The organism is Marinobacter zhanjiangensis (genome assembly GCF_014651935.1).
GTDB classification, from domain to species: domain Bacteria; phylum Pseudomonadota; class Gammaproteobacteria; order Pseudomonadales; family Oleiphilaceae; genus Marinobacter; species Marinobacter zhanjiangensis.
In genome coordinates this window covers 230,686-288,356 of record NZ_BMXV01000004.1, presented here as the reverse complement: position 1 = coordinate 288,356, position 57,671 = coordinate 230,686, and the positions used below count along the sequence as shown (strand labels likewise).

53 protein-coding genes (2 of these 53 only partly in view) are annotated in these 57,671 nt (G+C 61.0%); 26 read left to right on the top strand and 27 right to left on the bottom strand.

The window, feature by feature from the left end; translation table 11 throughout:
• The 3 genes in view from codA to codB are tightly spaced (at most 22 nt apart) and all read right to left on the bottom strand, a layout consistent with a single transcriptional unit that may run on beyond the window.
• Positions 1–228: the 5' portion of a cytosine deaminase gene (gene codA / locus IE079_RS10330; protein WP_189576067.1), read on the bottom strand. The gene continues 1,020 nt to the left of window position 1, outside the view; 228 of the gene's 1,248 nt are visible here — the first part of the coding sequence; it begins with the start codon at positions 226–228; its stop codon lies beyond the left edge, outside the window.
• Positions 229–250: 22 nt separating this feature from the next.
• The gene (locus tag IE079_RS10325; RefSeq protein ID WP_227712454.1) at positions 251–949 is read right to left on the bottom strand and encodes a PucR family transcriptional regulator; all 699 of its coding nucleotides are present in this window, start codon (positions 947–949) and stop codon (positions 251–253) included.
• Positions 950–955: 6 nt separating this feature from the next.
• Complete coding sequence (codB, locus tag IE079_RS10320; RefSeq protein WP_189576065.1) at positions 956–2,239, bottom strand: cytosine permease; 1,284 nt, start codon at positions 2,237–2,239, stop codon at positions 956–958.
• Positions 2,240–2,647: 408 nt separating this feature from the next.
• On the opposite strand from codB, the gene IE079_RS10315 reads away from it, so the two are divergent.
• Together IE079_RS10315 and IE079_RS10310 are read left to right on the top strand one after the other, a co-directional pair.
• Positions 2,648–3,433: a VOC family protein gene (locus IE079_RS10315; protein ID WP_189576063.1), complete on the top strand. Its 786-nt coding sequence runs from the start codon at positions 2,648–2,650 to the stop codon at positions 3,431–3,433.
• A 157-nt stretch (positions 3,434–3,590) separates the two neighbouring features.
• Entirely contained in the window at positions 3,591–5,939 is a 2,349-nt protein-coding gene (locus tag IE079_RS10310) for a sensor domain-containing phosphodiesterase (protein ID WP_227712436.1), read from the top strand.
• Between the two features lie 40 nt (positions 5,940–5,979).
• Here IE079_RS10310 and IE079_RS10305 read toward each other — a convergent pair whose 3' ends face one another.
• Together IE079_RS10305 and IE079_RS10300 are read right to left on the bottom strand one after the other, a co-directional pair.
• Complete coding sequence (locus IE079_RS10305; protein WP_189576059.1) at positions 5,980–6,936, bottom strand: isopenicillin N synthase family dioxygenase; 957 nt, start codon at positions 6,934–6,936, stop codon at positions 5,980–5,982.
• Positions 6,937–6,964: 28 nt separating this feature from the next.
• Positions 6,965–8,311 (bottom strand): amidohydrolase family protein, encoded by a 1,347-nt coding sequence (locus IE079_RS10300; protein ID WP_189576057.1) that lies wholly within the window; start codon positions 8,309–8,311, stop codon positions 6,965–6,967.
• Positions 8,312–8,630: 319 nt separating this feature from the next.
• Between IE079_RS10300 and IE079_RS10295 the strand changes: the two genes are divergently transcribed.
• On the top strand, positions 8,631–9,350 hold the full coding sequence (locus IE079_RS10295) for a hypothetical protein (protein WP_189576055.1): 720 nt from the start codon (positions 8,631–8,633) through the stop codon (positions 9,348–9,350).
• Between the two features lie 31 nt (positions 9,351–9,381).
• On the opposite strand, the gene IE079_RS10290 is transcribed toward IE079_RS10295, so the two are convergent.
• From IE079_RS10290 to IE079_RS10255, 8 genes are all read right to left on the bottom strand, one after another.
• Positions 9,382–9,885, bottom strand: coding sequence for an ureidoglycolate lyase (locus IE079_RS10290; protein ID WP_189576053.1), 504 nt, complete (start codon positions 9,883–9,885; stop codon positions 9,382–9,384).
• Positions 9,882–10,904, bottom strand: a complete 1,023-nt coding sequence (gene alc, locus IE079_RS10285; RefSeq protein WP_227712435.1) for an allantoicase — start codon at positions 10,902–10,904, stop codon at positions 9,882–9,884. The genes IE079_RS10290 and alc overlap by 4 nt, the downstream gene beginning before the upstream one ends.
• Positions 10,901–11,848, bottom strand: coding sequence for an allantoinase PuuE (puuE, locus tag IE079_RS10280; RefSeq protein ID WP_189576360.1), 948 nt, complete (start codon positions 11,846–11,848; stop codon positions 10,901–10,903). Before puuE ends, alc begins: the two co-directional genes overlap by 4 nt.
• A 9-nt stretch (positions 11,849–11,857) precedes the next feature.
• The gene (locus IE079_RS10275) at positions 11,858–12,547 is read right to left on the bottom strand and encodes a TetR/AcrR family transcriptional regulator (protein ID WP_189576052.1); all 690 of its coding nucleotides are present in this window, start codon (positions 12,545–12,547) and stop codon (positions 11,858–11,860) included.
• Between the two features lie 69 nt (positions 12,548–12,616).
• The gene (locus IE079_RS10270) at positions 12,617–13,372 is read right to left on the bottom strand and encodes an outer membrane protein OmpK (protein ID WP_189576050.1); all 756 of its coding nucleotides are present in this window, start codon (positions 13,370–13,372) and stop codon (positions 12,617–12,619) included.
• Positions 13,373–13,454: 82 nt separating this feature from the next.
• Entirely contained in the window at positions 13,455–14,375 is a 921-nt protein-coding gene (locus tag IE079_RS10265) for an ABC transporter permease (RefSeq protein WP_189576048.1), read from the bottom strand.
• Between the two features lies 1 nt (position 14,376).
• Positions 14,377–15,483, bottom strand: a complete 1,107-nt coding sequence (locus IE079_RS10260; RefSeq protein WP_189576046.1) for an ABC transporter permease — start codon at positions 15,481–15,483, stop codon at positions 14,377–14,379.
• On the bottom strand, positions 15,470–17,005 hold the full coding sequence (locus tag IE079_RS10255) for an ABC transporter ATP-binding protein (RefSeq protein WP_189576044.1): 1,536 nt from the start codon (positions 17,003–17,005) through the stop codon (positions 15,470–15,472). Before IE079_RS10255 ends, IE079_RS10260 begins: the two co-directional genes overlap by 14 nt.
• A 235-nt stretch (positions 17,006–17,240) precedes the next feature.
• On the opposite strand from IE079_RS10255, the gene xdhA reads away from it, so the two are divergent.
• The 9 genes from xdhA to IE079_RS10210 all read left to right on the top strand — a co-directional run bounded on the left by xdhA (position 17,241) and on the right by IE079_RS10210 (position 27,104).
• Positions 17,241–18,704, top strand: a complete 1,464-nt coding sequence (gene xdhA, locus IE079_RS10250; protein ID WP_189576042.1) for a xanthine dehydrogenase small subunit — start codon at positions 17,241–17,243, stop codon at positions 18,702–18,704.
• Entirely contained in the window at positions 18,697–21,051 is a 2,355-nt protein-coding gene (gene xdhB, locus IE079_RS10245) for a xanthine dehydrogenase molybdopterin binding subunit (RefSeq protein ID WP_189576039.1), read from the top strand. The genes xdhA and xdhB overlap by 8 nt, the downstream gene beginning before the upstream one ends.
• Complete coding sequence (gene xdhC / locus IE079_RS10240) at positions 21,051–21,911, top strand: xanthine dehydrogenase accessory protein XdhC (RefSeq protein WP_189576037.1); 861 nt, start codon at positions 21,051–21,053, stop codon at positions 21,909–21,911. The genes xdhB and xdhC overlap by 1 nt, the downstream gene beginning before the upstream one ends.
• Positions 21,908–22,408, top strand: coding sequence for a 2-oxo-4-hydroxy-4-carboxy-5-ureidoimidazoline decarboxylase (uraD, locus tag IE079_RS10235; protein ID WP_189576035.1), 501 nt, complete (start codon positions 21,908–21,910; stop codon positions 22,406–22,408). Before xdhC ends, uraD begins: the two co-directional genes overlap by 4 nt.
• Positions 22,405–22,749, top strand: coding sequence for a hydroxyisourate hydrolase (gene uraH, locus IE079_RS10230; protein WP_189576033.1), 345 nt, complete (start codon positions 22,405–22,407; stop codon positions 22,747–22,749). Before uraD ends, uraH begins: the two co-directional genes overlap by 4 nt.
• Complete coding sequence (gene guaD, locus IE079_RS10225) at positions 22,749–24,137, top strand: guanine deaminase (protein WP_189576031.1); 1,389 nt, start codon at positions 22,749–22,751, stop codon at positions 24,135–24,137. Before uraH ends, guaD begins: the two co-directional genes overlap by 1 nt.
• A 3-nt stretch (positions 24,138–24,140) precedes the next feature.
• The gene (locus IE079_RS10220) at positions 24,141–25,334 is read left to right on the top strand and encodes a urate hydroxylase PuuD (protein ID WP_189576029.1); all 1,194 of its coding nucleotides are present in this window, start codon (positions 24,141–24,143) and stop codon (positions 25,332–25,334) included.
• Between the two features lie 203 nt (positions 25,335–25,537).
• Entirely contained in the window at positions 25,538–26,518 is a 981-nt protein-coding gene (locus IE079_RS10215; RefSeq protein ID WP_189576027.1) for a hypothetical protein, read from the top strand.
• 4 nt (positions 26,519–26,522) lie between these two features.
• Positions 26,523–27,104, top strand: a complete 582-nt coding sequence (locus IE079_RS10210) for a DUF1240 domain-containing protein (protein WP_189576025.1) — start codon at positions 26,523–26,525, stop codon at positions 27,102–27,104.
• Between the two features lie 137 nt (positions 27,105–27,241).
• Here IE079_RS10210 and IE079_RS10205 read toward each other — a convergent pair whose 3' ends face one another.
• Positions 27,242–28,132: a LysR family transcriptional regulator gene (locus tag IE079_RS10205; protein WP_189576022.1), complete on the bottom strand. Its 891-nt coding sequence runs from the start codon at positions 28,130–28,132 to the stop codon at positions 27,242–27,244.
• A gap of 136 nt (positions 28,133–28,268) precedes the next feature.
• Between IE079_RS10205 and IE079_RS10200 the strand changes: the two genes are divergently transcribed.
• Positions 28,269–28,679, top strand: coding sequence for a hypothetical protein (locus tag IE079_RS10200; protein ID WP_189576020.1), 411 nt, complete (start codon positions 28,269–28,271; stop codon positions 28,677–28,679).
• 47 nt (positions 28,680–28,726) lie between these two features.
• Here the strand turns inward: IE079_RS10200 and IE079_RS10195 are convergent, their stop codons facing one another.
• The 5 genes from IE079_RS10195 to IE079_RS10175 form a co-directional block, all read right to left on the bottom strand.
• Entirely contained in the window at positions 28,727–29,731 is a 1,005-nt protein-coding gene (locus IE079_RS10195; protein WP_189576018.1) for a virulence RhuM family protein/type II toxin-antitoxin system death-on-curing family toxin, read from the bottom strand.
• A 267-nt stretch (positions 29,732–29,998) separates the two neighbouring features.
• Complete coding sequence (locus IE079_RS10190) at positions 29,999–30,964, bottom strand: alpha/beta hydrolase (protein ID WP_189576016.1); 966 nt, start codon at positions 30,962–30,964, stop codon at positions 29,999–30,001.
• 73 nt (positions 30,965–31,037) lie between these two features.
• On the bottom strand, positions 31,038–31,532 hold the full coding sequence (locus tag IE079_RS10185; protein ID WP_189576013.1) for a PIN domain-containing protein: 495 nt from the start codon (positions 31,530–31,532) through the stop codon (positions 31,038–31,040).
• The gene (locus IE079_RS10180; protein WP_189576011.1) at positions 31,507–32,598 is read right to left on the bottom strand and encodes a helix-turn-helix domain-containing protein; all 1,092 of its coding nucleotides are present in this window, start codon (positions 32,596–32,598) and stop codon (positions 31,507–31,509) included. Before IE079_RS10180 ends, IE079_RS10185 begins: the two co-directional genes overlap by 26 nt.
• Before the next feature lie 201 nt (positions 32,599–32,799).
• The gene (locus IE079_RS10175; RefSeq protein WP_189576010.1) at positions 32,800–33,732 is read right to left on the bottom strand and encodes a formate/nitrite transporter family protein; all 933 of its coding nucleotides are present in this window, start codon (positions 33,730–33,732) and stop codon (positions 32,800–32,802) included.
• Between the two features lie 268 nt (positions 33,733–34,000).
• On the opposite strand from IE079_RS10175, the gene IE079_RS10170 reads away from it, so the two are divergent.
• A complete protein-coding gene (locus tag IE079_RS10170; protein ID WP_189576008.1) occupies positions 34,001–34,399 on the top strand; it encodes a DUF1330 domain-containing protein in 399 nt (132 codons plus the stop codon).
• A gap of 65 nt (positions 34,400–34,464) precedes the next feature.
• Here IE079_RS10170 and IE079_RS10165 read toward each other — a convergent pair whose 3' ends face one another.
• Both IE079_RS10165 and IE079_RS10160 read right to left on the bottom strand, forming a co-directional pair.
• A complete protein-coding gene (locus IE079_RS10165; RefSeq protein WP_189576006.1) occupies positions 34,465–36,552 on the bottom strand; it encodes a catalase in 2,088 nt (695 codons plus the stop codon).
• 378 nt (positions 36,553–36,930) lie between these two features.
• Complete coding sequence (locus IE079_RS10160; protein WP_227712433.1) at positions 36,931–38,394, bottom strand: hypothetical protein; 1,464 nt, start codon at positions 38,392–38,394, stop codon at positions 36,931–36,933.
• Between the two features lie 317 nt (positions 38,395–38,711).
• Between IE079_RS10160 and IE079_RS10155 the strand changes: the two genes are divergently transcribed.
• From IE079_RS10155 to IE079_RS10145, 3 genes are read left to right on the top strand one after another with little or no spacing between them, the layout of a single operon-like run.
• Positions 38,712–39,755, top strand: a complete 1,044-nt coding sequence (locus IE079_RS10155; protein WP_227712432.1) for an ABC transporter substrate-binding protein — start codon at positions 38,712–38,714, stop codon at positions 39,753–39,755.
• 53 nt (positions 39,756–39,808) lie between these two features.
• Positions 39,809–40,594, top strand: coding sequence for an ABC transporter ATP-binding protein (locus tag IE079_RS10150; RefSeq protein WP_189576003.1), 786 nt, complete (start codon positions 39,809–39,811; stop codon positions 40,592–40,594).
• Complete coding sequence (locus IE079_RS10145; protein WP_189576001.1) at positions 40,591–41,370, top strand: ABC transporter permease; 780 nt, start codon at positions 40,591–40,593, stop codon at positions 41,368–41,370. The genes IE079_RS10150 and IE079_RS10145 overlap by 4 nt, the downstream gene beginning before the upstream one ends.
• Positions 41,371–41,524: 154 nt before the next feature.
• On the opposite strand, the gene IE079_RS10140 is transcribed toward IE079_RS10145, so the two are convergent.
• Together IE079_RS10140 and mltF are read right to left on the bottom strand one after the other, a co-directional pair.
• The gene (locus IE079_RS10140) at positions 41,525–42,592 is read right to left on the bottom strand and encodes a BMP family ABC transporter substrate-binding protein (RefSeq protein ID WP_189576000.1); all 1,068 of its coding nucleotides are present in this window, start codon (positions 42,590–42,592) and stop codon (positions 41,525–41,527) included.
• Positions 42,593–43,093: 501 nt separating this feature from the next.
• Complete coding sequence (gene mltF / locus IE079_RS10135) at positions 43,094–44,446, bottom strand: membrane-bound lytic murein transglycosylase MltF (RefSeq protein ID WP_189575998.1); 1,353 nt, start codon at positions 44,444–44,446, stop codon at positions 43,094–43,096.
• A gap of 329 nt (positions 44,447–44,775) precedes the next feature.
• Here mltF and IE079_RS10130 point away from each other — a divergent pair, with 329 nt between their 5' ends.
• The 7 genes from IE079_RS10130 to IE079_RS10100 all read left to right on the top strand — a co-directional run bounded on the left by IE079_RS10130 (position 44,776) and on the right by IE079_RS10100 (position 51,241).
• Entirely contained in the window at positions 44,776–45,537 is a 762-nt protein-coding gene (locus IE079_RS10130) for an SDR family oxidoreductase (protein ID WP_189575996.1), read from the top strand.
• 56 nt (positions 45,538–45,593) lie between these two features.
• Complete coding sequence (locus IE079_RS10125) at positions 45,594–46,298, top strand: dienelactone hydrolase family protein (protein ID WP_189575994.1); 705 nt, start codon at positions 45,594–45,596, stop codon at positions 46,296–46,298.
• A 277-nt stretch (positions 46,299–46,575) separates the two neighbouring features.
• Complete coding sequence (locus tag IE079_RS10120; RefSeq protein WP_189575992.1) at positions 46,576–47,349, top strand: ABC transporter ATP-binding protein; 774 nt, start codon at positions 46,576–46,578, stop codon at positions 47,347–47,349.
• Entirely contained in the window at positions 47,339–48,058 is a 720-nt protein-coding gene (locus IE079_RS10115; protein WP_189575990.1) for an ABC transporter ATP-binding protein, read from the top strand. The genes IE079_RS10120 and IE079_RS10115 overlap by 11 nt, the downstream gene beginning before the upstream one ends.
• 71 nt (positions 48,059–48,129) lie before the next feature.
• On the top strand, positions 48,130–49,350 hold the full coding sequence (locus IE079_RS10110) for an ABC transporter substrate-binding protein (protein WP_189575988.1): 1,221 nt from the start codon (positions 48,130–48,132) through the stop codon (positions 49,348–49,350).
• 51 nt (positions 49,351–49,401) lie between these two features.
• Entirely contained in the window at positions 49,402–50,292 is an 891-nt protein-coding gene (locus tag IE079_RS10105) for a branched-chain amino acid ABC transporter permease (RefSeq protein ID WP_227712453.1), read from the top strand.
• 4 nt (positions 50,293–50,296) lie between these two features.
• Positions 50,297–51,241, top strand: a complete 945-nt coding sequence (locus tag IE079_RS10100) for a branched-chain amino acid ABC transporter permease (protein WP_189575986.1) — start codon at positions 50,297–50,299, stop codon at positions 51,239–51,241.
• Positions 51,242–51,259: 18 nt separating this feature from the next.
• On the opposite strand, the gene IE079_RS10095 is transcribed toward IE079_RS10100, so the two are convergent.
• Entirely contained in the window at positions 51,260–52,267 is a 1,008-nt protein-coding gene (locus IE079_RS10095) for an Ldh family oxidoreductase (protein WP_189575984.1), read from the bottom strand.
• A gap of 164 nt (positions 52,268–52,431) precedes the next feature.
• On the opposite strand from IE079_RS10095, the gene IE079_RS10090 reads away from it, so the two are divergent.
• On the top strand, positions 52,432–53,178 hold the full coding sequence (locus IE079_RS10090) for an SDR family oxidoreductase (RefSeq protein ID WP_189575982.1): 747 nt from the start codon (positions 52,432–52,434) through the stop codon (positions 53,176–53,178).
• A 14-nt stretch (positions 53,179–53,192) separates the two neighbouring features.
• Here IE079_RS10090 and IE079_RS10085 read toward each other — a convergent pair whose 3' ends face one another.
• From IE079_RS10085 to IE079_RS10075, 3 genes are all read right to left on the bottom strand, one after another.
• A complete protein-coding gene (locus IE079_RS10085) occupies positions 53,193–54,059 on the bottom strand; it encodes an ABC transporter substrate-binding protein (protein WP_189575980.1) in 867 nt (288 codons plus the stop codon).
• Positions 54,060–54,073: 14 nt separating this feature from the next.
• Positions 54,074–56,098, bottom strand: a complete 2,025-nt coding sequence (locus tag IE079_RS10080) for a TonB-dependent receptor domain-containing protein (protein ID WP_189575978.1) — start codon at positions 56,096–56,098, stop codon at positions 54,074–54,076.
• A gap of 99 nt (positions 56,099–56,197) precedes the next feature.
• Positions 56,198–57,157: a LysR family transcriptional regulator gene (locus IE079_RS10075; RefSeq protein ID WP_189575976.1), complete on the bottom strand. Its 960-nt coding sequence runs from the start codon at positions 57,155–57,157 to the stop codon at positions 56,198–56,200.
• A gap of 144 nt (positions 57,158–57,301) precedes the next feature.
• On the opposite strand from IE079_RS10075, the gene IE079_RS10070 reads away from it, so the two are divergent.
• Positions 57,302–57,671: the 5' end (the start) of an ABC transporter substrate-binding protein gene (locus tag IE079_RS10070; RefSeq protein WP_189575973.1), read on the top strand. It continues 566 nt past the right edge of the window; only the first 370 of its 936 coding nucleotides appear in the window; its start codon is at positions 57,302–57,304; its stop codon lies beyond the right edge, outside the window.

Below are 57,671 nucleotides of genomic sequence, written 5' to 3'. Positions count from 1 at the left end.
GTTCCAGCGGGGTTCTCCCGCGGTCATGGCGGCATCCAGGTGAATATGGGGCTCCACGAATGGCGCGGAAACCAGGTTGCCGCTGGCATCCAGTTCATTGCTATTGGCCTCGACAGGCCCCTGCTGGCCAGTAATGTCACTGAACCGTCCGTTCACTACGGCAAGCCGGTGTAGGCCCTCCCGACCCTGTAGCCGGGCGTTTACAATGGCATCCAGACAATCTGTCATAACATTTTCCTGGGGGTTGGATTTATGGCTGGGTCAGCAAATGGGCTAGCAACCGTGATCTGAAGTCACCAGCCGCGTCGTTTGTATCAGATAACTCAGCACTCAGCCGATTCATCCGGTTGCGGATGGTATTCCGGTGGCAGCCAAGTGCTTGGGCCATGGCGGACTGATTACCCCGGTGGGCAAGCCAGGCTTCCAGAATCTCTGATGACACTACCAGGCGCCCGCTGTCTTCTGGCAAATACTCACTGACCAGTGCTTGCAGCCGGTCATAACCAATGCAATCCGCTACCGCTTTCGCCAGCGTTCCGGCAGAGTCCGGAACGGCTTCCCGCTCCGATGACACGATAGCCCTGCCAATGGTTTCGGTAACCTCAACCATGGGCAGCGAATAGGGCTGCTCGAAAAGGGGCATGGCCAGATCATCCGCCAGCCGGCTCAGCATCGTGGGCAACTGGCCAATATAGGCATCGCCGGTAAGCACCACGAGACCCGAAATTCCGCAGTCTTTGCCTTCGTAAAGGCATTCGGCCAGATTCCGGGGGCTGCGGTGCCGGCTGATACCGGTTACGAAAACCAGCTCACCACCTTTGATCCAGGGGCTGAACGACCGGTTCTCTGCCACGTAGGGCCACCGGACCGGATTGTCCGCGCCCGATACCCCACCGCGCAGCCCGATGGCTCCGAGGCCCGGGAGTTCCGGAATGTCCCGGCACCTCATTACCACCTACGCCGCTCCTGTCACCTGCGTCCGGCGTTCGCGAACAGCCTCACTGACCAGCAGGATCAGACTATAGCTTGTAGCGGCCACCAGTACCCCGACGATCGGGGCGATCCAGGGTGAAGTATAGGCGGCTGCCGAACCAATGGCATAGGCTGAAAGGCCCGGCACATTGAACGCCGGCAAGGTCACTTCATCCAGGGCGGGGTACCGGCGCTTGTAGCCGACAAAGTAGCTGGCCATGATCACACCACCGATGGGTGGTATGAAAGTGCCCAGCAACACCAGGAACGGAATCAGCCATTCATACATACCCATGACCGCCAGCACAGTACCGATAGCGGCGCCACCGACCGTGACCATCTTGCGACGGCGCGTGCGCAGCATATTGCAGCCGGCAACGGCGAAGTTATAGACCGTGTTGTCCTGGGTGGTCCACAGATTCAGGAACAGCATCAGAATGCCCAGCGTGGCAAGCCCCTGAGCAACCATGATGTCGACAATATCGGCTTGCTGATACACTAGGGCGCCGAAAGCGCCAATCAGTGTCATAAGACCGTTACCCAGGAAGAATGCCAGCAGCGTGGCAATCACAGCGGTTTTGCCGGACCTGGCGAAGCGGGTCCAGTTGGTTGCCTGGGTTCCGCCACTGACAAAGGTGCCGAATACCAGGGTGATGGCAGCGGCAGCCGTCATCTCGTCTGTCGGAGTTATGGCCAGCAGGCCACCCAGACCGCCGGCGTCCGAGGTGGCGATGGTCATGCTCACGGCAATGAGCACGATCATGGCCGGTACCGCGAAGCGGGAGAGGATCTCCAGGCCACGATAGCCAACAAAGGCGGTCACGCAGAAACCGAATCCGAAGACCACCATCAGCGGGGCAGTCCAGCTTTCAGGCAAACCGGTCAGCTTGACCAGCAGTATCGCCATGGTGGCCGTGCCCCAGGCGTACCACCCTATCTGGGTAAAGCCGAGAATGAAGTCCGAAAGCTTGCTGCCGATTTCACCGAAGGTAAAACGACTCATCAGCGCGGTGTTCAGGCCGGTTTTTGCAGCGATATAACCAAGCACCGCCGCATAAATCCCCAGCAGGAGATTGCCGGCGGCCAGAACCATCAGCATGGTCGAAAAGTCGAAAGCGACGCCAACACTGCCACCGGCCCACATGGTGGCCGTGAAAAACGTGAAGCCGAGCAGGACCAGCCCCATGGACCAGATGCTTTTGCGCTGATCCATCGGAACCGGGCTCAGGGGATAATCCTGCTCCTGGGGGGATACCTGGGTTGTCATTGCCATCTCTCCTTGGTGAGTAAATGCCTCGAGAGGTCGCAACGTTCATGCCATAGCCGCCCAGATCCGCCATCCATCCCCTGGGCCAACCTCACGGATGTGCATAGTGCACAATAATTGACATATCAAAGCCTTCCCATGACGCCCCCTGCATCATGCCGGTGCAGGTTCACCCGCCTCCTGTCCGATTCAGCCCAACCCGGTGCACAGTTGGCCTCGCTCCCTCGGTCCAGAGGGTGTCGCCGGGATTGCGGAAGGTGCGTGCGAACAGGGAGTCTCTGACTTCAAGCCGTTTCAGATGGTAGTGTTCAACTGAACAGGCTATCCATTTTTAATGAACAGCCTGCAGGAATGAACAGACGGCCGACGGCCATACGTCAAGAACAACGCATACGGAGTCACATCACCATGGCAATCCACCTCCGCCAGGTCTGCCTGGTTGCCGAAACATTGGAATCCTGCCAGGGAAACATCGAAGCCGCCTTTCAGACACCGGTCTGCCATCGTGATCCGGACGTGGCAAACTTTGGTCTGGAGAACGCCCTGTTTGCCTTCGGCAGTCAGTTTCTGGAGGTGGTGGCGCCGGTTCGCGATGGCACGGCGGCCGGACGCTTTCTCGAGCGCAAGGGCGGTGACGGGGGTTATATGGTCATCTGCCAGGTGCCGACGCTGGCAGAACAGGCTGACGTGCGCCGCCGGGCCGAAGCCAACCAGGTGAGGGTCGCCTTCGAGTCCGATCATGGCAGCTGGAACATCATGCAGCTGCATCCCCGGGATATGGGGGCAGCCTTTCTTGAGGTGGACTGGGACGAACAGGCCGACATGCAAGGCAACTGGCAACCCGCCGGCGGCCTGACCTGGACCGACAAGGCCGGTGCCGGTATCGTCAGCGCGATTACCGGGGTTGAGCTGTCCGGCCGTGACCCGCAGCGTCTTGCAGAACACTGGTCACAGGTGACCGGTTTACCGGTCAGCTCCCACAATGGCCATCCTGCCATCCACCTGGCGAACGCGGTACTGCGCTTCTCATACGGGGAAACATTCAGCGACCAGGGGCTCACCGGTGTCGACGTAAAAGCCCCGGAGCCGACCGGCATTCTGCGCCGGGCGGCGGAAACGGGGCTTCCAGCGGGGCCGGATGAGTTCCGGCTGTGCGGTGTGCAGTTCAACTGCCTGGGCGCCGCCCCGGACTGACAGGCCAGTGCTTTCATTAACGACGCGCGAATCAATCAGATCACTTGACCATTCCGGCTGTAACCTGTTCCATCAGTGGCTGTCGACCGAATCCGCGACTACTCTTGTAAGGTAAAAACCATCCTACATGGCGGCGCGCCCAATTTCAGGAGTACCCGTGGAAAGATCAAGGGCCGAAACGCGCAGACTTGCTGCACTCAAACGTCTTGGCATCCTGGACACTCCGCCGACTGAGCGGTTTGAACGGCTGACCCGGATGGCCCAGCGCTTCTACCAGGTTCCCGTCGCGCTTTTTACGCTGATTGATGAAGACCGCCAGTGGTTCAAATCGAAGCAGGGGCTGGAGGTTGACCAGACACCACGCTCGATCGCATTTTGTGATTACGCGATCCTTGAGGATGAACTCTTTATCGTGGAAGACGCCAGTCAGGACGCCCGTTTCCGCGACAATCCACTGGTTACCGGCAAGCCCCACATCCGCTTCTATGCCGGCATGCCGGTAAGGGAGCCGGGCGGTTTCAAGATTGGCACCCTCTGCATCATTGACAAGGTGCCGCGCCGTATTCCGGAGTTTGAGCTCGATGTCCTACGCAGCCTTGCCAGCCTGATCGAGGATGAAGTGGAGCGGGCCTACCACGATGGGCAGCAACAGGATTTCATCCAGGTATCTCAACTGACCCGGGCCATTCACCGGGCCCAGAACATCTTCCTGACCCATGAAGATGAACACGCCGCCTTCGACCTGATGCTCAATGACTTGTTGACCCTGACCGACAGCCAGTTCGGTTATATCGGGGAGGTGCTCCACCATGCCGACAATACGCCCTTTCTGAGGGTCGGCGCCATTACCAACATCGCCTGGAGCCCGGAAACCGAGGGGCTTTACCAGCAGGTCAAACGCAGAGGCATGATCTTCGAGAACAACAACAATCTGATTGGCGCCTCTCTGACGTCCGGAGAGCTTGTCACCGCCAACCATTTCGATTCAGACTCGAGACGCGGCGGCCTGCCACCAGGACATCCGGATATCGAAGCCTATCAGGGCATCCCGCTGTACTCCGATGACCAGATGATCGGGCTGGTCGGCCTGGCCAATCGGGACGGAGGCTACTCCGAAGCGCTCGTTCAGGAACTGGACCCCCTGCTCCAGACCGTCAGCCAACTGATCGAGCGTAAACGCTTCTACAGAGAGAAGCTGGAACACAAGAAAAGTCTCGAAAACGCTGCCAACTACGACTCACTGACCGGGCTGCCCAACCGCCGGCGGCTCACCGAGCTGTTCGAGGCGGAGCTGGTGGAGGCGGACAGGCGTCACGGCCGGCTTGCCGTGTGCTTTATCGACCTGGATGGCTTCAAGGCGATCAACGACGAGTTCGGCCACTCCGTTGGCGACATGGTGCTCAGAACCGTGGCCGAACGACTGAAAGCATCCATACGCGAGCACGATGTGGTGGCCCGGCTGGGGGGCGACGAGTTCGTGGCTATCCTGCGGGATGTCGGCGATGAGGGGGTCTATTACCGGATCCTGGAGGCCATACGCCAGACCATTCCCCACAACAGCTTTCACCTTCAGCTGTCCGGCAGCCTCGGCGTTACGATTTACCCCGAGGATCAGTCCGGGCCTGACCTGCTGCTCAGGCACGCGGATCAGGCCATGTACGCCGCCAAGGAGCAAGGCAGGAACCAGCACCGGTTCTTCGACATCAGAAGTCATGTCAGCCGCAAGGAAAAACTGCAGGTGCTCGAGCAGGTTCCCCGGGCACTGGAGGAGGGGCAGTTCGAAATGTACCTTCAGCCCCGGATCAACCTCCGGCAAAACAAGGTTGAGGGTTTTGAAGCACTGATACGCTGGAACCACCCCGAACGCGGCCTGCTGGGACCTTTCGAGTTTCTGCCCTACCTGGAATACACCGAGTATGCCGCTGACGTCAGCCGCTTCGTCATGGCGGATGCGGTCAGCAAGCTTCAGTCCTGGCAGGCCGAAGGCCTGGATTACTGCCTGAGCATCAACCTCAGCCCTTCCCATTTCCTGAGCGAGCGCTTCGGGCAGGACATGAAGGACGCCCTGGCGGGCTGTGATGAAACCCTTTGCGCCCGGCTGACCCTGGAACTGCTGGAGACCACAGCTCTGGACGATTCCAGCATCGTCATCGAGCGGCTTGAAAACTGCCGGGCACTGGGCGTGGATTTGTCGCTGGACGATTTCGGCACCGGTTATTCCTCGCTGGATTACTTCCGCCGCCTGCCGGTGCAGGAAATCAAGATCGACCGGACCTTTGTGACCGACATGCTTGAAGATCCGGACGACGAAAAGGTGGTGGGGGCCATTATCGCCCTCTCCCGGAACTTCCAGCGCCGGGTGGTGGCCGAAGGCATCGAAAACGAAGCCACCAGGGACCGGCTTCTGGAAATGGGGTGCTATCTGGCGCAGGGGTTTCACTTTACCCGGCCACTGCCCGCCAGCGAGGCCCTGGCCTGGGCGGATGCTTTCCATCGCGGCGGCTGACATTCAGCCACCGCCGGCCGGGGCAGCAATCCCCGGAGAGTCAGGCCTTCTCGTCCGCTCCCCGATGGTCATAGGTGGCATTCAACCGCGCCGCCAGGTAGTCCGCACAGGTAATCGGCTCATACTTCGGCGCCTCACCCTTCACGATATCCCGCGGATCGACCACTGAATCCGGGTTGACCTCCAGGAAGAAGGCGATGGAATAACGCTCCTTTGCCGGCGGCCGCACCCGATGGGGTGTCGAGAGATAGGTGTCGTTGCTCCAGCGCATAAGGCAGTCACCGATATTACAGACAAACGCGCCCGGTACGTGGGGGGCCTTTATCCATTCCCCCTGACGATTCAGCACTTCCAGCCCGGCCACTGCATCGGAGGCGAGGATGGTGACATTGCCGTAGTCGGTGTGAGTGCCGGCGCCGCCGTCCTCACGCTCGACCTTGCCCGCACTGGGCGGATACCGCAGCATGCGCAAGGTGGCGATGGGCTTGCTCAGGTGCCCGGCGAAGAAGTCCTCCGCCAGCCCCAGGTCGAGACTGAACCCCCGGTGGATGGTGCGCCCCAGTTCCAGGCAATGATCGAAATAATCCAGTGCCCGGCGGCGCCAGCCGTCGATGGGCGGCCAGAAGTTCACGCCCCGGAAGGGTTTGTCCGCCAGCACATCCGGGTGATCCGCCGGGAAGTCGGTGCCGATGTTGAACGCCTCTTTCATGTCGGCGCCGGCGTCCGGATTCAGCTTCTCGTCCGCCATGGCCACATAGCCGCGGTTGTGGGGCGAGCGCTTGATGGACAGGGCCTCCTTGTCCTCCGCCGGCAGAGCGAACAGCTGCCTCGCCAGATCAAAGGCACCCTGGCATACCGAATCCGGAATGCCATGATCGATCACGTAGAAAAAACCGACGTCGCGACAGGCACGGCCCAGTTCGGTGGCGGTGGCCTGTCGTTCGGCCGGATCATCGCTGCGCAGGCCGGCCAGGGAAATAATGGGAAGTGAAGACATGGTGCTACTCCAGAATCATCTCGTCTATTCAAACCATCGAGGTTCGGGTATGGGAAAGTTTGCGGCAGGCCTCGTGCAGGGCCAGACCCTGCCGCTGGGCCTCGGTGATCACGGTCTGCCGGGCGACGCCGGTGGCCCCGCCCTGGTCGATCAGGCGGCGGCCATCCACCCAGACTCCGGCCACGTTGTTGCTGCCGGCAGCGAAGACCAGGTTCCACAACAGGTTGCCGCCCTGCTGGTCCACATTCACCGGTGTGAGGTTGGCCTGATTCAGGTCCAGCAGTAACAGGTCCGCTTTCTTGCCCACCTCCAGGGAGCCAATCTCGCGGTCCAGCCCCAGGGCTTTCGCACCGTTGATGGTGGCCATGCGCAGGATCTGGTCGGCGGGCAAGGCCGTGGCATCCAGCCGGGTGGCCTTCTGGATCAGGGAGGCAAATTTCATCTCCTCGAACAGACTCAGGCTGTTGTTGCATACCGGCCCGTCGGTACCCAGCCCGACGGTCACACCGGCGGCCAGCATTTCCGGCACCCGGGCCACGCCGCTGGCCAGTTTCGCGTTACTCACCGGGCAGTGGGCGATGCTGGTGCCCGTGTCAGCCACCCGGGCGATTTCATCATTGTTCAGCCAGACACAGTGGGCCAGCAGGGTGCGCTCACCGAGAACGCCATAGTGGTCCAGCATCGCAAGGGAACGGTGGCCCAGCTCGGCGGTCACCGCCTGCTCTTCCTCTTTCTGTTCGCTGGCGTGGGTGTGAATGCCCACGCCGTATTCCCGGCTCAGTTGCGCTGCCTCGCGGTAGGCGTCTTCCGTGCAGTAAAACAGGTGTTCCAGGCCCATCCACACGCGAACGCGGCCGTTCTGGCTGTCATGATGGGTGCGGATCAGTTGCCGGTTTTCCTCCCGGGTGGAGAAGAAGTCCTTGCCGGGGCGGTCCGCCACGTAGGGTGCCAGCTGTACCCGCAGGCCAAGCTCGGCGGCCGCGTCGGCGCACCGGTCCATATAGCGGAACATGTCCATGACACAGGTGGTGCCTGACTGCAGGGCTTCCAGGTAACACAGCCGTGCCGAATGGTAGGCGAAGGCTTCGGTCATTGCCCGGTGTTCCAGCTGGTACCAGGGCAGCCAGTCCATCAGTGGCATATTCTCGGTCACGCCCCGCATCAGGCTGGAATGGGAGTGGCAGTCGATCAGCCCCGGCAGCAGTGCGTGGCCCCGGGCATCGATAACCTCGCAGGTTTCCGGAATCGTAACCTGTCGGTCCTCGCCCACCTGGCTGATAACGCCATCTTCAACCACCAGCGTACCGTCCGGGATAACCTGGTTGCAGCTATCAACAGTGAAGATGGCAGCGTGGCGGATCGCAAAGCTGGGCATATCGGCTCCTGAACTTCCTGACCAGATGATCAGATTTTAAAGCAATCGCTATGCCACAGACCCGGCGTCCTGTCAGCCCGTATCTGTCGCCGTCGGTGACGGCATTAGCAGTCGCCAGACGCACCGGGGGCGATCACCCGAACCTTGCCTGCACCATAACAAGTCAGATTATTTGACCGGGTGTTCATAAATTTGTAGCAAACACAACAACAAGCCATTTGCCCGCATTCGCTGGCACATATCCTGCAAAACCTGCCCAAAGTGCGTAACTGCGGTTACCCCGGAGCAACCGCCGGCCAGGCGAACAGAAGGATACAACATGAATTCCGCAACACTCAGACCACGGCCCGCCAAGGACCCAACGGCTTTCTTTGACGACCTGGTCCAGACCGTGAAGGCCCGCCGGGAGGCGCTGACGAAAACGCCCAACCTGTCGGAAGGCGAACGCCCCCTGACCCGCCTGGAACTGATTGAGTGGCTCCAGTTCCGCTACTGGTACCTGCAGGAGGAAGGTCGTTTTGTCGACTCCTGGCTCAGCAACGCCCCCGGCACCGAACTGCTGGCCGGCCTCGGTGCCCTGATGGCCGACAGTGACCGGCAAAGCCGCCATCTGCTGGCTCAACTGGAGGCGCTGGGCACGACAACGGCGACCTGGTCTCCGGAATCAGAGTGGGACCACTGGATCAGTGAGTTTCATGCCAGTCTCGACGATATCCCTGAGCGGATCATGGCCTATGCCGTGGCGCAGGCCCCGGTGCCGATGGAAACCGTCGAACAGCTGTTGCCGGAGATATCCGCTACACCTGCCAGATCATCCGCCCGCGACCGATGGCCCATGGCCCTGGGGCTGAGTGCCGCCAAAACCTATGCCACCACACTGGAACGACAGGCCCATACCCGGGCCCGGGTCATGCATGCCTTTGAGCTGGAGCAGAAAGCCCGGCTTGCCTTTGGCCGGCGCATCCGGTCACTGCGTGCACGGGCCGCTGCCAACGACGTGGTTGATGAGGGTTCGGCAAGCGGCGAAGGAAACCACTGACAGGGCCGGCCCCACGCCCTCCGCCTGCGCTCTATCCGGGGCGGGAAACCGGAATAACCGGCCGCTTCAGCTCGACCTCGTCACAGTTACTGCCAGCCCCCTGGCGGTCAACCACCAGGTAGTCGGAATCCGCCGCCAGTGGCAGCAGCGGCGCGTGCCAGGTGCCGGCACGGTAGCTCACGCCCTGTGAGCCTTTGGTCAGGAACACCCGCACTGCCGATTCGTCAAACTCCCCCGGCGGTGCCACCACCGCCAGAAAGGCGCCATGGTTCAAGGGTACGAACGCCTGGCTGCCCAGGGGATGGCGCTCCATCAACGTGATTTTCAGCGGTTCCAGCGGCTGCCCGCGGAAGATGGACAGGATGCCCTGTGCGCCCTCCCCCAACAGCTCGACCTGCGCCAGGGCGTGGAAGCGTTCGGTACGACCCTGGTTAATGGGGAAAGCATCGGCTCCGTCGGTATCGATCACCTCACCGAAGGGGGCAAAGGCCTCCCGGGTCAGGGGCTCGGTGATGATTTCCCGTGGCTCTGTCATGACACCGGTTTTCCGAACAGCCTCAGCCGGCTGACACCGCCATCGGGAATTATGTTGAAGCGGATGTGGGTAATCGGCCCCAGGTCCGCCAGCTCCGCGAATTCATGGATGGCGTCGGCGGTCAGCGGCTGCTCGGGCATCAGGGTCTGCCAGAACATGCTCTGGGTGATCAGGGAGCTGGCGGTGCTGGCACCCGCTTCCACACAGGCCGCCTGGATCGAACAGGTGGCCGGGAAGTTGCCCTTGAAGTGAGCGGTGTCCACCTCGATGCGCTCGGCAATGCCCTTGTGGCCCAGGGCCAGGATGCACCAGTCGTTGCCCGGTTCCCGGCGTCGGCGGGTTTCCCAGCCATCGCCCATGTTGATGCCCCGGCCGGGTCTCAGCAGCTTGCGGGGCTCGCCGTAGTGGGCATCGCTCCAGGCCACCTGATCGCCGCCATTTTCCAGGGCCAGCAGATTGATTGCGGCACTGGCATCCAGGTTATTCCAGTCCCGGTGGGGTTTACCGTATACCCGCAGACGGGCAACGCCACCATCCGGGTAGAGGTGCAGTCGAAGGTGCGTCCACGGCCGGCCGGAGACGATCTCGCGGAAGCAGTGGTCGTTACCCCGCAGAGGCGTGGCGGGGATCAGTTGTTGCCACTCGGTGCCCTCATCGGGGTCGGCGCCAGGGCAGTAACAGGCATCAAGGGCTGCGGCAGGGGGAAAGTTACCGCTGAAGAAACTGGTGTCGAAATCCACACCCATCAGCACTCCGGGCATGGCCAGACGAATGATGCTCCAGTCATGGCCGGTGGTACGCCGGCGACGGGTTTCCCAGCCGTCCATCCACTTGCCGTGGTCATCGTACTCGTCGGGATAGAAAACCGGCATTTCCGGGTTCAGCATCCGCTCCCGGGCACCAAAGAACTCATCGGTCACGAAAAGGACTTCGGCCCCAAGGGACCCATCGGCGAGGTTCAGACCAGTACGGGTGAACTCCGGCCCCTCCACCTCCGGGGCCACCATGACATCTCTCATTCGCTGCTACTCCGCTCGGATTGGTAAGGGTGATACTGCTTCCAGTGACGGGCGATATCAATCCGCCGGCACACCCAGACCTGCTCATGCTGCTGGACATAGTTCAGGAACCGTTGCAGGGCGCGGAACCGCCCGGGGCGGCCGACAATGCGACAGTGCAGACCCACGGACATCATCTTGGGGGCGTCTGCCCCTTCCTCGTAAAGCACGTCAAAACTGTCCTTCAGGTACTGGAAGAACTGCTCGCCGGAGTTGAAGCCCTGGGGCGAGGCAAAGCGCATGTCGTTGGCGTCCAGGGTATAGGGCACCACCAGGTGCGGTTCCTCGGCGCCATCGCGAGTGGTGATGATAGTCCAGAATGGCAGGTCGTCACCGTAATAGTCGCTGTCGTATTCGAAGCCGCCCTGCTCCACCACCAGGCGGCGGGTGTTGGGGCTGTCACGGCCGGTGTACCAGCCCAGGGGCGGCTCGCCGGTCAGACGGATATGCTGCTCGATGGCCAGCTCCATGTAGCGGCGTTCTTCCGACTCGCTCATGTCCTGGTAGTGAATCCAGCGCATGCCATGGCAGGCAATTTCATGGCCGTCCGCCTGGAAGGCCTCTACCACTGCCGGATTACGGGCCATGGCCATGGTGACGCCAAACACGGTCAGCGGCAGCCGGCGTTTGCGGAATTCCTTCAGGATCCGCCAGACACCAGCGCGGGAGCCGTACTCGTAGAGCGACTCCATACTCATGTGCCGGTCGCGGTAGGCGTCGGCACCAATAATGTCGGAGAGGAAGGTCTCGGAATGCTCGTCACCGTGCAGCACGCAGTTCTCGCCGCCTTCCTCGTAGTTCAATACAAACTGCACCGCAACCCGGGCATTACCAGGCCACCGGGCATGGGGCGGGTGCTCACCATGGCCCCGCATGTCCCTCGGGTATGAGGCATAATCATTCATGTCGGTCATTCATGTCGGTTTCTCGAGGCCGCAACCTCTCAGGATCACATCGGTAAGAAAGTCGGCGGCGTGGTCGAAGTCACGTTGCTCGTACTCGGCCTTGTTCTCCACCATCAGAATCTGTACCTGAAAGTCAGCATAATGTTGTGTGGATGACCAGATCAGGAAGATCAGTTGCACCGGGTCCACTTCCGCCATGCGCCCGTCGTCAATCCATTGCTGGATTACCTCGGTCCGTCCACGGACCCACTCCCGCATGTTGGTGCGCAGGTGGTCCATCAGAAAAGGCGCGCCCTGGATAATCTCCATGGCGAACAGCCGCGATGCCAGCGGGTAGCGGCGCGACATCTCCACCTTGGTGCGGATGAAGCTCGCCAGTGCCTCTGCCGGATCATGTTCCGGTCTGACATCCGAGAACACCTTGTTCCAGCGCCCGAGAATGTCATCAAACATGGCAGCGTACATCCGCTGCTTGTTACTGAAATAGTACAGCACATTGGATTTCGGCAAGCCGGCGCGTTCGGCGATATTCTGGATGGTGGCGCCCTTGTATCCGTTCAGGGCGAACTCTTCCTCCGCAGCCTGCAGGATCTTTTCCCTGTTTCGCTCCCTTATGCGGCCCGGGCGGTACCTGCGGCCATTGCCGCTGTCCTCCACCCTGGCCGATACGGCAGCGTCTGCAACTGGGTTTTTGGTCATGGCTTTCTCACTTGTTGTCCATGTGTTCAGGAGTCCGACAGCGTTATTCTGCCGGACTCCCGTGACGGATCAAAAGTGGAATTTCACCAGGGCACTGACCGAGCTCTGGGTGTCCATGACTTCGTCACCCAGGCCGAACTTGTTGTTCCAGTACTGGTATTCCACACCGGCATAGAGTACGCCCGGCTCGCCCCAGAAGTTGCTCACGTCGAGCTTGATCTGCGGGGTGAACTGGAACTCTGACTCGTGATCCGCCTCGGCGGTGGACCAGTCAATATAGCCGTCGATCAGGAAGCGGGCGGGGCCTACCTCAAACGGCGCTCCCCAGGTCACGGTCATCTGGAGGTCGTCGTTGATCTGCTCGTTATCCACGTAATAGAACGCGGTGTTGAAGTACTGGAAGCCCGGCACATTCCACGCCAGACCAAAACCACCCATGTAGTTATTCACTTCCGTCCCACCACCAAACTCGTACTGGCCAGCCAGGAAGACGTCCTTGATCGGGCCGTAGCTCAGGTCGGAGCCGGTCAGCCAGCTGCCGTTCAGGGTGGGCGCGAATTCACCGTAAACGTTATCAGAGTCCTGGGCGCTGCCCTGGCCCTGGTCGCTGTCAATGAAGAAGAAGGTACCGCCCCAGTTATGGGCGGTAACGTTTTCGAAGGTGAAGTAGGTGGCCTCGTACTCCGTTGGGCCAAAGCCCTGGTACTGGTCGCTGTGCAGAACCGAAATGCTGGAAGATCCGAAGAATTTCTCCGCGTGGGCCGCAGGTGCAAAGGAAGCTGCTGCCACGCAGCCGGCGATCAGTGTCTTACGAAATGCATTCATGGTAATACCTCTCAGGTTACGTACTTTTCTGGTTACTCGTTTTGTGAGTCATTGTTGGCGAATGGTTGGTTGATCATTATTGTTAGCGCCCTGGCCGGTATGGCTGGCCAAGGGAAAGTGGGGTGTTCAGTCGGGTGCGGGCCGGGTTAAAGGACAGCAGCACCAGCATCAGGATGGTGACCACATAGGGCAGCATCGCCAGCAACTCGGTGGAGATGTTCCAGCCCAGCCCCTGCAGCACCAGGTGCAGGATGCTGGCGGCGCCGAACAGGTAGGCGCCCAGCACCACCCGCTCGGGACGCCAGGTGGCGAAGACCACCAGCGCCAGGGCAATCCAGCCACGGCCAGCGGTCATGTTCTCGGTCCACATGGGGGTGTAGGCCAGGGACAGATAGGCACCGGCCAGACCCGCCATGCCGCCGCCGAACGCCACCGCCAGGTAGCGCACCACCAGCACCTTGAGGCCGTTGGCATTGGCGGCTTCCGGGTCTTCCCCCACGGCCCGCAGCAGCAGCCCGCCACGGGTATGGCGCAGGAACACCCACACGGCAACGAAGGCGACCAGCGACATATACACCAGCGGATCCTGATCGAACAGCACGCGCCCGATCAGCGGAATGTCACTGAGCAACGGAATCGCCACACGGCTGAAGCCGTCAATGGATTCGCCCACGAACCCGGCCCCCACAAAGGCGCTCAGCCCGATACCGAAGATGGTCAGCGCCAGCCCGGCGGCGTATTGATTGGCGGCCAGGGTCACCGCCATGAAGGCAAACAGCAGCGACATGGCAATGCCGGCAAGGATGGCGGCGGCCACACCCACCACCAGGCTGCCGCTGGTCAGGGTGGCCACAAAGCCGGCCACCGCGCCCATCAGCATCATGCCTTCCTGCCCCAGGTTCAGCACCCCCGAGCGCTCACAGATCAGCTCGCCCAGGGCCGCCAGCAGTAAGGGGGTGCCGGCAACCACGGTAGCGGCCAGCACATTGATCAGCAGCTCCATGTCAGGACTCCTGGGTTGCGGCAGTGACCGCTTTCGGGGTGGGTTTAATGGCCGGCTGTTTCAGGCGGATGCGGTAGTGGATAAAGGCATCGCAGGTCAGCAGGTAGAACAGCAGCAGCCCCTGGAAAAGACCGGTGATGGCCTTGGGCATGTTCATGGCAATCTGCAGCATCTCGCCGCCGATAAAGGTCAGCGCCAGCAGGGCACTGGCGGCTATGATGCCCAGCGCATGCATGCGCCCCAGGAACACCACGATAATCGCCGTGTAGCCGTACCCCGGAGACACCTGGGGTACCAGCTGACCGATGGGACCGGTCACTTCCGAAGCCCCCGCCAGCCCGGCCGTGGCGCCACCCACCAGGAAGGCGAACCAGGTCAGGCGGCGGGCGCTGAAACCGGCGAAGGCGGCGGCCCGCTGGTCCTGCCCCACCACGTTAAGCTGAAAGCCGATGAAGCTGCGGGCGAACAGCACCCACACGCTGACGGCAGCGAGCAGCCCGAAGGCCAGCCCCAGGTGCAGGCGGGTGCCGGGAATCAGGTCCGGCAGCAGGGCCGCATCGCCGAACATCACCGACTGGGGAAAACCGAAGCCGTAGGGATCCTTGAGCGGCCCGTGTACCGCGTACAGCAGCAGATTCAGGGCGATGTAATTGAGCATGATGGTGGTGAGAATTTCATTGCAGTTCAGGTGTGTCTTCAGCCCGGCGGCAATGGCGGCCCACAGCATGCCGGCCACAATGCCCGCCACCAGCACCACCGGCAGCACCCAGAAGCCGGATACATCCACAAGTTGCACGGCGACGACGCTGGCGCCCAGGGCGCCCATCAGGAAATGCCCCTCGGCGCCGATATTCCACAGCTTGGCCCGGTAACAGACAGTCAGTCCGGCAGCACACAGCAACAGCGGCGCCATTTTCAGGCCCAGTTCGGCCAGCCCGATCAGGTCACTGACCGGGGTAATGAAGAAGAAGGTCAGACCCTCCACGGGGTCCTTGCCCATGGCCATGAACAGCACGAACCCGGTGATCACGGTCAGCACCAGGGCCAGCACCGGGGAGGTCCAGCGCATCAGGGTGGAGTCAACCGGACGACGCTCAAGCAGCAGCATGGGTCGCCTCCGCAGAGTCGAACTCGCCGGCCATCCACTGACCGAGCTGCTCGATGGTCAGTTCAGAGGTGGGCGCCAGCGGGGACAGGCGTCCATCGCACAACGCGCCGATGCGGCTGCACAGCTGGTACAGCTCATCCAGGTCCTCGGAGATCAGCAGGATCGACGCGCCCTCATCCCGCAGTTTCACCAGCGCTTCATGGATAGCCACCGCCGAGCCCACATCCACGCCCCAGGTGGGATGGGACGCCACCAGCAGGCGGGGGTTCTGCAGCGCCTCTCGACCGATGATGTATTTCTGCAGGTTGCCGCCGGACAGGCTCCTGGCGGTGCTGTCTTCGCCATTACAGCGAACGTCGAAGCGGCGGATTACCGCCCGGGAGAAATCCCGCACGCGGCCGAACCGGATCATCCCCCGGTCCACCAGACCCTGGCCCGAGGCGGTCAGCAGGGCATTCTCCGCCAGGCTCATGCCCGGCACGGCACCACGGCCCAGACGCTCCTCCGGCACAATGGCAACACCGAGTTTGCGGCGCTGGTCCGGGGACAATGCACCAATGCCCAGCCCGCCCAGATCCATATCGCCCCGGTCCATCCGGATCTCACCGGACAGGGCCTTGAGCAATTCGTCCTGGCCATTACCGGCGACCCCGGCGATGCCGACAATCTCGCCCTGGTTCAGGGTGACGCTTACATCCTTGAGGCTGGTGCCAAAGGGATCGCTGCTCTTCCAGCTCAGGTCGCGCACTTCCAGCAGCACATCCCCGGGCTCGGCCGCCGGAACCCGGGTGGAGATGGGTGTGTCATCGCCCACCATCAGACGCGCGATATCCGCTGCGGATACATCCTTTGGCCGGCAGTCACCACTGACCCGCCCCTGGCGCAACACTGTGGCGTTGTGGCAGAGGCTACGGACCTCCTCCAGCTTGTGGCTGATAAACAGTATGCTGCAGCCTTCCTTCGCCAGCTTTCGCAGCGTGGCGAACAGGTCGGTGACTTCCTGCGGGGTCAGTACCGAGGTGGGCTCGTCCAGGATCAGCAACGTGGTTTCCTGGATCAGGCAACGGATAATCTCCACCCGCTGGCGCTCACCCACCGACAGGGTGCTGACGTAACGCCTCGGGTCCAGGGCCATGCCATAGCGCTCGGATACCTCGCGGATACGCTGATCCAGTTCGCGGCGGTCGCGAGCTTCAGCAGTGGGCAGCCCCAGGGCGATGTTTTCCGCCACGGTCAGGGTTTCAAACAGAGAGAAGTGCTGGAACACCATGCCGATGCCCATGGCCCTGGCCCGGGCCGGGCTGTCCACCTTCACCGGGTGGCCGTTCCACAGCATGCGCCCTTCGTCCGGCTGCACCACACCGTAGATCACCTTCATCAGAGTGCTCTTGCCGGCACCGTTCTCGCCCAGCAGCGCGTGGATCTCCCCGGACTCCACCGTGAGATCAATGCCATCGTTGGCCCGGCACCCCGGGTATTCCTTGACGATGTTTTCCAGTTTCAGGCGTAACGCCGCACTCATAGACAGCCTCTCTGATTCTGCTTTCCGGACTGGTCAATCCATAAACTGACCAACCAATCAACATTTGAGAGCTGAGCAATATGCTTGCCAATCGTTAATAAACGCCCGAAAAACACGAAATGAACCAATTGGTCAGATTTTTGCAGAATCGGGCATAGAACCCGCGGAAACCCTGTCTATAGTGAAAGGCAGTACCCCGTAAAACACCGCCTATAGAGCGCAAGCGGAGAGCACCGTGATTGAATTCCTTGTTAACGGTCGAATTGAAAAAGTTGACCAGGTCGACCCAAATTTGAGCATCCTGGAGTGGTTACGCACCAAAATGCGACTCACCGGCACCAAAGAGGGCTGCGCCTCCGGTGACTGTGGCGCCTGCACCGTGATCACAGGAACACCTGACCACCAGGGCAATATTCGCTACGAAGCCATAAACAGCTGCATCAGCCTGGTGGGCAGCCTTCACGGCAAGGAACTGATCACGGTAGAGGCCTTTCAACAGGAAACGGGCCACCCGGTCCAGCGCGGCATGATGGAGAAGCACGGCGCCCAGTGCGGCTTCTGCACGCCGGGCATTGTGATGTCGCTGATTGCCCTGCATGCCAATAAGGAAGCAACCGGCCAGGGCGATGATCAATTGCTGGAGGCTTTGTCCGGCAACCTGTGCCGCTGCACCGGTTATCGCCCGATTATGGCGGCCGGCCGCCAGGCCCTGGTGCAGGAATGGACGCCGGAGGCAGATCACCCGGCGGCGGCCCTGAGCAGTGGCACGGGCAGCCCGGAGCTGAGCGCCATTCACCGGGACAGCATTACCCTGACCGCGCCGGACGGCCCCCGCTACGACTCGCCGGTCAGCCTGGAGGAACTGCGGGAGCTGCGTCGCGCCTTCCCCGACTCACGTCTGGTGGCCGGCAGCACCGACCTGGCCCTGGAAATCACCCAGCAGCTGAAAACCCTGGATCACCTGATCAGTGTGGAGCGGGTGGCTGAACTGAAGGCCTATGCCCGGGAAGGGGACGAACTGGTCCTCGGCGCCGCGGCCACCTATCAACAGTTCCATAAAGCCCTGTGCGACCTCTGGCCCGCCTTCGATGCCATGCTGGAGCGCCTGGGCTCCCTGCAGATCCGCAACCGGGGCACTGTCGGCGGCAATATCGCCAACGCCTCGCCCATTGGTGACATGCCCCCGGCCCTGATTGCCCTGGACGCGACCCTGGTGCTGGATGGCCCGGACGGCGAACGGCGGCTGCCGGTGGAAGACTTCTTTCACGGCTACAAGCAGACCGACCTGAAAGCCGGCGAGTTTATCCATTCGGTGCGCGTGCCGGTGCCGAAGACCCACGAACAGCTGTATATCTACAAAATCTCGAAACGGCTGGACGACGATATCTCCGCTGTACTGGGCGCCTTCCGACTGACCGTGGAAGACGGTGTGGTGGCGAATTGCCGGCTGGCCTTTGGTGGCATGGCCGCCACCCCGGCCCGGGCGCCCAAGGCCGAAGCCGCCCTGACCGGCCAGCCCTGGAACGACGACAGCGTGACCGCCGCGATGACCGCCCTGGCCGGCGATTTCACACCCATGAGCGACGTACGCGCCTCCGCCACCTACCGCCAGCAGGTCGCCGGCAACCTGCTGCGCAGGGCGCTGCTTTCTTCCGGCGCCAACCCCGGCGAACCCCTGATGGTGACCGACTATGCGTAAACTGCCCCTGAACACCCCGACGCCGGCCCACAGCGCCCGCGGTCTGGCCGGCCAGAGCGCGCATCATGACAGCGCCTGGAAACACGTCAGTGGCCAGGCCCGCTATATCGACGACCTGCCCACCCCCGAGCGGCTACTCCACGCCGCCGTCGGCCACAGTGAACAGGCCCACGCCCGCATCCTGTCCATGGACCTGGAGGCAGTCCGCCAGTACCCCGGTGTGGTGGCCGTAATCACCGCGAAGGATGTGCCCGGCCATCTGGATATCGGCCCGGTGTTCCCCGGCGACCCGGTGCTGGCCGACAACCTTGTGGAGTTCATTGGTCAGCCCATCTTTGCGGTGGCCGCCACCAGCCACGACGCGGCCCGCAAGGCAGCACGCCTGGCGAAGGTCGAGTACGAGCCACTGGATGCGGTGGTGACCGTGGAGCAGGCCCTGGACAAGCAGCTCTTCGTCCGGCCCAGCCACACCCAGCAACGGGGCGAACCAGACCAGGCCCTGTCGGAGGCGCCGAATCGCCTCAAGGGTGAACAACATGTGGGCGGCCAGGAACACTTCTATCTGGAAGGCCAGGCCTGCATGGTGGAACCCACCGAGGACCATGGCATGTTCGTGCACACCTCCAGCCAGCACCCGTCGGAGGTGCAGAAGCTGGTGGCGGAAGTGCTGGGCCTGCCCATCCACGAGGTACAGGCGGAGGTGCGCCGCATGGGCGGCGGCTTCGGTGGCAAGGAGACCCAGGCCGCGCCACTGGCCTGCGTGGCCGCACTGCTGGCCAACGCCACCCACCAGCCGGTGAAGTTCCGCCTGTCACGGCCGGACGACATGGTGCAGACCGGCAAGCGCCACGACTTCTACAACACCTACGACATCGGCTTTGATGACGACGGCCTGATCCAGGGCGCGGACATCATGGTGGCCGGCCGCTGTGGCTATTCCCCGGACCTGTCCGATGCCATAGTCGACCGCGCGATGTTCCACGCCGATAACGCCTACTACCTGGACCAGGCCCGGGTGGTGGGTCACCGCTGCAAGACCCATACGGTGTCGAACACCGCCTTCCGGGGCTTCGGTGGCCCCCAGGGCATGATGATCATCGAGCAGGCCATGGACGACATCGCCCGTCACCTGGGCCGGGACCCGCTGGATATCCGCAAGCTCAACCTCTACCGGCCCGGGCGGGACATCACCCACTATGGCCAGACCGTGGAACAGCACGTGCTGACACAACTGATGGAGACCCTGGAAACCAGCGCCGACTATCGCCAGCGCCGTGCTGAAATCACCGCCTTCAACCGGTCCAGCCCGGTGCTCAAGCGGGGCCTGGCACTGACCCCGGTAAAATTCGGTATCTCGTTCACCGCCAAGCATCTGAACCAGGCCGGCGCGCTGGTGCACATCTACACCGATGGCAGCATCGTGGTGAACCACGGCGGCACCGAAATGGGCCAGGGCCTGTATATCAAGGTGGCGCAGGTGGTGGCCTCCGCCTTCCAGGTGGATCTGGCAAAAGTGAAGGCCTCCGCCACCCGTACCGACAAGGTCGCCAACACCTCTCCCACCGCCGCCTCCTCCGGTTCCGACCTGAACGGCATGGCGGCACTGGATGCCTGTGAGAAGATCCTTGAGGCCCTGGTGGCGTTCGCCGCGAAACACTGGGCTGTCTCGCCGGATGAGGTCTCCTTCTCCGACAACCAGGTGATCATCGGCGGCCTGGCGGTACCCTGGGAGACCTTTATCCAGACCGCCTACATGAACCGCATTCCCCTGTGGTCCTCCGGCTTCTACGCCACCCCCAAGATCCACTACGACCCGGAGACAGGCACCGGTCGCCCGTTCCTGTACTACGCTAATGGCGCCGCCTGTTCCGAAGTGGTGGTAGACACCCTCACCGGTGAGTACCGGGTAATGCGCACCGATATCCTCCACGACGTGGGCCGGTCCCTGAACCCGGAGATCGACATCGGCCAAATCGAGGGTGGCTTCGTGCAGGGCATGGGCTGGCTGACCACCGAGGAGCTGGTCTACAGCGACGAGGGCCGGCTGCTGACCACCGGCCCGGCCACCTACAAGATTCCGGCGGTGTCGGACTGCCCGCCGGATATGCGCGTGGACCTGCTGCCGGAAAGCCCGAACCGGGAAGCCACCATCTTCCATTCCAAGGCCGTGGGCGAACCGCCGCTGATGCTGGCCATTGCCGTATGGAGCGCCCTGCGGGATGCCGTGGCCAGCGTTACCGACTACCGCTTCAGCCCGCCCCTGGACGCCCCGGCCACGCCGGAACGGGTGCTGGCGGCAGTAACCGCCAGCCAGGCGTGGCTTAACGAACAGAAGGAGACCGCGTAATGGAACGCCGACTGAACTGGTACCAGGCCGTGGCCCACTGCGAGGACCGGGGCGAACCCTACGTGCTGGTGACCGTGCTGGGCGTCACCGGCTCGGTACCCCGCGAACCCGCCAGCAAGATGGTGGTCACCGGCGAACACAGCTACGACACCATCGGCGGCGGCCATCTGGAATACCGCATCTGCCAGCAGGCCCGGCAGCGGCTGGCAAAACAGGATTACACCAGCGAGCTGGCCCACTTTCCGTTGGGCGCCAGCCTGGGCCAGTGCTGTGGCGGCAGCGTCTCGGTGCTGATCGAGGCCCACCCGGGCTGCGAGCAGGAACTGGTCATCTTCGGCGCCGGCCATGTGGCCCGGGCGCTGGTCACCATCCTGGGCGAGCTGCCCTGGCGCGTCACCTGGGTGGACGAGCGGGCCGACCAGTTCCCCGCCGAGGTGCCCGCCAACGTGCGCATCCACCACACCGGTGACCCGGTGGGCGATGCCCCGGCCCTGTGCACCGGCAAACAGGTGCTGATCCTCACCCACAACCACCAGCTGGATTTCGACCTGTGCCGTACACTACTGACGGCAGGAGACTGCGCGGGCATCGGCCTGATCGGCTCCGACACCAAGGCCGAGCGCTTCCGCCAGCGGCTGGAACACCGGGGCTTTAACGCCGAACAGATCGGTTTCATCCGCTGCCCGGTGGGTCGTTCAGACGTGCCCGGAAAACGCCCCATGGAAGTGGCGGTGTCCATCACGGCCGAGCTGCTCAGCCTGACCGCCAGCGCGGACCAGACCGTCACCCGCCGTGGCCTGCCCTGGAAGGAACTGAAAGGCCTGATCCAGAACCCAGAAACCGGAGACATGCAAGAATGACCCTGGATGAACTCAACGCCCTGCCCCGGAACCAGGCTGAGGCCCGCTTCCGGGACTGCTGCGCCGCCGAGCCCTGGGTGCAGGGCATGGTGGACAACCGCCCCTACGCCAGCCGCGACGACATGCTGGAACAAAGCCATCGCCTGTGGCCCACACTCACCGAGCGCGACTGGCTGCAGGCCTTCGAGGCCCATCCGAAAATCGGCGACGTGGACAGCCTGCGCCGTAAATACGCCAGCACCAAAGCCCTGGCGAGCGGTGAACAGGCCGGTGCCCGCCAGGCGCCGGAAGCGGTACTGCGACGCTTGAAGGCAGACAACGACGCCTACCAGGAAAAGTTCGGCTTTATCTTCATCGTCTGTGCCACCGGCAAGTCCGCCGAGGAAATGCTCGAGCTGCTGGAGCAACGCCTGCCCAACACCCGCGAGCAGGAGATCGACAATGCCGCCCGGGAACAGGCCAAAATCACCGGGATACGACTGGAGAAACTGGTATGACCGACAAGAGCCCCATCACCACCCACATCCTCAACCTGGGCAGCGGCACACCGGCTGCCGGCGTTGCCGTCACCCTGGAACAGGTGATCGATGACCGGGCCGTGCCCATCGCCGACGGTGTCACCGATGACGATGGCCGCCTGATGTCGTGGTTCGACAGCACCCTCGAGGCGGGCCACTACCGACTGCGGTTCGACACCGGCGCCTGGTTCAGGGAGCAGAACCTCGACACCTTCTACCCGGAGGTAACCCTGAACTTCCAGGTCTCGGACCCGCAGGCGCACTACCATGTCCCCCTGCTGCTGAACCAATGGGGCTACTCAACCTACCGGGGGAGCTGATGACCAGAGCAACCGATAGCAGGTTCCCGGCGGGCTGCATCGCCCATCGTGGCGCCCTGCTCCACTTCCTCGACGACCCCGGCAATGAACCGGAACCGGCAGCCGGCAGCCTGGACTATTTCGACGATGGCCTGCTGGTGCTGCAGGACGGCCAGGTGCTCGCCACCGGATCGGCAGAGAGCCTGTTGCCCCGGCTAGCGGCCAAGACCCCGGTCACCGACTGGCAAGGCGGCCTGATCCTGCCCGGCTTTATCGACACCCACGTGCACATGCCGCAACTGGGCGTGATGGCCAGCTATGGCACGCAACTGCTGGACTGGCTGGAGACCTACACCTTCCCCCACGAGGCCCGCTTCAGCGATGGTGACTGGGCCCGGGCCGAGGCGCAACGGTTTACCGACCTGCTGCTGGCCCACGGCACCACCTCCGGCCTGGTGTTCTGCACTTCCCACCCCGCCTCGGTGGACGCCCTCTTTGAAGCCGCCGAAAGCCGGGGTATGGGCCTCACCGCCGGCAAGGTGATGATGGATCGCCACGCCCCGGACAACCTCACCGACACCGCCCAGGGCAGCTACGACGACAGCCTGGCCCTGCTGCAGAAATGGCACGGCCACGGCCGCCAGCGCTATGCCATCACCCCCCGGTTCGCCGCCACCTCCAGCCCGGAGCAACTGAACCTGGCGGGCAAGCTGGCCGCGGAACATCCGGAGGTGATGGTGCAGACCCACTGGGCCGAGAACACCGGCGAGATCCAGTGGATCAGCGAACTCTTCCCGGACCGCCACAGCTACCTGGACGTATACGACCACTACGGCCTGCTGGGAGAGCACACGGTACTGGCCCACGGCATCCATATCGATGACCGGGACCGCCAGCGGCTGGCCGAGACCGGCACCCGCATTGCCTTCTGCCCCACCTCCAACACCTTCCTGGGCAGCGGCCTGTTCGACTTCCGCAGCGCCCGCGAGGCGGGCGTCACCGTGGGCCTGGCGTCCGACGTGGGCGGCGGCACCAGCCTGTCCATGCTGGCCACCATGGCCGAGGCCTACAAGGTCTGCCGCCTGCGGGGCCAGACAATGACGCCCTGGCAGGCCTTCTACCTGGCCACCCTGGGCAACGCCCGGGTGCTGGACCAGACGGAACAGACCGGCAGCTTCCGGCCCGGACGCCACGCGGATTTTGTGGTGCTCGACCAGAATGCCTCACCCGCCCTGAACATGAAGCAGGCCCACAGCCACACCCTGGCAGAGACCCTGTTCAACCTGATGATCCTGGGGGATGACCGGGCCATCGCCGCCACCGCCGTGGCCGGCGAGGTCCGCTATCGCAGGCCCGACGGCGCCACCGGCACCACCCCGACGTCCGTGTCCCCCACCCAAGGAGCCTGATTGATGGAAGCATACCTCGGCGAATGGCTTGGCCTGATGGTCCGCTGGTTTCATGTGATTGCCGGCGTCGCCTGGATCGGCGCGTCGTTCTACTTCGTCTGGCTGGACAACCACCTGCGGGAACCGCCGGAGTGGAAAAAGCAGGAAGGCATCAAGGGCGACCTGTGGGCCATCCACGGCGGCGGCATCTACGAAGTGGCCAAGTACCAGCTGGGCCCCAGGGAAATGCCCCGGGAGCTGCACTGGTTCAAGTGGGAGGCCTACAGCACCTGGCTCAGCGGCATGGCGCTACTGTTCCTGGTCTACTACCTGGGCTCCCCCGGCTACCTGATTGATCCGTCCAGGGCGGATATCAGCGTCGGCGCGGGCGTGGCCATCGGCCTGGGTACCCTGGCGGCCGTCATGGTGGTCTACGAAGGCCTGATCCGCAGCCCCCTGGCAAACAACGGCAAGGCCTTCGGCCTGGTGCTGTTCGCCATCCTGCTGCTGGTGGACTGGGGCCTGTTCCAGGTGTTCTCGGGCCGCGGCGCCTACATTCACGTGGGCGCGGTGATCGGCACCATCATGGTGGCCAACGTCTTCCTGGGCATCATCCCGTCCCAGCGGGCACTGGTGAACGCGGTCAACGAAGGCAGGGAGCCAGACGAGCGGGTCGCCAAACTGGCCGCCCTCGCCAAACTGCGCTCCACCCACAACAACTATCTGACCCTACCGGTCATCTTCATCATGATCAGCAACCACTACCCGATGCTCTACGGCCACCCCCACGGCTGGGCCATACTGGCGGCTATTGGATTCATCACCGCCTTCGCACGGCACTACTTCAACCTGCGGCACCGGGATATCAACCGGCCATCGATCCTCGTGGCCTCGGCCGCCATGACCGTGGTGCTGATCTGGGTGATTGCCCCCACGCCAAGTACATCCGCCAGCACGGATAGCGCCGCCGTCAGCGACGAGATCGTCACCGAGATTGTGGAAACCCACTGCGTGGCCTGCCATGCCGAATCCCCATCACATCCGGGCTTTCAGTCGGCACCGGCGGGTATACGGTTGGATGATCTGTCGCTGCTGGCAAGCCATAGCGGCACGGTGAGGCAGGCGGCGGTGGATACGCATTATATGCCGTTGGGGAATAGTAAGGGGATGACTGAGGAGGAAAGGACTCAGTTAGGGCAGTGGTTGAATGCGCACTGAGTTGAGAGAGCCAGGCGGGTGAGTTGCTGCGTTTCCCGCCGCAAGCCTGTTGCACTCGCGACGGGCTCATTCTTGCCTGCCCGGGTGACATAAGCCACAAGCGAGAGAAACAGCTGTCGTCAGCCGTTGTCGCAGCGTAAGCCGTCAGGTACGATTTCCAAGTTCGAAAGGATTTGATCAGCCCATGGCAAAAGGAACTGGCTATGTTCTCACAGTGTATGGCTGACCGCTCTCGGTTGGCTTCCCACCAGCTCGCCCTTCAGTCCCAGCTTACGGAACAGTGGAATAAAAACCAGGCCGACGTCTATGTCCTCAAGAGGGACGACCTGGTCGCCGTCTGGATTCAGGACCAGAAGAATCAGGGTCGCACGGATAGTCAGATCGAGGAAAAGTTTAAGGAGCTTGTTGGCGAAACCGCGCTGACCCTGATGAAAGATTCTTTCCAACTGGTGGATGATTATGGTGCCACCGTTGTGGCGGGTTCCATTGACGCCAAGGTTCTCACCTCCCTCGGGCGGGATATGCAGCGCTCAGGTAACCTGTTGGGGCAGTATAAGATCCGTCCACATAACGGGAAGAAATACATTGCGTTCAAGGGTAACCACCGTCTCCGATCAATCGTCAAAGGCACTCGCTACGGACTAACAAACCCAACGATTGTAAAGATGGGGATTGGCCCCGATGGCCTGAAGCAGACGGCCAAGGGCGGTGTGTACGTCACCCTGATTATCTCAGTCGGCGTGAACGGTCTGGCCTGGATATTTGATGAAGAATTTGGCTGGAAGGATTTCCTGACAAATGTTTCTGAAGATGTTGTGAAAACCTGTATCGCGGCTGTTGCAGGCTACCTCGTGGGTGCAGGACTAGCTGCAGCTACAGGCATGGCAGTCATAGCTAGTGCTGCAGGCTTTGTCATTGCCCTGGGCGTCGGCTACGTGCTGATGAACATTACACCAAGTGACGTCAGGAAGTTTGCTGAAGACGCCAGCGCCATTTTCCATCGTTCAATATCAATACTGGGCAATCCGAAAGCCTATTTCGACTATCAAGTTCAGAGAGCGGAGGATGCAGCCTACTGCACTATGAAATCCGCTAGCGAAGTCGTTGTGGAGGGAACTGTAAATCTCGTAAAACAGCGAGTTGACGACTTCCTCAGAAGTTTTTCTCCTTTTAATATCAGGTAAATCCATGCCCAGCAATAATGAATGGCCTGTCCCAAAAAATCGTATGATGCTCGGCCTTATTACGAATGGCATGATCTTAGGAGTAGGTGCACTAACCCACTTCACCTACAAGAGAGAAATCGAATACTGGCAAACTCAGATCCAAGAGCAAAACGAACTTATTGTTTTCAGTACTCAGATGAACTCTTTGTATTTCATGTGGGTAGGGCTCCTACCGATACTGCTTATCCTAAACATCCACCTTCTGTTCAAAGACATATTGAAATGCGAGCTCCCACGCATTGTTTTAAAAATCCAGAACGCTCTGGTAGGCATTATGTTCCTGGGGATTTTTCTAATCGTAGCTGGCAATTGGTTCATCAATCCCGTTTGGGAACACCGATTCCGGGAAGCAGGCTTCACCGAGTGTGAAAACCGCGTACTCAATATCCGCAAGGCGTTGTTTAACGACGTATGGGTTCGGAATCCGGATCACTGTGAGGATCCCAAACTCCGGTATATACTCCACGAACACTTCGGTGATGAGGGGTTCGAGTTGGCCTCACAGTACTTAAGTGCGTTGAATAAGCAGACTATGGATCAGTAATCAGCTAACGCACTTCCTGGGGCACCGTGAAATCGGGCTTAGATCAACCTGACCCGGTACTCTGAGGAAACCTCAAGGTAACAGGGACAGTTTTATTATATTTGGGGGATCGCCACTCTGCAGGACACTGGCATCCCTCACCTCAAATCAGCAAACGCCTCCTTCACATGACCGGCCAAGGCATCATGCACCGGACTGCTACCACTGCGCACCAGGGCGATCTGGTAGTCCCCGAGCGGCGGCAGGCCTTCCCGGTCCAGTTTCCGCAAGGGTGGCCGCACGAGGCTGACCGGGAAAGGTGCTACCGCCAGGTCCGCCAGCATGGCCGCTTCCTGGCCGAAACAGTTGTCGCAGGTGTAGGCAACGCGATAGGACATATGGGCTTCGTCCAGTGCATTCAGGGCCATGCGGCGCCAGGCACAACCATGGTTGGCCAGGGACACAGGCAGGGGTGAACGATTGGCGGCGATGCCGCCTTCTCGCCCTGCCCACACCAGGGGTTCCGTATGTACGACTTCCCCCCGCCACTGCTGGCCCTCGTTACCGATGGTGATCAGCACCATATCCAGGTCCCCGGCATCCAGGCGGGCCAGGTTCTGCTGGCTTGAGCCCACCATCACGTCCACCTGCACCGCCGGCCAGGACCGCGCAAACTGCGCAAGTACCCCCGGCAGGATACGGCTACCCACATCATCCGAGGTCCCAAAACTGACCCGGCCTTCCAGGGTTGGCGTGAGAAACTGCTGTATCGCCTCCTCGTTCAACCGCAGCAGTCGCCTGCCATAGCCGAGCAACACTTCCCCTTCTGGCGTCAGCCGCACGTGGCGGGCCTCCCGCACGAACAGGACATGCCCCAGGATTTCCTCAAGCCGTTTGATCTGCATGCTCAGTGCCGAGGGCGTACGGAAAACCTGCTTGGCAGCCCTCGTGAAACTTCCGCTTTCGGCAATCGCCACGAAGCTTCTCAGGACATCGGTATCCAGCAGGGGAAGGGCTTCACGACTGATCACCGGATTTGGACGGTCCATAACCTTACCTTTCAATTTTTCTTAACCCAGATGTTAAATCTTTTCGTTTGTTTGATCAAAGGTGGAATTGCATGCTTGAGAAGCGTACCCGGCAGACCCGCCGGGCTTCTTCCATAACGGGTAAGGAGAGCTTCAAATGTGCAACCAACCTGAGTTTCAGCGTCCGCAATTGAGCCCGGATTCACCCGCGAAGCCACCTGAGCTTGATTTCTATATGCCGGCAACACCGCCACTGGCCTTTCTGGAGAAAGCTGCGTTCTGGCTGAGGATCTTCCGGCGCAGGCACCACTTTCGGCGCCTGTTTGTGCCGTTGCTGAGGGAGGAGGACCTGATACTGTCGGATATCGGGTTCAACCGATCAGACATTGAGTGGGCGCTTGAACTCCCACTGAAAGTCGATGCTCTGAAGGCGCTGCAGGCCTGCCGCAAGGCGCGAGAAGAAAGCGAGATGCTGCGGGATGGCAATCGGGCCTTTGCCAAGGACCAGAAACCGAGACAGATCTATTTTCTGTCACACCCGGCTGGCGTCGACAACACCCAAGCCTGACGCCTTCAGGGCGGGGTCGGTCAGCTCGGCACGGGTCTCGGCGTCGTTCACAGGTCTTCCTTTGCCAACATGTTCATGATGAGTCGGACCATGGTCTCTTTATTGGCCGGTTCGGATTCAGCGACCAAAAGCGTCAGTGCCGCCAGGCCGACATCGTTTACCACCGGCTCCCCCCGGGCGTTCAGCAGGCGCCCGTTACGATGGAGAAAGTCCACGAACAGGAAGGCAGCGCTGCGTTTGTTGCCATCGGAGAACGGATGGTTCTTGACCACAAAGTACAGCAAATGTGCGGCCTTGGCCTCCACACTGGGGTAGGCGGGTTCGCCAAACACACTCTGGTCCAGATTACCCAGCAGCGAGGCCAGACCATCGCCCCGGTCGCGGGCGAACAGTTCGGTGGCCTCGCCCCGGGCCATCAACTCGGTTTTCAGGCCATCCAGGGCGGTTCGTGCCTCGGTCGGCGAAGGGAGGGCGCCGCCAGGCTGGGCCTGCGGGTCGGTTAGCAGGCCCTCATCGTAGCGCTGCAATAACAGAAAGGTCTGAGCGTATCGGCTGATGATGTCCACCAATCCGCGACCACTGTCTGTGTCCAGGGCTGGGCTGCGGGCGGCCTTGCGTACCAGCGACAGGGCGGCTTCCAGTTCCCGGGCATTTTCCTCAAAGCGCTGGTGGTTCAGGGTCCAGCCCCGGGTCAGGTGCTCGCGCAAGGTGCGAGTGGCCCACTGACGGAAGCGAGTGCCCTGATGGGATTTCACCCGGTAGCCGACCGAGATGATCACGTCCAGATTGTAGTGATCGATAGCCCTGGTCACCTGTCGGCTGCCTTCCTGCCGAACTATCCGGAAATCCCGGATAGTTGCTTCACGCGCCAGTTCACGCTCGGAATAAACGTTCTGGATATGCTCGTTGACGGTGCGAACGTCTTTGCCAAACAGCTCGGCCATCTGCCGCTGGGTGAGCCAGACGGTCTCCTGGGCCGCGTCCAGCCGCACTTCGACGGCCTGTTCGGCATCTTCATAGATGATAATGGGGTTTTGACTTTCCTTAGTCATGCGACACTTTCTTCCTCATCGGCTGGGTCGATAGCGGCCTTGTCGGCGGTCAACTCGCCGGAAAAGGCCTTTGCAGCAGGAATTGTTTGAGTCGGCCAGAGCGGAGAGCTTTTGAAGAAACTGGGACAGATCAGAATAAGTGACCATCGCTTCTCTCTGCGTGCCTTTCTAAAGTTGTCTTCACAAACTAGGCAGAAAAGACTGGCCAGTCAATGACTTCTCGTCGTTCCTGCGAAGAAGCCGGACATGGAAAAAACCGGGATAGATCTATTCCCCTGCAGTAACACAAAGCCCCTCCAGAAACTCACAAACGGCTTCCAGCAGTTGGCTGACACCCGGCTCCTCAACCGGAAAGTGCCCACAGCTCTCAAGCATCACCAGGCGCTTCTCACCCTTGATCCGGTCAAACAACGGCAGGCTGGCTTCTACGGTTGTCCATCGGTCAGCGGCCGGGTGCGCCAGGAGGACCGGGCACAGATGAAACTGGTCGGGCTCGATATCCGGGGTGGCCTCGAACAGCGACCGCATGAAGTGCACTGGTACGAGGTTGCCACCGCCATAGGGGTCCGACAAAAAAACCTCGACCAGCTTCGGGTCGTTGGCAATGGCTGACATTCTGGAGACGCAGCGGATGGGCACCCGCAAAGATCCGCACAGAGTGTCCATCAACGGCAGGGTGTGTGGCGCCAGTGAGCCAAGCCAGGAGAACCGCGCAAACTGGCGCTGGACAATCGGGAGCCTCGGGTCGGCCAGGGTGGTCGCAATAACCCCCGTGACAGCTCCGCTCTTCGCCGCCGCCGAATACGCCAGGTAGCCGCCCAGGCTGCAACCAAACAAAACCACCGGCCGGTTGGACCTGGCCCTCTCCGCCTGTACCAGGTCCACCACACAGTCGACCCAGCGATCATGGCTGATGAGTTCGCGGGGAGTCCGGCTAAGGCCATACCCGGGCAGATCCGGTGCTATAACTTCGTATCCCTGGCCCTGGAGCATCCGGGCATAGGGCACAAGCAAACGACCGTATCCGCCAGCACCATGCAGGATGATCACCGACAAGGGCGCACGCTCAACGGGGTAGCGGTCCAGGTGGATATCGGCACCGCGCCAGGGCCACCAATCCTCAGCGGGGAGGTTATCGTCAGACAGGCGCAACCAGGCAGGCAGGAACGGCAGGTAGCGCCTCCAGTGCTCGGCGGTCGTGTAGCTGGTGGAATGGGTCGGTGTCATATTCATTGTTTACCACCGGGAAACGGGGACAAGGGAAACGGGGACAGATTTATTTCTTTGGACGGCATAAATGGCCCCCTTACACCTGCCGCCAATGGCTCAAACGCCGCTGGCATTCACCACGTGGCAGCCGAGCACCTGCTTTCAGCATTGCTTCCAGAGCTTCGGTCAACCGGGTTGCTGAGCAAATTTCACATCGCTCGAGTTCATCGAGTATCCAGAGTATGCCGCGCACATCCAGTTCGGCGTGGCGACCGGACTTTCGCAGTGCCCCATCGTTGGTTAGCAGCGTCCACCCCGTCTCTCTGGCCACGAAATAACAGGACACGTCAGCCAGGGAGGAATTATTAAGGGTCTGCCGCAGTTGAAACAGCGTCCCCATCTGCTCGCCGTCGATAGTTTCAATGGTCAGCCCCAGCTCCGTTAGTTGCTGGACAGGCGGTTTTCGCAGTTCCCGCCACACAAAGTCGGTAGTCACAAACTCATGCGGGAGCTCGAACACCGTTTCGAGCAGGCCACTGCGGTGCAGATCAATCCAGATATTGGTATCAGAAACGAGAACTTTCGCTGGCATCCTTGCCTTGACCCGCCTGTCCGTTGGCCATGATATTTTCGATTTCTTCTAGACTGGTGCCCAATAACTCAGCTGCCCGGGACGAAGTGACCAGCCCCTCGGCAAGAGCGCGGTACACCAGCTGTCGGAGTCGATAGGAGTTCTCTGGTTCCAGTGGCGCTGGCTCGTTCTTCCTGAAGCCTCTCATCGACCACTGACGGATAGTGTCCTGGTAGAAACGCTGCTGGACGATACCCAGATCAAAAAGGCGTCGTAGAGTTGCCTGAATGGATATCCCCCACTCTTCCTTCGCCAGCAGGAACTCATTTAGCAGAATACGCTTCCGGGTGCTTCCGAAGGTATCCCGAACCTGCTTTGCCGGGAACAGGAACGCGCCGGCAAAACGGTGGCACCAGCTCTCTTCGTCACGAGTGCCATGAATCTCTGCCGGCAGGTTCATGACAAGGTGGCCCAGCTCATGGCCCAGGTTAAAACGCTGGCGTTCGCCAGGGCGAGTGGTGTTGCTGACTATGACAGCATCGACACCATTGTTAACCAGAGCGCAAAGGCCATCGAACTTTTCGTGTGCCTCAATACCGACGACCTTGATACCGTTCTCTTCCAGAGTTTCGGTCAGGTTGGCAATGGGGTTGGTGCCAAGGTTCCATGCCTGTCGCAGGTCTTCGGCGGCTTTCTCAATATCGTCGACGTTGGACACCGGAAAGCGTTCCTGCCATTGGGCAAACCCTTTGTCCTTGTTGCCGGTTTCAAAGAGGCTTTCCGCAGCCAGGTAACGCTCCAGATGTTCCCGCACCTGTTCCTTAACGGCTTCCTGTTGCTTTTTGCCAAACGCCGAGTGTTTACGGAAATCCACTTCGCCCAGCTCAACAGAGTCAGAGCGGAAGAAGTATTCCGGATTAACACCCAGCACATCGGCAAGTTGAATCAGACGGGTGGAGTTGGGCGCATCCCTGCCCTGTTCGTACTTCGACAGAGCCTGTTTCGAGATGTCCCCCAGCTGGTCAGCAACTTCTTGAAGGGACATGTTTTTCAGGGCACGCGCACGACGCAGGCGATCATGCAACATGGATCTATTCCTTACGAAATACAACTTATGGTTGACAAATATATCAATGATTATACATTCGTCAACCTAGCGCAGATTTCAGGGCGACTGAAGAGGCACACGAGGATCGGCGCAGGCTATCCAGCAACGGCAGGATTGCGGCGCCTGTGTGCCGGGATGAGGGAGCTGTCACAGAAAGAAGGGTTACCTCTTCGCGCCGCATCACATCTCTTCATGAACCTGGCCATAGGCCAGCATCGCGAACAAACCGGTACCGCCCAGAATGTTGCCGATGAGCACCGGGGAAATGTGGTAGACCAAGGCGGTAAAGATATTCATTTCCCCCATGAGCACCAAAGTGAAGATTTCGTTTGATCCGGCAATTACATGGGTAAAGCCACCCGCTGCGATCAGCCAGGTAAACATGACGATAATCGCCACTTCAGATTTCTTCGCCGAAGGCAGCATCCATACGATAGCCGCTATAAAAAAGCCCGCTGGAATACCGCGCAAAAGTGTCTCGGCCGGGGTCAGCGTTGCCAGGTGGTGCGATATCTCCAGAATCGCCGCGAGGCTGTCAGCGGTAATGATGCCCCCGTGGACGCCGATAGCGGCGGTAATAAACGTGCCAGACAAATTCGCCGCAAGCACAATTGCCCAAAGACGCGCGGTGCAATAGAACCGGTTGGGCGTAGGCTGGGCGAGAACCGGCAGCACGACGGTGATGGTGTTTTCGGTGAACAGTTGAAGCCGGCAAAGGATCACGAGGACAAACCCGAACGAGTAGCCCAGGCTTTCAATCAACGTCAGGTAGGGATGAGCGGAACCCAGATTGGAGCGGATAATTCCCTCGACGAGGACCGAGGTCGAAATCCCGACCCCCGCAGCCACACCGGACCACCAGAGCGAAATTTTAGGGCGGTGCAGCTCCTCCTCGCCCTCGCGCATGATGATGGAGTAGACGGTCAACGACGACAGGTTGCTATGTTCGGCTACGGTATCGCGTTCTTTCCGAGTCAGCGACTTTTCGCTAGACGTCGGTGTCTGTTCGCGGGATTCGCGATTTTCGACCCTGGCGCGAGACTCTTGCTCGTCTGCCGCCTTTTTGGCTTTCTTTTCAGGAGAGGCATTCTGATCGGTTTCCCGGTCGCTCATTCAACGGTCCTTTGGCTATCCAGAAACGCTTATGTTGCTGCAGGATTGAGCCTGCTGAACGCTGTCTTCAGTAATCAGGATAGCTTAGATACTGTGCCCCGACGGAGAAACCGGGCATAGGGAGTAAACAGACGACCGTATCCGCCAGCACCATGCAGAATGATCACAGACAAGGGCGCGCGCTCAACGGGGTAGCCATCCAGGTGGATATATGAAAAGGCGCCCGGGTAGACTACGGCATCAAAGAACCTGACCGGAGACCAACACGATGAAAACAATAAACCCCACATCCAAAGCCATTTCCGAGGTCCTGTCCAAGACCCCGAAGGGTGAACCGGTGGTCATGCTCAATCTGCTGAAATTCCGCGAACAGGCGGACTACGAGGAGCCACGTGCCGGTATCAGTGGCCGTGAGGCCTATAAGGAGTATGGGCGCGGGGCCATTCGCTGTATCCACGGAGTCGGTGGCGAACTGGTCTGGTCGGGGGCGCCGACCGGTACCCTGATTGGCCCGGAGGAGGAACAATGGGACGAGGTCCTGCTGGTGCGTTACCCCTCCCTTGATGCGTTCCTGGAGATGATAGACAGCCCTGAATACAAGGCCATCGTCCATCATCGGACGGCGGCGATTGATGATTCAAGGCTGGTGCCGATGCTGGAGTCCTGACAAGGCCCGGGCAGGCAACATGCAGGACCTGACCCCGCGGCGACAGTGCCGCGGGGCAGTTTCCGTCAGAACCGATCCACTTTCTCTTCCCTGGGCCAGTAGCGCAGGACGCGGCAGGCTTCGATGAACTTGCTGGTGTCGCCCGGGCCGTTCAGGGACACGCAGCCGTCGTCGAGCATGGCCGTCAGACCCACACTGTCGAACAGTTTGCTCGCCGCCGGGGAATAGCCGATGAACTTGCAGTGGGCGAAGGCATCGTCCACGAAGTCCCGGGCGGTGGCATCTTTGGCCAGCTCGTCCACGTTTTCCTCTGACGGTAACAGCACGACGGCGTCGAAGACCACGGAAGGGCCGCCATCCACTTTCTCGTCTGCGGCCAGGGCGTTGCCATCGCTGTCCTTGACGCCACCAATGGTGGGGGCCACCACGGCCAGCTTGGCACCTTCGGCTTCCACCGCTTCTTTCAGTTTTGCGAACAGTGCGGCATCGACTCCCTCGCTGACCAGCACGCCTACCTTGCGCCCCTTGAAAGATTTCGGACCGTTGAGAATGATGCTCAGGGCCGGAGACTCTGGCAGGTCCGTGCGGGGCGTCATGGCCGCCTCGGCGGCTTCGGGCATTTCCTTCAGACCGAGACCTTTGCCCACGTCCCGGGCCAGGTCGTCATCGACGTTGAGCAGGTGGGAGACCATCCGTTCGCGGATATCCAGCCGCTCGACTTTGCTCAGCTCGAACACGAACGCGTTCTTGATGTGGCGCTTTTCGATGTCGGTCTGGCTGATGTAGAACTGACGTGCCTGGCTGTAATGGTCGGCGAACAGTTCTGAGCGCACCCGCTCCTTCACGCCCTCCACCGGCGTGGGGTGGGACTGGAAGGCGGTTTCCGGGGATTCACGGGGGCCGGCCGCCTCCGGCTCCCAGCTGTTGGGTTCGTAGTTCACCCGCCCGGTCGGGTTCTTCATGGTCATGTGGCCGTCCTGAAGCAGGTGATGCACGGGGCACCGGGGCGCATTGACCGGAATGTTGGTGAAGTTCGGGCTGCCCAGGCGCTTGAGCTGGGTGTCCAGATAGGAAAAGTTGCGACCCTGCAGAAGTGGGTCGTTGGAGTGATCGATGCCGCGAACGATGTTCTGGGTGCAGAAGGCCACCTGTTCGGTTTCGGCAAAGAAGTTGTCCACCACCCGGTTGAGTACCATTTTGCCGATCGGGCGCACGGGCACCTGTTCTTCCGGGATGATCTTGGTGGCATCGAGAATGTCGAATTCGAACTGGTCGGCGAACTCGTCGTCAAAAACCTGTACGCCCAGCTCCCATTCCGGATAGTCCCCGCTCTGGATGGCGTCCCACAGGTCCCGGCGGTGGAAGTCCGGGTCGGCACCATTGATCTTCAGCGCTTCGTTCCAGACCACGGACTGGAGCCCCTGCAGGGGTTTCCAGTGGAACTTGACGAACTTCGACTCGCCCCTGCTGTTCACGAAGCGGAAGCTGTGCACCCCGAACCCTTCCATGAAGCGGAAAGAGCGTGGAATGGCCCGATCCGACATGGTCCACATGAGCATGTGTACGCTCTCGGGCGACAGGGTCGCGAAATCCCAGAAGTTGTCATGGGCGGTCTGGGCCTGGGGAAAACCCCGGTCCGGCTCTTGTTTGGCAGCATGGACCAGATCCGGAAATTTCATGGCGTCCTGGATGAAGAACACCGGGATGTTGTTACCCACCAGATCCCAGTTGCCCTCCCGTGTGTATAACTTGGTGGCAAACCCGCGAACGTCCCTGGCCAGGTCGGCAGAGCCCTTGTTGCCCGCGACGGTGGAGAACCGCACGAAGACTTCGGTTTGCTCCCCGGCGCGTTGGAACAGATCGGCACAGGTGATATCCGACAGGTCACCGTAGTTTTCGAAATAGCCTTTGGCGCCCATGCCGCGGGCGTGAACGACCCGCTCCGGGATTCGCTCATGGTCGAACTTGAAGATCTTTTCCCGGAGAACATGATCCTCCAGGAGGGTGGGGCCACGGGTGCCACCCTTCAGTGAATTCTGGTTATCCGCGACCGGCGCGCCCTGGGGGGTGGTCATTACCGGGGTGTCGCCGTCCGCCCGCTGGTGGGTCTCGCCGCCCTTGCCCTGATTAATGAAGGTGAATCGTTCAGCCATGATCTGCTCCTTGTGGGTTCGCATGAGGCGCGTTCCAGTTAACTGTATTAGCGTCGGATACCATCCCCGGGCTGGCAAATGACATCATTAACTGGTCTTGAGGCATGGCTGCCTGTTCTCTGTCGCTTCGGGCATTGCGGCGGAGGCGGTCATAACATGGGTCAATAAGGACCGGTCAGGCCTGCGATTATAAGACGCGTCAAGATACACAAAATGAGATATCGGAAGGTTTGGAAGAGAGCGGGGCCTGGGCGACTCCGGAAATGGCTTAACTAATCGTCATTTAAAATTATGGTTTCTCCGGGAGCTTGAACTCCGGAGAAACCGCGACACTCGCCTGGAGACGAACGCCAACAAGGCCCTTGGCCTCGTCAACTGTTACCCCAAGCGACGGGCCCGGCCGGCCCAGATCCCGACCAGCCCGAGGGCGAGAAGGGGCAGTGTCGATGGTGCTGACACCGGAGCCGCAAACCGACTGGCAAGTTCTTCGGTGGAGAAGGAATCCTCACTGGAAAAAGTCCATGTGCTGAAGTTTCTGAACTGTCCTGAAAGCACGTTGTTATTCGTGAATCCAAAGGAGAGGTCTATCAGATCGTTGGTGATATCGAAGGACAGAAGGTCGGACAGACCGTAGTCGTTGAACAAAACGCTGTTATTACCCGCGCCTCCATCGAAGGTGCCATCGATCAGCAGGCCCGGGGCCAACCCGTCCAGGGCCAGCAGGTCATCGCCGCCGCCAAAGACCACATCGCCGAAGATCTCACTGTCGCCGGTCAGCAGCAGGCTGCTGTCGCCCTGATCGGGACCAAGCTCGATGGCGGTTCCCGACCGGCCCCGCAGAGTGCCGCTGTTCTCAATGGAAATCTCGGAAGTGCTGGCCTCATCCGTGCCGATGGCGCGAACGCCTTCGATATAGCCTTCGTTGATGATGGTCAACGGGCCAGCGGCGCGGTCGTCACCTACCGTGGGCTCGAACGTTTCATCCACGTCGATGCCGCTGCCGCCATCCATTGGGTCACTAGCAGATCCGGTGGAGACAATCACGCCGGTGGCATGGTTGTGCACCCGCCCCTCGTCCAGGTCGATGCCGTCATCGGTGCCAAGAATCACGCCGTAGTTATCCGCCTCCCCGCTGGCGAACTGCACACCGTCTTCGTCGTCAGTCGCGACCGAGCCGTCGATTGACCAGGTGCCTGCTGCGGCGTCCCATCCCAGCCCGCGGATGGCGATGGTGCCATGGTTCTCGATGGTGAAATCCTCGCGCGCTTCGACCACTTCCTCGCCGCCCCGGAGCGTGCCGTTGTTGATCACGGTGCCGCCCGGGCCGCGGCTCTGGATGGCACGGCCGTCGGTGCTCTCGATCAGGCCGTAATTTTTGATGTCAGCGTTCTTCAGTTCGTCGTCATTGTCCAGCCGCACAGCCTGACGGCGCGCGAAGATTTCACCGCTTGCCTGGTTGATCAGGGTGAAATTGTCAGCATTGTCCTGAAGGCGGATACCTCGGTCACCGCCGCGGATGGTGCCGGAATTGTCGACCGTCAGGTTCGCGCCCTTGCCCCGGATCGCGTCATCGTCGCCGCTTTCGATCAGCCCCAGATTGTTGACCGACTGATCCGATCCGCCCAATTGCACCGGGCGTCCTTCCGCGCGGACGACCTGCGCATCACTTTCCACGGTCACTGACAGATTGTTTCGATTGTCGTCGATGTTGCCACTGTCTGTCGCGGTGCAGGTCAGCGTCGGTGAATCGCCAGTGCCGCCTTCGAGACACGGTACTGCCATTACCGGCACGCTGGACAGAGCCAGTGCTGAAGCGACTACTAATCTATGTGTGTTTTTCACGTTGGCCTCCTAGCCTGATCATTGACATCAGTGCTGATGCTAATGATCTACCGTGACAACTCTAAGAACCCTGTATGACAGGAACTCAGCGAAGACACCGTGGAAAACCGCACCGTAATGGACCACGCTCCAATGCGTAAGCGCCAATGTCGTGCACCAGAGCGTGACTGCCCGCATCCCCAAGCAGCATAAACAGACCACATGGTCAGCTTTTTCAGTGGTCTGTCGCCCTGTTGACTACACTGGTATGCCAATTGCTCAAGCCTTGCTGGCACAACACCAAAACACGGGATTACACGACATAACGAGGAAGTACCATGAACGATAACCATCGCAAACCGGGTCTGCTCAAGCGGATGACCTCCGCAATCGTGCTCGGCGGTGCCCTGACCGCCATGGCTTCGGGGGCTCAGGCCGAGACCGATATCCGCTTCACTCTTGACTGGCGTTTTGAAGGCCCATCCGCGCCCTTTCTGATGGCCAAGGAAAAAGGTTACTTCGAAGACGAAGGGCTGAACGTCACCATCGACTCGGGCAATGGCTCCGCAGGCGCGGTCACCCGGGTCGCCACCAACAGCTACGACATGGGCTTCGCCGACTTCAGTGCCCTGACCGAGACCACCGCGAAGAATCCGGACACCGAGGTCACCGGCGTCTACATGGTCTACAACGCCATGCCGGCGGCGGTATTTGCCCTCCGGGAATCCGGCATTGAAGAACCGGCAGACCTCAAGGGCAAGACCCTGGGCGCGCCGGTGTTTGACGGCGGCCGCAAGGCCTGGCCCTCCTTTGCCCGCCACAACGACCTGGCGGTGGATGCTGTCGAGTGGCAATCCGTGGAGCCGGCCATCCGTGAAACCCTGCTGGCCCGGGGCGAGCTGGACGCCATCACCGGTTTCTACTTCACCAGCCTGCTGAACCTGGAGGCCCGGGGCGTGGACCCGGACAACATCGTGGCGCTGAAATACCCGGACTACGGGGTAGAGTTCTACGGCAACACCATCATCGCCCGCAACGAACTGCTGGATGAGAATCCGGAAGCAGTACGAGGATTCCTGCGAGCCTTCAACAAGGCCCTGCAGGAGACCATCGATGATCCGGAAGCCGCCATCCAGTACGTCAAGCAACGGGATGGCCTGATCAAGGAAGACCTGGAGCTGCGGCGCCTGAAGCTGGCCCTGGAAACCAACGTGATCACCGAAGAGACCCGTGCCGAGGGCCTGGGTGCGGTCACCGAGGATCGTATGGACCGGGCCCTGGAGGACATGATCGCCTCCTACGATCTGGAGCCCAACCCGGAACTGGAGACCCTGTTCGACAGCAGCTACCTGCCACCCCGCGAAGCGCGGATGATCGACTAACCTGCCGGGCCCGGGCGCAACGCCCGGGCTGCAACCAACTGCCGGAGTTCCTGATGGATCTGGTTGAATTCGAGAATGTCAGTATGCGCTATGGGGAAGAAGGTCCCATGGCCATCGAAAACGTCACCCTCAGCGTCAGGGAGAACGAGTTTGTTGCTGTGGTCGGCCCTTCCGGCTGCGGCAAGTCCACCCTGATGAAGCTGGTGACCGGCCTGGCGCCGCCCAGCGAAGGCTATGTGTATCTGGACGGCAAACAGGTATCCGGCCCCCAGAAGGGTGTTGGCATGGCGTTCCAGGCGTCCAACCTGCTGCCCTGGCGGACCACCCTGGATAACATCCTGCTGCCCATGGAGATTGTGCAGGAGTACCGTCATCGCTTTCGTGCCGAGAAGGCAAAGTTCCAGGAACAGGGCCGGGCCCTGCTGGCCCGGGTCGGCCTGGCCGGCTGCGAGGACAAGTTTCCGTGGGAACTGTCCGGCGGCATGCAGCAGCGGGCTTCCATCTGCCGGGCGCTGATCCACAAACCGGCGCTGCTGATGCTGGATGAACCGTTCGCTGCCCTGGATGCTTTCACCCGGGAAGAGCTGTGGTGCATGGTTCGAGACCTGTGGCAGGAAGACCCCTTCACCGTGGTGCTGGTCACCCACGATCTGCGGGAAGCGGTGTTCCTGGCCGATACGGTGTACGTGATGAGCAAGGGCCCCGGTCGTATCGAGGCTCGCAAGGAGGTGAATCTGCCCCGGCCCCGGGATCTGGCCGTAACCTATACCGACGAGTTCGCCGAACTGGTCTTCGAACTGCGGGACCACATCGGCCGCATCCGGGAGGACACCCAATGACCTTTCGCCAGCGCAAACGCCTGATACAGGCCTCTCCCTGGATTCTTCTGGTGTCGCTGACGCTGCTGTGGGAGGTGGTGTGCTACGCCTTTAGCGTGCCCACCTACCTGTTCCCGGCGCCATCGGATATCTGGGCCTCCTGGCTGGAATATCACGACCCCATCATGCGCCACGCTACCCAGACCCTGTTCACTACCGTGACCGGCTTTGCCATCGCGGTGGTCTTCGGTCTGATCCTGGGCATCCTGGTGGGCTCGTCGCCACTGATCTACAAGGCGGTTTATCCGCTGATGATCGGCTTCAACAGCATCCCCAAGGTGGCCTTCGTGCCGGTACTGGTGGTCTGGTTCGGCATCGGCACCGTGCCGGCCATCCTCACCGCGTTCCTGATCTCGTTCTTCCCGGTGGTGGTGAACATGGCCACCGGGCTGGCCACCCTGGAGCCTGAGCTGGAGGACGTGCTGCGGTCCCTGGGCGCCAGCAAGCTGGACATCCTCAAGAAGGTGGCGCTACCCCGCTCCATGCCCTACTTCTTCGCATCCCTGAAGGTGGCCATCACCCTGGCCTTCGTGGGTTCGGTGATCTCGGAGACGGTGGCGTCCAACGTCGGCATCGGCTACCTGATGATCTCTGCCAGCTCCACCATGGACATGGGCCTGGTGTTCGCCGGCCTGGTGGTGATCGGCATCATGGGGGTGGTCATGTACGAAATCTTCGCCTTCATCGAAAAACGCATGACCGGCTGGGCCACCCGTGGCACGGACCCGGGGTTCTGATACCCGCAGCCAGTAACCTGACGACAAGGGCCTCCGGTTGGAGGCCCTTTTTTTGGTGCGCCAGGCATGGTGGGTAGCGCCTTGGCGCGTGCACAAAAAAGCCGGCGGGCAAAGTGCCGGCCGGCTTTTTCTCCCGATGGGATAGTGCCCCTGCTTACTCCGGCAGGTTGGCCGTCATGCCCTCGACGTACCAGTCCATGCCCGCCAGTTCCTCTCGGGTCATGGTTTCACCTTCCGGCACGCGCAGTTCACCGGACTGGTCCTTCAGGGGACCCGTGAAGGGATGGAACTCGTCATTGTCGATGGCGGCAATCACCGAGTCCACCTTGGCGCGCTGCTCATCGGTCAGACGGTCGCTGATGCCGACGATCTGGATCACGTCTTCGGAGATACCACCCCAGTAGTCCTTCGGCTCCCAGGTGCCGTCCATGACCGACTGAACCGTATCGATATAGTACGGGGCCCAGTCGTTGACCACGGACAGCAGGTGGGCATCGCCACCGAACTTACGCATGTCGGAGGCCTGACCCACGCCCCAGTTACCACGCTTTTCGGCGGCCAGCAGCGGCGCCGGGCTGTCGGTGTGCTGGACGATGACATCGGCGCCCTGGTCCATCAGTGCGTTGGCGGCGTCGGCCTCCTTGGCGGGGTCGAACCAGGTGTTGGCCCAGATGACCTTAAGCTCGATATCCGGATTCACTTCTTTCGCCCCCAGGTAGACGGCGTTGATGTCACGGATAACTTCCGGAATCGGGAAGGAGGCGATGTAACCCAGGGTGTCGGTCTCGGTCACCAGACCAGCAGCCACACCGGTGACGTAACGGCCTTCATAGGTTACCGACAGGTAGGTGCCCAGGTTATCGGCCTGCTTGTAACCGGTGGCGTGCAGGAAGGTGGTGTCCGGGAACTGCTCCGCCACCCGTGCTGTCGGGTTCATGAAGCCGAAGGAGGTGGTAAAGATCACGTCGTTGCCGGCCTGGGCCAGGCGACGGATGGTGCGCTCGGCGTCGGCGCCCTCGCTGACATTTTCAACGTAGGTGGTGTCTACCTTGTCACCGAAGTGGTCCTCAACGGCAAGGCGCCCCAAATCATGCTGGTAGCTCCAGCCGTGGTCGCCGATGGGGCCAACATAGACGAAGCCCACCTTCATGGGGTCTTCCGCGATGGCGGGAAAAGGCAGAGTGATGGCGGCAGCAAGCGCCAGGTTGCGTTTGAGACTCATGGATACATCTCCTGAACAGTTTGATTATCGTCTTTTTTTGGGTGAACGAATCACACATTCAGGGTCGAGCAAAAAGCTGGCCAAGTGTTCAGGAATTGGACTTCCATGATCTGATAGGGCGTCAAGGAACTGCGTCGCCGTGCATGAGGCTGGCGCATGTCCCGCGAAGCAAGAGGGTATAAGCAGATCAACACTTGAGGCGGCCCGGTCCCGTCAAACCAGAACGCCATCTGAAAGCATGGGCGGATCCGCCCTGAAACAGGACACCCCCCAGGCTTGTCAGAAGAACGCGCACCGATTCCGGGCAGAGGGCAGCTCCGATAGCGCTGATTGCCGGCAGCCCGACGCACAACCGCGAAATGCCCATTCTGAATCGGCTGGTGACACACAACTGTCACACCGGCATGACATTATCAGGGCTCACGATATGCATTGTGCCATTGTGAGTGGTTTATCGATTCAGGCCGGACCCCTTCGGGTATCCGGCCTTTTTTTCGCCGGTTATTCGTTGAAGGCGGGCCGGATTACATCCCGGTAGTTGCGGATTCGCTGCACGTAATGCACCGGCTCGTAACCACGGGCATAGCCGTAGCGAGTGCTGGGGTAATAGCGCTTGTCGGCTTTCAGGGGCAGCACCTCTCTCATGTCAGCCCAGGAGTCCGGGTTCCTGCCCAGCTTGCGGGCCAGGGCCCGGGTATCCAGCAGGTGTCCGCGGCCGATGTTGTAGCTGGCCAGGGCCAGGAAGGTGCGGTCCGGCTCCGGGATGGTTTCCGGCAGACGACGGTGACGGTCCGCCAGGTAGCGGGCACCCCCTTCAATGGCTTCCAGCGGGTCCAGTCGATTCTCGACGCCGACTTCCCTGGCGGTGGACTGAGTCAGCATCATCAGCCCGCGAACACCGGTGGGTGAGCGTGCGCCAGGGTCCCAGTGGGATTCCTGATAGGCCAGTGCCGCCAGCAGGTCTGCGGGCATGCCGGTTTCCTGTTCCGCCCTCCGGAAGGCAGCTATATATTGCGGCAACCGCTGGTCGATGCGGCGGGTCAGGGCGCGCAGATCAACGAAGTCGAAATCACCGATGTAGGCGAAGTAGCGGTTTTCCATCCGGGTAATCGCTTCGTCGCCCTCGCGGCTATTCATCCACTCATGGGCGTCGTTGGCCAGCTCCTGGGCCCCCGCCGGTGCATACCAGCCCAGGTTACGCCCACCGGTCAGGTTCATGGCGATTTCCAGGTGGGGAAAGTGACGGCGCATGACCTGCACGATATTGGAGTCAGCCACGGTGCAGCCCACCTTCTTGTCCGCGACATCAGACAGCAGAACTTCGGTGGTCCGGTCCTCGTCTTCCGTGAAGGTGATCTCCGGATGGTCCTGTGCCAGGTTTTCCAGGGTTTCCACGTAGCTGGCATCAGCTGTCACGACAATCTCATTGCCGGGGATCTCATTCGGTGTACGGGGCATGGGTCGGCTGTCCCGGTGACACACCAGCTGTTCGGTGATTTCGGTGTGGGCCGGCCCCCGGGCAAGCTGCTCATCCCGGGATTCCAGATGGGTCAGCCCCGCTGCGGCCAGGTTGGTGGTGCCCGCTTCCAGCGACTCCAGCACGGCGGCGGTGGAGTCCAGCATGGTCCATTCCACCGTCCAGCCCCGCGCCTCGGCATAATCACTCACCAGAGCGTATTCCGGGCCCACGGGATTTTCGTGGCGATTCAGGTAGTAGGTGGTGGAACCATTGCGGGTAGCCACCTTCAGCACATTGGTTTCAAAAGGCGATCCCACCTCGGGTTCACTGCCAGTACAACCGTTCAGCGCCAGCATAAGGCACAATCCGGACACCTGTATGAGCAATTGCAACATTCCCTCCCCTCATTTGCCTATCTGCCTTAAGCATAGTCGTTATATACAGTTTATGTACGTAGTGGGGCCAACCGGGATCAGTCGGTTACCGACAACCCCGACGGCGGAACTGATAACGACGGTGCCCTCACCGACCTGTTCCGGCCACCTCTGCCTGCCCTCGGTTTGTCTGTGTGCTGCGGATGACGAGGGGGTATAACCGTTATCCATCGTGAAGTGTTAGGATCATTTTCCGATGACGGGGTATCGCGAGAACCCGATGCCTGCGACCGCTTCCGGACAACTTCCATCGGGACAAACTGCATCAACACAACGACAAGGAGCAGCACATGGAAATTGAGAATCGTATTGCCGTCGTCACGGGCGCCGCCGGTGGTATCGGCAAGGCCCTGGCTATTCGCCTTCACCAGGCAGGCGCCAGACTGGTGGTCTGCGCGGACCTCGACAAAGAGGGTGCCGAAGCCACAGCCGCGGAAATCAATGGCGTTGCCTTCCAGACCAACGTGGCATCCGAGGACGAGATCAAAACCCTGATTGAGACAGTGGAAAACGAACACGGCCCCATCGACCTGTTCTGCTCCAACGCCGGCATCATGGTTCCGGGTGGCCCCGAAGCGGCCAATGAAGACTGGCAGAAAATCTGGGACATCAACGTGATGGCCCACGTCTATGCCGCCCGCCACCTGGCACCGCGCATGATCGAGCGGGGCCACGGCTATTTCCTGAACACCTCCTCTGCCGCCGGGCTGCTGTCACAGGTGGGCTCCGCCCCCTATTCGGTGACCAAACACGCCGCCGTGGCACTGGCCGAGTGGCTGGCCTTTACCTATGCTGATGATGGCATCAAGGTTTCCGTGCTCTGCCCGCAGGCGGTACGTTCTGCCATGACCAAAGGTCACGAGGAAGGCGTTGCCAGCCTGGACGGCATGCTGGAGCCGGAACCGGTAGCCGATGCCTGCCTGAAAGCCATCGAGGAAGAGACCTTCCTGGTGCTGCCCCATGAAAACGTTTTGAAATACTTCCGCAACAAGGCGGAGAACTATGATCGCTGGATCGGCGGCATGAAGAAGCTCAACCGGGCCTACAAATAATCGATAGACCGACCGACAGCACAGCGGACTTTCCTGATACCAACCGGAGGAGACGGATGAGCACTCAGTGGATCGACGTAACCAACGGAGACGGAGACACCTTCGACGCCTGGCTGGCCCTGCCCCCCACCGGCCACGGGCCCGGCCTGGTGCTGGTACAGGAAATCTGGGGGGTGAACGCCCATATCCGGGCCCTGGCCGAGCAGTATGCCCTGGACGGTTATGTGGTGCTGGCGCCGGACGTATTCTGGCGCCAGGAACCGCGCCTTGACCTGCCCTACGACAAGGAAGGCAGCGAAAAGGCCTTTGCCCTGGTCAAGGCCACCGACGCCGAAAAGAACGGTGCCGATGTGGCCGACACCGTGGAACATCTGAACAACATGGAGCAGGTCACCGGCAAGGTGGGCGTTATCGGCTTCTGTTTCGGCGGGCAACTGGCCTACCGAGCCGCCGCCGTTGGCCGGCCGGACGCCACGGTCTGTTATTACGGTGGTGGCATTCACAACCACCTGGACCTGGCCGGGGACATCCACAAGCCCATCCTGTTCCACTTCGCCGGCGACGACCCGATGATACCCACCGAGGCCGTCAACCGTGTCAGCGATACCTTCGCCGCCCACACCCGTGCCCTGGTGTTCGAATACCCGGGCGTGGACCATGGCTTCAACTGCTGGGGACGGCCAGCGTATGACCAGCATGCGGCTGCCCTTGCACACGGGCGTACCCTGCAGTTTCTGGCCGAAAACCTGAGTCAGCCCTGACCCGCCACTAAAGTCTTACCCCTGCGCAAAACGGGCCCGGGCAGCGGAGACCCGGGTTTCCTGTGATGCGCAAAAAAGAACTTTCAGGTCACCCAACTTGACAAACTGGTCAGACCCTAACTTTACTCATAATCGCCAGACGTCATTCAGAAATCAGTCTGGATGACGTCGTACAACGTTCGAAACCGGCCGTCACAGCGACCGGCAATGCCGGTATGGCCAATAATAAAAACAACCCACTGCCCACGCGTAGTGGGACCAACAGGGTGACGATTCCGTGAGCGAAAACAGGCAAGATTCGTCCATTATTCTGGAAACCCGCGGTCTGACCAAGGATTTCAAGGGCTTCAAGGCCGTTGAAGATATCAACCTCCAGGTCCACACCGGGCACATTCATGCCCTGATCGGTCCCAATGGCGCCGGCAAAACCACCTTTTTCAACCTGCTGACCAAGTTCCTGAAACCCAGCTCCGGGAAAATCCTGTACGACGGCCGGGACATCACCCGCCATCGTCCGGCGGACATCGCCCAGCACGGGCTGATCCGTTCGTTCCAGATTTCCGCGGTCTTCCCCCACCTATCGGCACGGGAAAACGTTCGTATCGCGCTGCAGCGCAAGCTGGGAGTGTCGTACCAGTTCTGGCGGTCTATCCGGATTCTTGACCAGCTCAACGAGGAGGCCCAGCACCTGCTGGAGCAGGTGGGCCTCGGCGAGTTCGGCGACACCAAGGCGGTCGAACTGGCCTATGGCCGCAAGCGGGCCCTGGAAATCGCCACCACCATTGCCCTCAAACCCAGGCTGATGCTGCTGGACGAGCCGACCCAGGGCATGAGCGCCGAGGACGTGGGCACCGTCACCGACCTGATCCGGGAGGTGGTGAAAGACCGCACCATTGTCATGGTGGAGCACAACCTCAGCGTGGTGTCCACCCTCGCTGACCGGATCACCGTGCTCAACCGGGGCCGGATCCTGGCTGAGGGCGATTACCAGACCGTGTCCACCAACCCTGCCGTCATGGAAGCCTATATGGGGACCACCGATGCCGCCTGAGAACGCCAGAGAACTGCTGAAGATCGAGAATCTCCACGCCTGGTACGGCGAGTCCCACATCCTGCACGGCATGGAGCTTACCGTACACGAAGGCGAAGTCATCACCCTGCTGGGCCGCAACGGCTCCGGCCGCAGCACCACCCTCAAAGCCATCCTCGGCCTGGTTGGCAAACGCACCGGCTCGATCCGGGTGAACGGCACCGAACTGATCAATCTGCCCACCCACCAGATTGCGAGGGTGGGCAAGCTGGGCTACTGCCCGGAAGAACGGGGCATATACGCCTCCCTCAATGTGGATGAAAACCTGGTGCTGCCACCAGTCGTCGCCGAAGACGGCATGTCCGTTGACGAGATTTACCAGATGTTCCCGAACCTCCGGGAGCGCCGCAAGAGCCAGGGTTCCAAGCTTTCCGGTGGTGAACAGCAGATGCTGGCCATCGCCCGAATATTGCGTACCGGCGCGACACTGCTGCTGCTGGACGAGATCACCGAGGGGCTGGCACCGGTCATCCTCAAGTCCCTGAATGATGTGATCCTCAAGCTCCGGGGCAAGGGCTATACCATCATTCTGGTGGAACAGAACTTCCACTTCGCTGCGCCACTGGCAGACCGGCATTACGTCATCGAACACGGTCGCGTGGTGCTGCAGATTGCCGCCGACGAGCTTGAAGCCAAACAGGACGAGTTGAACAGGCACCTGAGTGTCTGACCAAAGGTGAGGGGCCAGGGTCCCGCCCGGGTAACTACCCCCCACCAAATACAACAAGAAGGGGAAACAACATGTTCAGCAACTGGAAGACAGGTATCGCCACCGTGGCCGCTGCCACGGCGGTTTCTCTGCCCATGGCCGCCAATGCCGAGTTATCGGACGGCGTGCTGAAAATCGGGGTGCTCAGCGACATGTCCGGGGTTTACAAGACCCTCGAGGGTCCCGGAGCAGTCACTGCCGCCGAGATGGCGGTGGAGGACTTTGGTGGCTCCATCATGGGCACACCCATCGAGATTGTCTCGGCGGACCACCAGAACAAGGCGGACATCGCCGCCAGCACCGCCCGGGAATGGATCGATGACGACGAGGTGGACATGCTGACCGCCCTGGACAACTCGTCCGTGGCGCTGGCGGTTCAGGGCCTGGCCGCCGAGCGCAAGGTGATCACCATGAACACCGGCGCAGGCACCACCGCACTCACCGAGGAGCAATGCACGCCCTACGGCATCCACTATGTCTACGACACCCATGCCCTGCCGGTGGGTACCGCCACCGCCATGGTCAAGAATGGTGGCGAGAAATGGTTCTTCCTCACCGCCGACTACGCCTTCGGTCATTCCCTGAGGGACAACACCGGTGCCGTGGTGGAAGAACTGGGGGGCGAAGTGGTCGGCAGCATTCAGCACCCGCTGTCTACCAATGATTTCTCCTCCTACCTGCTCCAGGCCCAGGCCTCCGGCGCAGACGTCATCGGTCTGGCCAACGCCGGTCAGGACACGGTCAATGCCATCAAGCAGGCCAACCAGTTCCAGATCGTGCAGAGCGGACAGAAACTGGCCGGCATGCTGGTGTTCATCACCGACGTGCACAGTATGGGCCTGGATATCGCCCAGGGCCTGCAGTTCACCACTGCCTTCGTCTGGAACCAGGACGAGGAAGCCCTGGAGTGGTCCAACCGCTTCAACGAGCGTCACGGCGCCATGCCCACCATGGTGCAGGCCGGCGTCTATTCCGCGGTCAGCAACTACCTGAAGGCTGTGGAAGCGGTTGGCACCGATGACAGCGATGCGGTGCGCGCCCAACTGGGCGAGATGGAGCTGAACGACTTCTTCGTCGACGGCGGCAAGATCGCCCCCAACGGCTCCATGCTGCATGACATGTTCCTGGTGGAAGTGAAGTCACCGGACGAGTCCGAAAGCGAATGGGACCTGCTCAACGTTGTCTCCCGTATCCCGGCGGATCAGGCCTACATCTCCATGGAAGAAACCAAGTGTGACCTGGTCAACAAGTAACCGGCAACGTCATTAACCAAAAACAACACCAGGGGGATAACCGACGTGTCGATGCAGCTCATCACGGCCCAGGCACTGCTTGGGCTGAACGTAGGTGTGTTCTACGCCATGCTGAGTCTCGGCCTGGCGGTGATATTCGGGTTACTGAATATCATCAACTTTGCCCATGGCGCCATGTACATGCTGGGGGCATTCGTCGCACTGATCGGTTACTCCTACCTGGAGCAATGGTTTGGTATCAGTCTGCAGATCGGGTTCTGGGGTTCGCTGATCATGGCGCCCCTCGTGGTGGGGCTACTGGGCATCATCATTGAGCGCACCATGCTCAAACGCCTGGCGAACCTGGACCACATCTACGGGCTGCTGCTCACCTTCGGCATCACCCTGATTCTTCAGGGGCTGTTTGCCAACTATTTCAACGTATCCGGCACTCCCTATCCGGGGCAGCCGGAGGTGCTCAGCGGTGTGCTGAACCTGGGATTCATGTACTTCCCCACCTACCGCATGTTTGCCATCGTCTTTTCCCTGGTGGTGTGTTTCGCCACCTGGTACGTCATTGAACACACCCGCCTGGGGTCACGGCTGCGCGCCGGGGTCGAAAACCCGCAACTGACCCAGGCCTTCGGCCTCAACGTGCCGCTGATGGTAACCCTGACCTTTGGCTTTGGTGCGGCCCTGGCCGGTCTGGCAGGGGTGCTGGCGGCGCCCATCTACTCGGTCAGCCCGCTGATGGGTGCTGACCTGATCATCGTGGTGTTCGCGGTGGTAGTGATCGGCGGCATGGGCTCCATAATGGGAGCCATCCTCACTGGCCTGGCCCTGGGGCTGGTGGAAGGCATGACCAAGGTGTTCTACCCACCGGCGGCCAACACCGTGATTTTTTTCCTGATGGTGCTGGTGCTGCTGTTCCGCCCGGCCGGTCTGTTTGGCAAGGAGCAATAACCCCATGATGAATAAAGTGCTGTTCGCCATCATGCTGATTGCAGGGTTGATCGCTCCTTTCCTGGCCTACCCCGTGTTTGTTATGGATCTGCTGTGCTTTGCTTTGTTTGCCTGCGCCTTCAACTTGTTGCTGGGTTATGCCGGGCTGCTGTCCTTCGGTCATGCGGCCTTTTTCGGCGGCGCTGCCTACATTGCCGGCCATGCCCTGAAGGTCTGGGGCTTCCCGCCCCTGCTGGGCATTCTGACCGGTACCGCCTTCGCTTTCCTTATCGGGATCGTGTTCGGGTTCCTGGCCATCCGCCGCCAGGGGATCTATTTCGCCATGGTCACCCTGGCCCTGGCGCAGATCATCTATTTCCTGTGCCTGCAGTTGCCCTTCACCGGCGGCGAGAACGGGCTCCAGGGCATCCCGCGGGGTGAGCTGTTCGGCCTGTTCAGCCTCGATAACGAGCTGACCATGTATTACCTGGTGTTCGCCATTTTCCTGATCGGTTTCGGCATCATCTACCGCACCGTACACTCGCCCTTTGGCGAAGTGCTGCAGGCCATCCGCGAAAACGAACCGCGGGCGTTATCCCTGGGTTACGATGTGGACCGCTTCAAGTTACTGGCCTTTGTTCTCTCCGCGACCATGGCGGGACTTGCCGGTTCCACCAAGGCGCTGGTTTTCCAGTTCGCCTCACTGACCTCCGCCCACTGGCAGACGTCCGGCGAGGTGGTGCTGATGACACTGGTAGGTGGACTCGGTACCGTCTTCGGGCCAGTGCTGGGGGCCGTTACCGTGGCTACCCTGACCCACGAACTGGGCTCCTTCGGGTCCTGGGTACAGGTAATTCTGGGTACGATCTTCGTGATCGTGGTGTTGGTGTTTCGCCGGGGCATTATCGGTGAGATCCATCACTTTGTGGAGCAGCGCAAGGCGGCCCGGACCTCCGCCGATAACGACTGAGGGCGGACTTTCGTCCGCTCAGTCCACCAGCCCCCTCAGGTAAGTCAGGTCATCCTCTTTGAGGGCGACGCCCAGCCGCTGAGCTTCGGCTCGCTGACGGTAACGCCGGTCGCCGGGCTGTCGCTGCTGGCCCGCGTCGCTCATGGCCTGAACCAGAGTTTCGGTACGCTCCGCAAAATCGCTACCTGCCCCGCAGGCAGGATCAATCACAATCAGCAGCTCCCCGGTCCAGGGGGTTTTCGCGCCAGGGTGGCCTGACCAGTCGAACTCGAAGGAAAAATTGCCCCCGGTCAGCGCAGCGGCCATCAGCTCCACCATCATCGACAGGGCCGAGCCCTTGTAGCCACCAAACGGCAGCAGGGCACCACCGTTGAGGACCTTTTCCGGATCACAGGTGGGGTTGCCATCGGCGTCTACCCCGTAGCCTTCCGGCAGCTTCTTCCCTTCCTTCGCGGCTATCTGCACATCACCATGGGCAATGGCACTGGTGGCCAGGTCAAACACCAACGGCTCATGGCCGGCACGGGGCGCGGCGAAACTGATGGGGTTGGTGCCGAACAGTGGCTTGCGTCCGCCGGCAGGCACCACGCAGGCCATGCTGTTAACCATCGCCAGCGCCACCAGACCCTCACTGGCAAAGGGTTCAACATCCGGCCAGAGCGCGGCGAAGTGGTGGGAGTTGCGAATGGCCATCAGGGCGATGCCGTTGTGCCTTGCCTTGTCCAGCAACAGCTCGCGCCCGGCCTCCAGTGCCGGCTGGGCAAAGCCGTTACCGGCATCCACCGCGACAAAACCGGGGGCACGGTCTTCCACCTCGGGCCTGGCATGACCATCCACCCAGCCACTGGCCAGTGTGGAAAGATAACCGGGTATGCGGAAGACACCATGACTGTCGGAGCCATCGCGCTGGGCACTGGCACAGTTGTGGGCCAGCACCGCAGCCACCGCATCGGAGGTGCCGTGCTTGCGGAAAATCGATGTCAGCAGCGACACCAGCTGATCAAAGGGGAGGCGTGCCTCGGGCATGGCGAAAACTCCGGCTGGTCAGGAAAAACCTGCAGGCGAGCCTGACGTTCAGCGTTGGCATTACTGACCGCCACGCCCTCGCCGAATGCCGGCTACCCTGTGGTAACGTTTACCACTGAGGTTAATCTACAGCAGAAGAAAAACAACCAGAGGAAACCAGGCACATGCGTAAGACGATTCTGATTACCGGCGCCAGTACCGGCCTGGGCGAAGGCATGGCCCGGGCCTGGGCGGCGCAGGGCTGCAACCTGGCCCTGTGTGCCCGCCGCACCGAAAAGCTGGTGCAGTTGCAGAGCGAGCTACTGGCCAGCCATCCCGATATTCAGGTGGTTGTACGCTCCCTGGACGTATGCAATTACGATCAGGTATTCGAGGTATTCCGGGACTTCCGGGAGGAGCTGGGTTCCCTGGACCGGGTGGTGGTGAATGCCGGCATGGGCAGCAAAACCGCTATCGGTCACGGCGACTTCGCCTCCAACCGGCAGGCGGCGGAGACCAATTTCGTGGCGGCCATCGCCCAGTGCGAGGCCGCGATGGAGATTTTCCGGGCGCAGAACGCGGGGCACCTGGTGCTGATGTCATCGGTCAGCGGGGTACGGGGTTTCCGGGGCCCGTTCAATGTCTATGCCGCCACCAAGGCAGCCGTGGCCGCCCTGGCCGAGGGGCTGCAGCTGGATACCCGGGGCACGCCCATCCGGGTGACCAGCATACTGCCCGGCTACATCCTGACCGACATCAACCGGGAGGTGAAGAACGCTCCCTTCCGGGTGGACCTGGACACCGGCGTCAAGGCCCTGGTCAAGGCCATCGACAGTGAGAAGCGCCGGGCCTATGTGCCCTGGTGGCCCTGGACGCCGCTCAGCTACGTACTCAAGGCCATGCCTTTCGGGCTTTTCGCCCGCACCATGTAGACTCCGGCGGCCTGTCAAAGGGCGCCGAGTATTTCCTGAACCTGCAGGCGAACACTCTGCAGGCCTCCGCCGGACAGGTACCACAGGCCGGGCGAGAGGATGGTAACCTCGATGTCCCCCGCACCAACGGCTTGCAGGTCGCGGCGCAAGGTGCTGGCATCCAGTGGCTCATCGCCGATAGCAGCACTGCGGTCCACCACGAACAGATGGTCCGGCGCCATATCCGCCAGCACCTCAGGAGTCGCTGGCGTGAACACCCGTGTGCCGCGAGTCACGGACTCGACGCCCGCAGGTACATCCGGCTGCTCCAGGCCCAGCAGCTGTGATACCACCGGCTCGTCCCTCAGGGAGAAGTTGTCATCGTTGTGGGTGACAACCACCACCTGCGGATTACCGGTGATACCGTCACGGGCCTGGTCCACCGACTTCCACAGTGCCTGCAGCCTGCTCTCCGCCTCTTCGTACATTCCATAGAGCGTGGCCAGCCCCAGTACGCGAACCTGCACACCTTCGCGGTAGTCGTCCCCCAGCAGAGAAACATCCTGCACCTGCACAATCTCCTGCAGTGCTTCGAGGCTTTCCGCCTGGCGACCGGTGACCAGCACCAGGTCCGGCTCAGCGTCAGCCACTACATCCAGATCCGGCGTTTTCAGGTTACCGGCATCGGGTCGGGCAGCCGCCAGATGGCCCAGGTAGTCCGGCAGCCCGGTTTTCGGGACCGCCACGATCTTCTCTTCAAGACCCAGCTCGACCAGGGTATCCGTAGCGCCGTGGTCAAAGCTGATCACCATCGGGCCGGCAATATCCTTTGACAGGGTGCCGCAACCGGACAGGACAGCCGCGCCCACCATAGCCATCAGACAGTTTCGAATCATGTTCATGGATATCTCCCCCTTCAGAAGTCGACGGTCAGGCCAAGGTTAACGCGACGGCCATCCAGTACGACACCATAGGTATCATTGGTAACCTCCTTGTCAGCCACATTGTAGAGACCGGCCTTGACCCGGGCACTGTCGTTGAGCTGGTACACCATGCCCACATCCACGAAGGTGTAGTCCGGGGTGCCATCGTCCATGCTGGTCCGGCTCAGGTAGTCGGTGGTTTCGCCCCGGTAGTTGGCGTCAAGCCACAGGTTCAGCCGGTTGGTGCTCTGCCAGTCCAGCCCGGCGTTGGCCATGTGTTTGGGGATCTTGTTCAGAGGCTCGCCCGCAAATTCGCCGGTCTTCTGCTCGGAGTCGGTGTAGGTATAGCTGGAGCTGAAGATCAACGCCGGGGTAATGCCGTAGTCCAGGGACAGCTCCATGCCCTGCATGGTGGCTTCGTCAATGTTCTTGCGAGTGCCCACGAAGAAGTAGTCCGTGCCAAAGTAGTCACACTCCCTGGCCGAAGGGTCACTAAAGCCTGCTGCCGGCCCCTGGCAGAGCCGCTCCTCTGCGATTTTGTCATCGAACTCGGTGTAGAACACCATCGCGCTGGCATCCAGGTCGGTCGCCCGGCTGCTGAACACAAAGCCCGCCTCATAACTGGTGCTGGTTTCGGGTTCCAGGTCTTCGTTACCAATATTAATGGCGCTGCCCCTGCCAGTGGGGCGACCAAAGCCTTCGGTCGCGTCCGGCAGGCTGGGCTGCTTGTAGCCGGTAGACACGCCACCCTTGAAGGTCCATTCCGGCGTCATCTGATAGTTGGCGTAAACCCGGGGCGTCCAGTGACCGCCGAAAAGCTCGTCTTCGTTGTAGCGGATGCCGGTGGTCACGTTCAGGTCATCCAGTACTGCCCATTCAATCTCCGTAAACAGAGCGCCGATCCAGCGGTCAACCTCGCTGGTGGCGGTTGGGACACCGGTCCCCAGCAGGCCGTTGGTTTCATCGGTCAGGTCCTCATATTTGTACTGACCACCAAAAGTCACTATGTGGCGACCAAACAGATAGGTTCCCTGGCTATTGAGGGTGGTGATCTCCTCCCGTTTTTTCAGATCCTGGACTCGTTCGGATATGTCATGCTGAAGATAGGAATCGAGGGTCAGGTTGCCGTAGGTTCCCCGGTGGCCAATCTGATAGACATCCTTGTGGTAGGTGTAGGTATTGGCTTCACTTGGATTGCCGCGAAGGTCCAGCTCGGGGATGCTGACACCCGGGTTATGGGTGTATTCCAGTTCCGCCGTGTTGTAGCCGACTTCTATCTCGTTCCGGTCATCGGGCGTGAAGATCAGCGTCGCCCCACCCTGTCGGCGATCGCTGTCCGGGGTACTCTCGGCACTGTCATCACCACCGATGTAGTGGCTCTCATCGGTGCCCTGCCAGAAACCGTCCACCTGCAACCCCAGCAGACCCGGCACAAGGGCACCGCTGGCGTAGGCACTGACCAGCTGCGAGTCTTCGTTCACCTCGTTGAGGGACTTGGTGTACTCGGTAGTGACGGACCCTGACCACTCCCGGGTGGTCTTCTTCGTAATAATATTGATAACCCCGCCCATGGCCTCGGAACCGTAAAGAGAGGACATGGGACCACGGATCACTTCGATGCGCTCGATGGCGGAAACCGGTGGCAGGGCGATCTGCTTGCCGCCATCACTGCCGTTAGTGTTGATATTACGGCCCGCGGAAACGGGGCGACCATCCACCAGATAGAGGGTATAGCCTTCGGTCATACCGCGAATGGTGATGTCCCTGGCATTACCGCCGCCGTTGACATAGACGCCCGGAATGCTCTTTACGGCGTCCGTGATGTCGGTGTAGGAACGCTTCTGCAACTCCTGGGCGGGAATCACGGAAATACTGGCCGGGGCATCCGAGATGTTCTGCTCGAAGCCGGACGCGGTCACCACGATTTCATCAAGTTCGGCAGGTTCGGACTGAGCCAGGGCGGCTCCGGCATTGGCCAGGGCCACGGCGGACGCCAACAGGGTCATAGGGCGGTACATAGGTAACTCCTTGTGTCTGGAAAAGTCGCCACTTGAGGAAACCCGCAAATTAATGCGAATACCTCTCATTTGCAGCGAACATTAACACAAGGCCACTATTTACTGTGCGGCATGATATGTTCCGTTTTCCGGAACGACAGGCCCGGAGGCTCCCGATACCGCCTGCCGCTGCCACTCCACCGGCACCGAGGACCGGACGTTCTGAACGAACAGGCGGGTGCGCCGGGGTAATACGCCATGGGGATACAATAAGCTGACCGGTAACACCGGCCCCTGCCAGCCGGCCATACACAATTCAAAGGCTTCAGGGTGCGCCTGCAGGCGCTTATCTGCCAACCAGTGCGGTATCAGCCCGACACCACGGCCGGCAGCAATGGCATCACCCTGAACAGTGTACTGGTCGACACTGAACCGGCCTTTCCGCGGCATGATCGGATAAGGCCCATGCACCGGGTGATTCAGCACCACGCCAGCACTATCCATACCCAGCATATCAATCCAGGCATGGTCGCCCAGGTCCGCCGGCGATTCCGGCCGGCCGTAGGTGTGGAAATAGTCACGACTGCCATAGACTCCCTGCGTCAGATGGCCCAGCACCTCACAACGGTAATTGCCTTCCGGCGGGATGCCCAGCCAGACGCAGACCCCCTCCCTCACCTCTTCTGGCGCCGCCCGCAGGGTACGTACGGAAACGCTCAGCCCGGCATGCTGGTCCCGGAAGCGCTCCACCATCCGGGCAAACCAGCCCCGTATAAACGCCTCGTGGCAGTGGAGTTCCAGGGTGCCACTGACACCCTCCCGTAGCTCCTCCAGGGCCTCGTGCCCCTGGGACACCAGCTCCAGGATTTCATTGCTATAGCGATAGAACACCCGCCCGGCGTCGTTAGGAAAGATGCGTTTGGACTGTCGCTGTAAGAGAGGTTGGCCCACGGCCTCCTCCAGCTGGCGGATACGGCGGCTCAGGGTGGACTTGGGCAGGTTCAGGTCACGGGTGCTGGCCGTCAGGCTTCCGGTTTTTACCACGGAGACAAAGGCTTCCAGCTCTTTCAGGTCGTACATCGGATCATCGTTCCAGGTTATGCAACAGGTCGTGCCAAGTTATCAGCTTTATAATATTAATGCGAACCATTATCATTACTTCCAGTTCGTGGCATCACCCCGCCGCATACGTTGTTCGCATACGGCAACACTGGAGACATCATCATGCTGTACCCGATCCGGCACCAGCTCGCGGCTCCGCTGGTCGCGCTGCTGCTTGCCTGCCTTTACCAGCCCCTGCTGGCAGACACCCGCACCATCCCCACCGCCTACGGCGACGTTACCGTGGAGGGTCAGCCGGAAAGCATCGTTACCCTGTACGAAGGCGCACTGGATTCTGCCATCGCAGTCGGCGCGCAGCCTGTGGGCGCCATCATTACCCGTGGTGGCCAGAGCGTGGCCAGCTACATCGAGGAGGCGGCCGGGGTTATCGAGATTGTGGGCGCTCCCGGCGAAACCAACCTGGAGGCTGTGATTGCCCTGCAGCCGGACCTTATCCTGGCTGCAGCGCGGACCAGTGAGGAGCAGTACCAGC

Excerpts from the sequence above, each read along its gene's own strand:
- IE079_RS10175 (WP_189576010.1), bottom strand. The coding sequence starts at position 33,732 with ATGAGCGACCGGGAAACCGATCAGAATGCCTCTCCTGAAAAGAAAGCC.
- guaD (WP_189576031.1), top strand. The coding sequence starts at position 22,749 with ATGACCAGAGCAACCGATAGCAGGTTCCCGGCGGGCTGCATCGCCCAT.
- IE079_RS10140 (WP_189576000.1), bottom strand. The coding sequence starts at position 42,592 with ATGAGTCTCAAACGCAACCTGGCGCTTGCTGCCGCCATCACTCTGCCT.
- IE079_RS10165 (WP_189576006.1), bottom strand. The coding sequence starts at position 36,552 with ATGGCTGAACGATTCACCTTCATTAATCAGGGCAAGGGCGGCGAGACC.
- IE079_RS10270 (WP_189576050.1), bottom strand. The coding sequence starts at position 13,372 with ATGAATGCATTTCGTAAGACACTGATCGCCGGCTGCGTGGCAGCAGCT.
- IE079_RS10200 (WP_189576020.1), top strand. The coding sequence starts at position 28,269 with ATGTGCAACCAACCTGAGTTTCAGCGTCCGCAATTGAGCCCGGATTCA.
- IE079_RS10180 (WP_189576011.1), bottom strand. The coding sequence starts at position 32,598 with ATGTTGCATGATCGCCTGCGTCGTGCGCGTGCCCTGAAAAACATGTCC.
- IE079_RS10170 (WP_189576008.1), top strand. The coding sequence starts at position 34,001 with ATGAAAACAATAAACCCCACATCCAAAGCCATTTCCGAGGTCCTGTCC.
- IE079_RS10190 (WP_189576016.1), bottom strand. The coding sequence starts at position 30,964 with ATGAATATGACACCGACCCATTCCACCAGCTACACGACCGCCGAGCAC.
- IE079_RS10260 (WP_189576046.1), bottom strand. The coding sequence starts at position 15,483 with ATGCTGCTGCTTGAGCGTCGTCCGGTTGACTCCACCCTGATGCGCTGG.
- IE079_RS10115 (WP_189575990.1), top strand. The coding sequence starts at position 47,339 with ATGCCGCCTGAGAACGCCAGAGAACTGCTGAAGATCGAGAATCTCCAC.
- IE079_RS10275 (WP_189576052.1), bottom strand. The coding sequence starts at position 12,547 with ATGACCAAAAACCCAGTTGCAGACGCTGCCGTATCGGCCAGGGTGGAG.
- IE079_RS10095 (WP_189575984.1), bottom strand. The coding sequence starts at position 52,267 with ATGCCCGAGGCACGCCTCCCCTTTGATCAGCTGGTGTCGCTGCTGACA.
- IE079_RS10085 (WP_189575980.1), bottom strand. The coding sequence starts at position 54,059 with ATGAACATGATTCGAAACTGTCTGATGGCTATGGTGGGCGCGGCTGTC.
- IE079_RS10185 (WP_189576013.1), bottom strand. The coding sequence starts at position 31,532 with ATGCCAGCGAAAGTTCTCGTTTCTGATACCAATATCTGGATTGATCTG.
- IE079_RS10325 (WP_227712454.1), bottom strand. The coding sequence starts at position 949 with ATGAGGTGCCGGGACATTCCGGAACTCCCGGGCCTCGGAGCCATCGGG.
- xdhB (WP_189576039.1), top strand. The coding sequence starts at position 18,697 with ATGCGTAAACTGCCCCTGAACACCCCGACGCCGGCCCACAGCGCCCGC.
- IE079_RS10265 (WP_189576048.1), bottom strand. The coding sequence starts at position 14,375 with ATGGAGCTGCTGATCAATGTGCTGGCCGCTACCGTGGTTGCCGGCACC.
- IE079_RS10090 (WP_189575982.1), top strand. The coding sequence starts at position 52,432 with ATGCGTAAGACGATTCTGATTACCGGCGCCAGTACCGGCCTGGGCGAA.
- IE079_RS10105 (WP_227712453.1), top strand. The coding sequence starts at position 49,402 with ATGCAGCTCATCACGGCCCAGGCACTGCTTGGGCTGAACGTAGGTGTG.
- puuE (WP_189576360.1), bottom strand. The coding sequence starts at position 11,848 with ATGAATGATTATGCCTCATACCCGAGGGACATGCGGGGCCATGGTGAG.
- alc (WP_227712435.1), bottom strand. The coding sequence starts at position 10,904 with ATGAGAGATGTCATGGTGGCCCCGGAGGTGGAGGGGCCGGAGTTCACC.
- codB (WP_189576065.1), bottom strand. The coding sequence starts at position 2,239 with ATGACAACCCAGGTATCCCCCCAGGAGCAGGATTATCCCCTGAGCCCG.
- IE079_RS10295 (WP_189576055.1), top strand. The coding sequence starts at position 8,631 with ATGAATTCCGCAACACTCAGACCACGGCCCGCCAAGGACCCAACGGCT.
- xdhC (WP_189576037.1), top strand. The coding sequence starts at position 21,051 with ATGGAACGCCGACTGAACTGGTACCAGGCCGTGGCCCACTGCGAGGAC.
- IE079_RS10215 (WP_189576027.1), top strand. The coding sequence starts at position 25,538 with ATGTTCTCACAGTGTATGGCTGACCGCTCTCGGTTGGCTTCCCACCAG.
- IE079_RS10255 (WP_189576044.1), bottom strand. The coding sequence starts at position 17,005 with ATGAGTGCGGCGTTACGCCTGAAACTGGAAAACATCGTCAAGGAATAC.
- IE079_RS10195 (WP_189576018.1), bottom strand. The coding sequence starts at position 29,731 with ATGACTAAGGAAAGTCAAAACCCCATTATCATCTATGAAGATGCCGAA.
- uraH (WP_189576033.1), top strand. The coding sequence starts at position 22,405 with ATGACCGACAAGAGCCCCATCACCACCCACATCCTCAACCTGGGCAGC.
- IE079_RS10125 (WP_189575994.1), top strand. The coding sequence starts at position 45,594 with ATGAGCACTCAGTGGATCGACGTAACCAACGGAGACGGAGACACCTTC.
- IE079_RS10080 (WP_189575978.1), bottom strand. The coding sequence starts at position 56,098 with ATGTACCGCCCTATGACCCTGTTGGCGTCCGCCGTGGCCCTGGCCAAT.
- IE079_RS10315 (WP_189576063.1), top strand. The coding sequence starts at position 2,648 with ATGGCAATCCACCTCCGCCAGGTCTGCCTGGTTGCCGAAACATTGGAA.
- IE079_RS10155 (WP_227712432.1), top strand. The coding sequence starts at position 38,712 with ATGAACGATAACCATCGCAAACCGGGTCTGCTCAAGCGGATGACCTCC.
- IE079_RS10100 (WP_189575986.1), top strand. The coding sequence starts at position 50,297 with ATGATGAATAAAGTGCTGTTCGCCATCATGCTGATTGCAGGGTTGATC.
- IE079_RS10145 (WP_189576001.1), top strand. The coding sequence starts at position 40,591 with ATGACCTTTCGCCAGCGCAAACGCCTGATACAGGCCTCTCCCTGGATT.
- mltF (WP_189575998.1), bottom strand. The coding sequence starts at position 44,446 with ATGTTGCAATTGCTCATACAGGTGTCCGGATTGTGCCTTATGCTGGCG.
- IE079_RS10150 (WP_189576003.1), top strand. The coding sequence starts at position 39,809 with ATGGATCTGGTTGAATTCGAGAATGTCAGTATGCGCTATGGGGAAGAA.
- IE079_RS10110 (WP_189575988.1), top strand. The coding sequence starts at position 48,130 with ATGTTCAGCAACTGGAAGACAGGTATCGCCACCGTGGCCGCTGCCACG.
- IE079_RS10075 (WP_189575976.1), bottom strand. The coding sequence starts at position 57,157 with ATGTACGACCTGAAAGAGCTGGAAGCCTTTGTCTCCGTGGTAAAAACC.
- IE079_RS10130 (WP_189575996.1), top strand. The coding sequence starts at position 44,776 with ATGGAAATTGAGAATCGTATTGCCGTCGTCACGGGCGCCGCCGGTGGT.
- uraD (WP_189576035.1), top strand. The coding sequence starts at position 21,908 with ATGACCCTGGATGAACTCAACGCCCTGCCCCGGAACCAGGCTGAGGCC.
- IE079_RS10210 (WP_189576025.1), top strand. The coding sequence starts at position 26,523 with ATGCCCAGCAATAATGAATGGCCTGTCCCAAAAAATCGTATGATGCTC.
- IE079_RS10305 (WP_189576059.1), bottom strand. The coding sequence starts at position 6,936 with ATGTCTTCACTTCCCATTATTTCCCTGGCCGGCCTGCGCAGCGATGAT.
- IE079_RS10220 (WP_189576029.1), top strand. The coding sequence starts at position 24,141 with ATGGAAGCATACCTCGGCGAATGGCTTGGCCTGATGGTCCGCTGGTTT.
- IE079_RS10290 (WP_189576053.1), bottom strand. The coding sequence starts at position 9,885 with ATGACAGAGCCACGGGAAATCATCACCGAGCCCCTGACCCGGGAGGCC.
- IE079_RS10300 (WP_189576057.1), bottom strand. The coding sequence starts at position 8,311 with ATGCCCAGCTTTGCGATCCGCCACGCTGCCATCTTCACTGTTGATAGC.
- IE079_RS10205 (WP_189576022.1), bottom strand. The coding sequence starts at position 28,132 with ATGGACCGTCCAAATCCGGTGATCAGTCGTGAAGCCCTTCCCCTGCTG.